Below are 56,055 nucleotides of genomic sequence, written 5' to 3'. Positions count from 1 at the left end.
TACCACGCGGTGCGCGTGCTCGGCGCGTCCGCGTATTTCGACGAAGGCGCGCAGCACGTGATCGCGAGCCGCGGCACGTACGAGATGATCGTCGAGCGCGGCGAGGCCGACATGAAGTCGGAGATCGAACGCTTTCCGCGCCTGTTCGCCGGTGTCGAGACGGTGCCCGGCCTGACGTGGCCGACGCTCGTGTTCGAGCGCGAGATCACGCTGTTCCTCGGCAAGCTCGAAGTGAAGATCATGCACGTCGGCTCGGGCCACACGAAGGGCGACACGATCGTCTGGATCCCGTCGCAGAAGGTGCTGTTCTCGGGCGACCTCGTCGAATACGACGCCGCGTGCTACTGCGGCGACGCGCAGCTCGAACAGTGGCCGGCCACGCTCGAGGCGCTGCGCGCGCTCGGCGCCGAGAAGCTCGTGCCGGGCCGCGGCCCCGCGCTGCTGAACCCGGCCGAGGTGAACAACGGCCTCGACTACACGAAGGATTTCGTCACGACCCTGCTCGCACAGGGCCGCAAGGCCGTCGAGCAGAAGCTCGACCTGAAGGCGTCAATGGCGCTCACGCGCGAAGCGATGGACCCGAAGTTCGGCCACGTGTTCATCTACGAGCATTGCTTGCCGTTCGACGTGTCGCGTGCGTTCGACGAAGCGAGCGGCATTACGCATCCGCGCATCTGGACTGCGCAGCGCGACAAGGATATGTGGGCCGCGCTGCAGGACTGAGCGGCTTGCACAGGCGGGGTGCCCGGCAGGGCGCTCCGCCTTTTTTCTGAAGCGGCGACCGGCCGCGGCGTTCCGCCGTCTTTCCGTCTGCCGTATCCGATCTCATTAAAAAGCAGGGCGCACGTACGCCCTGGGAGACGGCTTGCGCGCTCGAATCGCGCAGCCTGTTTGGAGAGAGACATGCCCCAATCGCTTCCCGCCGAAGCGGCGCTCGCGCACGCGAGCGCTTCGGCTTCCGCCGCCACGGACGATGCGCTGCTGTTCCGCAAGATCGCATGGCGGATCGTGCCGTTCCTGTTCCTCTGCTACGTCATCTCGTTCCTCGACCGCATCAACATCGGCTTCGCGCAGTTGCAGATGAAGCACGACCTCGGCTTCAGCGACGCGATGTACGGCCTCGGCGCCGCGGTGTTCTACGTCGGCTACGTGTTCTGCGAAGTGCCGAGCAACCTGCTGCTCGCGCGGTTCGGCGCGCGCCGCACCTTCACGCGGATCATGCTGCTGTGGGGCATCGCATCGACCGGGATGATGTTCGTGTCGCAGCCGTCGCATTTCTACGTGCTGCGCTTCCTGCTCGGCGTGTTCGAAGCGGGCTTCTTTCCCGGCATCGTGCTGTACCTGACCTACTGGTTCCCCGCGAACCGGCGGGCGGCCGCGATCTCGGTGTTCTTCGCGGGCGTCGCGGTGGCCGGCGTGCTCGGCGGCCTGATGTCGGGCTGGATCATGCGCGACATGAGCGGCGTGCTCGGGATGCACGGCTGGCAGTGGATGTTCGCGATCGAAGGCGCGCCGGCAATCCTGCTCGCATTCGCCGCGTTCACGTTGCTGGTCGACCGGCCGCAGGACGCCACGTGGCTCACGTCCGATGAAAAGGCGCGGGTTGCCGCGCTGTGCGCCGGCGGCGGGCACGGCAACGCGCACGACGGGCGCAGCCTCATGGCCGCGCTCGCGAATCCGCGCGTGTACCTGTTCGCGTTCATCTATTTCTCGCTGACCTGCGCGTCGCTGACGCTCAACTTCTGGATGCCGCTGATGATCCGCGACTTCGGCGTGACCGACGTCGTGGCCGTGAGCCTGTACACGGTCGTGCCGAATGCGGTCGGTGCGGTGGGGCTGATCCTGATCGCGCGCCGTTCGGACCGGACCGGCGAGCGCCGCAAGCACTTCGCGTGCTGCACGATCGGCGGCGGGCTCGCGCTCGCGGCGCTGACGCTGCACCTGCACAGCTTCGCGGCGATGCTCGCGTGCCTGTCGATCGCGGCGACGCTGATCTTCGCCGCGCTGCCGATCTTCTGGGCCGTGCCGACCCGCTACCTGTCGGGCAACGCGGCCGCAGCCGGGATCGCGCTGATCAGCAGCATCGGGATCACGAGCGGCATCGTCAGCCCGTGGGTGATCGGGATGATCCGCACGCGCACCGGCAGCATGGATCTCGCCGTGTATCTGCTGGCCGCGCTGCTGGTGGCGAGCGGGGTTGCGTTGATGCTCGGCGTGAAAGCCGAAGGCGCGCCGCGCGACTGAACGAACAACGGCCGGTCGCCGCGCGCGGGCAGCGGCGACCGGCGTCACGTGTGCGCCCCGTACCCGAATCCATCGAGGAGACGATCGATGTCAGCCCCTCTTCAAGCGGACGCCGCGCGTGCCGTCGCGTCCGGCGTCGCTTCAACCGACGACGACGCGCTGTACCGGCGCATCGGCGCGCGGATCGTGCCGTTCCTGTTCATCTGCTACATCGTGTCGATCCTCGATCGCAGCAACATCGGCTTCGCGCAGTTGCAGATGCGGCAGGATCTCGGCCTGACCGACGCGATGTACAGCCTCGGCGCGGTGCTGTTCTTCGTCGGCTACGTGCTGTTCGAGGTGCCGAGCAACGCGCTGCTGCGCCGCTTCGGCGCGCGCCGCACGTTCGCGCGGATCATGTTCCTGTGGGGCGCGGTGTCGGTCGCGATGATCACCGTCGACAGCGCGAAGCATTTCTACGTGCTGCGCTTCCTGCTCGGGCTGTTCGAGGCCGGTTTTTTCCCGGGCGTGGTGTTCTACCTGACGTACTGGTATCCGGCGCGGCGGCGTGCGTCGGTGCTGTCGATCTTCTACGCGGGTGTCGCGGTGGCCGGGATGGTCGGCGGGCTGCTGTCGGGCTGGCTGATGCGCGGGATGTCGGGCGTGCTCGGGCTGCACGGCTGGCAATGGATGTTCGCGATCGAGGGCGCGCCTGCCATCCTGCTCGGCGTGATCGCGTGGTTCTGGCTGTGCGATCGTCCCGAGCAGGCGCACTGGCTGTCCGATGCCGATCGCCAGCGGCTCGCGGCCGACCTGGCCGCAGACCGCGCCGGTGCCGATTCGCCGGCGCCGCATTCGCTGCGGCAGGTGCTGGCCGAGCCGCGCACGTACCTGTTCGCGTTCATCTATTTCTCGCTGACCACCGCGCTGTTGATGCTGTTGTTCTGGATGCCGCTGATGATCCGCGAATTCGGCATCCACGACGTCGTGCAGATCAGCCTGTTGTCGGTCGTGCCGAATGCGATCGGCGCGGCCGGCCTGATCGCGATCGCGCGGCGCTCCGATCGCAAGCGCGAACGGCGCTGGCACTTCGCCGCGTGCGCGTTCGGCGGCGCGGTGGCGCTCGCGTTGCTGACGCTGCACCTGTCGAGCATCGTCGCAATGATGGCGCTGCTGTCGGTCGCGGCGATGCTGATCTTCGCCGCACATCCGGTGTTCTGGGCCGTGCCGTCCGCGTATTTCTCCGGTGCGGGCGCGGCGGGCGGGATCGCGCTGATCAGCAGCATCGGCGTGTCGAGCGGCATGATCACGCCGTGGCTCGTCGGGCTGATTCGCACGAAAACCGGCAGCATGGATCCGGCGATGCTGATGATCGCGGCGCTGCTGGCCGCGTGCGCGGTCGCGATGCTGCTGGGTGTGCGGGCGGTGCCGCGTGATGGCGCGGCGTGACGCTGGCGGCGACGGTGCGATTCAGTGGAAGTACAGGAACAGCCCGGGCAGGACGAGCAGGCCGTGCAGCACCAGCGCCCCGTAGATCATGCCGCCGCGCGCCTGCAGGTCGATCGACAGGTAGGCGATAGCCGCGATGACCCCGATGACCGACAGGCCTGCCACCCAGAAGAGCGCGGTGATGAGCACGCGAAGGCCGGTGTACGGATCGTCCATCGAACTGGCGAACACGTAGCCGATCACCAGTGCCAGCATCTCGATGAGCGCGACGACGAGAAGACCCGACGCGATTCGCGCGGTTCGTTTGGCATTGTCCATGGCGAGTCGGGGTGGGTAGGATCAGGGGCACTAGCCTACACGATCCGTCCCGAATATGTCGTGCAACGGGGGCGGCCGGAAGCCTGACGCGGCGCGCCGTCGCCTGGCCGGGGGCGCGGGGCGGCTACGCCCGATACACCTCGATCCGGTTGCGGCCGCGTTCCTTCGCGAGGTAGAGCGCCTTGTCGGCGCGCGACAGCGGCTGGTACGCGCCGAAGTCCGACGCCCGCATCGCGTCGATGCCGATGCTGACGGTCAGCGTGACCTGCTGATCTTCGTGCATGAGCCGCGCGTGCATCGCGCGTTGCTGCACGCGCTGCGCGAAAGCCAGCGCAGTGTCGAGATCCGTCCTCGGCAGCACGATCGCGAATTCCTCGCCGCCGACCCGGCCGACGATGCCGTCCGGCCCGGTTTCCGCGAGCAGCAGCCGCGCGAAATGCCGGAGTGCGCGGTCGCCGACCGGATGACCCCAGCGGTCGTTCAGCGCCTTGAAGTGATCGAGATCGAGCATCAGCACCGCGGCGGCCAGGCCGGTCGTGCGCACGCTGCGCAGCGCGGCTTCGCTTTGCCGCATGAACGCGTGGCGGTTCGACAGTTGCGTCAGGTGGTCGGTCGTCGCCATCCGGTGCAGTTCGGCCTCGATGTGCTTGCGGTCGGTTGCGTCGGTGATGAAGCCGTGCCACACGGTTCCGCCGTCGGCCGTGCGCTGCGGGCGTGCGTCGCCTTCGCGCCAGCGCAGGCCCTGGCCGGGCAGCAGCACGCGATATTCGAGGCGCCACGGCGTCAGCCGTACCGACGAGTCGTGCAGCGACAGCCGATAGGCGACCAGGTCGGCCGGATGGATCCGTGTCTCGACGGCCTCCGCGCTGCGGGCGACCTGCTCGGGCGTCAGTTCGTAGATGTCGTTGACCCCCGCGCTCGCATAGGTAAAGACGCGGCGCCCGTCAGCCGCCTGCCGCAGCTGGAACACGAGCCCGGGAACCTGGTCGGTGAGATCCGTGACGAGCGCGGCCGAGTCGCGCAACCGCGCGGCGAGCTCGCGCAGCGCGGTGATGTCCGTGGTCGTCCCGACCATCCGGAGCGCTCGGCCGTTGCCGTCGCGGGCAATCACCTTGCCGCGGCTGCAGATCCATTTGTAAGAACCGTCCTTGCAGCGGATGCGGTGCTCGACCGCGTAGCAGTCGGTGCGGCGCTCGAAGTGCGCCAGCATCGTGGCCTTCACGTCGTCGACGTCGTCCGGATGCAGCCGTTCGTACGCGTCCTCGATGCGGGTGCTGAGCTCGTGCGGCGCGTAGCCGAGCAACGCCTTCCAGGCGGGCGAATAATGGATCTCGCCGGTTTCCACGTTGCGATCCCACACGCCGGTGCCGCTTTCGGTGAGCGCGAGCGTGGTCAGCGTGCTGTGTTCCTCGACGACGGCGAGCCGTTCGCGCAGCGCGGCTGCTTCGATCGCGCGGGCCAGCGCGCTTGCGGCGAGCGTGGCGAGGTCGCGCAGCATCGCGCGTTGGGTGGCGTCGGGCGTGAGGCGCTTATCGTCGACGACGCACAGCGTGCCGAGTGTCGTGCCATCGGGCGCGGCCAGTTCGCAGGCCGCGACGAGCCGCAGCGCGTGAGGCGGGTCGACGTCGGGTTGCCCGTTGGCGTTCGTGCCGTGCAGGGCGAACCGCGCATCCGCGGCCGGATCCGGCGCGATTTGGGGCGGCAAGCAAGCGGCGGGCAGTGGATCGGGCAGCACGCCGTCGGTGGCCAGCACACGTTGCGCATCGGCATCGATGCGCGCAATGAACGCGCCGGCGGCGCCGAAATGCGTACGCGCGACACGACAGACGGTGTCCAGTTCCGGCAGGGGCGGGAGCGCGGGCTGACGGTCGGCCGCACCGCGAGCGGAGGCCGGCGCGTCGCCGGTCTCGGTGATGAACATACGGACCCGCATGGTCGAATTCCGCAACGAACGATTGCCCTCGTGATCGGACGAATACCGGTCGACCGAGGCCGCTTGGGGACTGCAATCGCAGAGCTTACTGTTGCGCGGAATGCGTGGCAAGTGAGCCGCAATCGTCTGTTGATGCGCACCATTTGCGCCGGTCGGGAAAGAATCCGGCGCGGGTTTCCGCAGACGAATCCACCGATCGGCGCGTGCCCGGAAACGTGCCGCGGAACCTCGGATGATTGCGGTCGATACGCCGTGTGTCACCGTGTTCCGTGGCGCGTCCCCGGTTCGACGCGCTCGTCGCTTTCGACCTGCGGGATGCCGCGTGGTCAGCGTGCCGTCGCGTAGCGCGGCGCGGGCGTATCGGCCGACAGGTGCGGGGCCATCGTGCGGCGCGCGGCCTCGTATGCGGTCCATTCGTCCCCCGCATGCAGTGACGGGATCGTCACGAGTTCGCCACGATCGAAGCCGACCAGCGCCGCATCGACCATGGCGGGCGCCGGCATCACGATTTCCTTCGGCAGATGTTCGAGCGGCAGGCCGCCCGTCTGCCAGAAATCGGTGGCGGTCGCGCCGGGCAGCACGGCCTGCACCTGCACGCCCTTGCCGGCAAGCTCGTGATGCAGCGACTGGCTGAACGCGAGTACGAACGCCTTGCTGCCGCCGTACACGCCGTTCAGCGTTTCCGGCGAGATCGCGACGATCGACGAAATGTTGATCACAGCACCGTGGCCGCGGGCGACGAAACCGGGCACGGCCGCATAGGTGAGGCGCGTGAGCGCGGTCACGTTCAGGTCGATCATCCGCGTCATCGCGTCGACGTCGCTGTCGAGCAGCGGCGCGTGCGTACCGACGCCGGCGTTGTTCACGAGCAGCGTGATGCTCGCATCCTGCTTCAGCTTCGTCTCGATGGCGGCGAGTGCCGCGCGGTCGTTGAGGTCGGCGTCGATGATCTCGACGCTGCGCTGCGTGTCGTTCGTGATGCGCTCGGCGAGGGCGGCCAGCCGTTCACGGCTGCGCGCGACCAGGATCAGGTCGTAGCCGCGGCGTGCGAGGCGGTCGGCGTAGACGGCGCCGATGCCCGACGACGCGCCGGTAATGAGGGCGGTACCGCGATGTGCTTGCGTCATGATGTGCTCCGTTTCGATGGAATGGCCGGATGGCGTGAAACCATTCTGGTCTCGAATCGCTGCGACACAAATGACGTAGATGGGTATGATTCAGGACATCGGGCAACCCACTTGCCCGGGACGGGAGAACGCACATGCACCGCATCGGCTTTCTGATCAGCGACGGTTTCCAGATCATGGCGCTCGCCGCGCAGTCGGTGTTCGAGTACGCGAACATGGGCATGAGCGAGCCGTTCTACGTGATGGACAACTATTCGGTCGACGGCGGCGACGTGCGCTCGTCGCTCGGGCTGCCGGTTGCCACGCACGCGCTGCGCGGGCGGATCGCGGTCGATACGTGGATCGTCGCGGGCGTCAACGATCCGCTTGTGTCGCCGGCACCGGCCGGCGTCGTCGCATTCCTGCGCCGCACCCAGGCGCGCACGCGGCGGATCGCCGGCATCTGCACGGGCGCGTTCGTGCTGGCCGAGGCCGGGCTGCTCGCGCAGCGCCGCGCGACGACGCACTGGGCGTTCGGCCGCGACATGCAGCGGCAGTACCCGGAGATTAGCGTCGAGGAAGACCGGATCTACATCGTCGACGGCCCGATCTGGACGTCGGCCGGGATGACGGCCGGCCTCGACCTCGCACTCGCGATGGTGGAAAAGGATCTGGGTGCCGATGCCGCACGGTCGGTCGCGCACAAACTCGTGATGCACCAGCGGCGGGCCGGCGGCCAGTCGCAGCATTCGGAAATGCTGGAGCTCGCGCCGAAATCCGACCGGATCCAGAACGCGCTGAACTACGCGCGGCAGAATCTCGGCCGTGCGCTGACGGTCGAGGATCTCGCCGAAGCCGTCCACCTGAGCCCGCGCCAGTTCAGCCGCGTGTTCACGCTCGAAACAGGGCAGTCGCCGGCGAAGGCGATCGAGCGTCTGCGGCTGGAGTCCGCGCGGCTGATGATCGAGCAGAGCCGCCATCCGCTCGACGTGATTGCAAAGGAGAACGGCTTTCGCGACCGCCGGCACATGCGCGAGGCATTCGTGCGCGGGTTCGGCGTGCCGCCGCAGGCGATGCGGCGCGACGCGCGTACCGACGAGCGGGAAACGGGCTGATGCCCGCGGGCGCGAGACGCCAGCAGGGGGCGGAAAAATCGCGCAGAATCTCCGGCATCCTTCGCGAGGAGACACCATGCACGCCGAGCCGTTCGACATTGCGATACCCGATCACGCGCTTGATGACCTGCGTCGGCGCCTGCGCGACCGTCGTCCGCCGATGCTCACGCCCGCTGAGCCGTGGCAGCAGGGTATGGACGGCGTGTGGCTGCGCGAACTGACCGAGTACTGGGCCGAGCGCTTCGACTGGCGGGCGGTGGAGCGCACGCTGAACCGGTTGCCGCAGTTCGTCGCGGACGCAGATGGCCAGCGCGTGCATTTCATCCATCGGCGCGGGGCAGGACCGCAACCTTATCCGCTCGTCATCACGCACGGCTGGCCGGGCTCCGTGTTCGAATTCGACGCGCTGATCGATCGCCTCTGCGATCCAGCGGCATTCGGCGGCAATCCTGACGACGCGTTCGATGTCGTCGTACCGTCGCTGCCGGGCTTCCTGTTCTCGCCCGCGCCGACGGCACCCGGCATGTCGGCATTTCAGGTCGCCGACCGCTGGGCGGCGTTGATGTCCGGTCTCGGATATCGCCGCTTCGGCGCGCAAGGCGGCGATCTCGGCGCAGGTGTGTCGGTCGCGCTCGGCGCGCGACATGCCGACAGGGTGGACGGCATCCATCTGAACTACCTGCCTGGCAGCTACGAGCCTCCGACGGACGCGGCTTTGCCGCTGACCGAGGCCGAACGGGCCTTCGTGACACAGCGCGGCGAGTGGGTCGCGCTGGAAGGCGGATACGCGCATGTGCACATGACGAAGCCGCAGACGCTGGCCGTCGCGCTCAACGATTCGCCGGCCGGACTGGCCGCATGGATCGCCGAGAAATTCCGCGCGTGGAGCGATTGCGACGGCGACGTCGCACGGCGGTTTTCGCACGATGCGCTGCTGACCGGAATCTCGCTTTACTGGTTCACCGGCTGCATCGGCTCTTCAATGCAGATGTATTGGGAAAACCGGCTGCAGCCCATGCGCTTCGCGGCCGGGCAACGCGTGACGGTACCCGTTGCATTCGCGTGCTTTCCGAAGGAAATCAGCCGGCCGCCGCGCAGCTGGCTCGAACGCGTGTTCGACGTCGTGCAATGGACCGACATGCCGAGCGGCGGCCATTTCGCGGCCATGGAAGAGCCGGATCTGCTGGCCAACGACATTCGGAAATTTTTCCGGCGCTTTCGGTGACGAGCCGGTCGGCGGGCGAAGCAGGCCAAGTGCATCGGCGGCCATCCAGGCGATAGGGCGCGCGAACACCACGCGGATCGTGACGCGACGCTGTCGCCTGCGTTACCGCGTGACGAACGCGACGGCGTCGTCCGGTGCAGTACGCGCATGCTTGCGCTGGCGCAGCAGCGCGACGCGGCAGTTCTCGCGCGCGGTCTCGCGGCCGTCGTCGTCGAGCAGCACGAGATCGCCGCGCATCACGTTCAGCGTGATCACGTCCTCGCCCGGCGCGCCGAGCGTTTCCGGCGTATGCACCGAGCCGGCCGGTTCGAGCACCGTCGAGCCGGCGTGCGCCACCCAGTCGTATTCGCGGTAGCGCCACGCACCCTGCAGCGTATGGACGAACACCTCACCTTCGTGGCGGTGGCGCGGCAGCGTGCCGCCGGCCGGCATCTTCAGCAGCGCGGTCAGCGTGTCCTCGGCCGCATTGATGTGCAGGTACTTGATCGCCAGCCCCGGCAGGTCGGCGCTCATCGGCAGCCACGGCAGCGCTTCGCCGGGCAGGCACGAGATCGGCGGCAGGTCGGTGGAGAGCGGGGCGGACGGCTGCGTCATGGCGGGAGGCGGAGCGGAAATGGGGAGCCCGCATTATCGCAGAGCCGGCTCAGGCAGCCGAACGGGATGCTTTGCGTCGGCTTTCGAACTCATGCGAAGAGGCGATCCTTACAGCTTGAAATATGCAGCTAAACTGTACAGTTTGACTGTATATCTGCTATCTTGAATTTATGAACACGCCATTGCTTCCCTCCGAAGCGCTCCCACTGGCCGGTCTCGCCGGCGAACTTCGCATCTCGGTCGGCAAGCTGATGCGGCGGATGCGGGAGCAGATCCACCCGCACGACCTCACGTCGTCGCAGAAATCGGTGCTGTTGAGGCTCGACCGCGACGGCCCCGCGACCGTGTCGGCGCTCGCGCGCGCCGAAAGCGTGCGTCCGCAGTCGATGCGCGTGACGGTCGCGACGCTCGAGACGCTGGGCGCCGTCAGCGGCGAGCCCGATCCCACCGACGGCCGGCAGACGCTGATCGCGCTCACGCCCGGTTTCCGCAAGGTGCTGCAGGCCAACCGCGCGGCCAAGGACGACTGGCTGTTCCGCGCGCTGCACGTGCAACTGTCGGAGGCCGAGCAGGCGGAGCTCGCGTCGGCCGTGAAGCTGCTGCAGCGGCTCGCCGAATTCCAGGAACCGCCGCGCCCGTGAGCCACCTCGACCCGCTCGCCGAAAGGACAACCCGAACATGAACCTCCCGCATCTCGTGTCGTATTTCTTCGGCGGCGCGTTTCTCGCGAACGTCGTGCCGCATCTCGTCAGCGGGTTGCGCGGCGAGCCGTTCCAGACCCCGTTCGCGAATCCGCCCGGGCGCGGATTGTCGTCGTCCACGGTGAATGTCCTGTGGGGCGTCGCGAACCTCGTGATGGCCTATGTGCTGGTGTGCCGCGTCGGCGATTTCGACCTCCGGGTGACGGCCGACGCGGCGGCGTTCGGCCTCGGCATCCTCGCGCTCGGCCTGTTCGTCGCAAGGCACTTCGGCGAGCTGCACGGCGGCAACGAGCCTGACCGGGAGCGGCCATGAGCGTGCCGGCGGCGGGCGTCTTCCGCTCGCTTCGCAGCTTCAACTATCGCGTGTGGGCGATCGGTTCGCTGGTATCGAACATCGGCACGTGGATCCAGCGCACCGCGCAGGACTGGCTCGTCCTCACGCAGCTCACGCATCACGACGCATCGGCCGTCGGTATCGTGATGTCGCTGCAGTTCGGCCCGCAGCTTCTGCTGCTGCCGTGGACGGGTTACGCGGCCGACCGTTTCGACCAGCGCAAGCTGCTGATGGCGACGCAGGCGCTGATGGGCGGGCTCGCGCTCTTGCTGGGGCTGCTGACTGTGACGGGCGTCGCGCAGCTGTGGCACGTGTACCTGTTCGCGTTCCTGTTCGGCTGTGCGTCGGCGTTCGATGCGCCGGTGCGGCAGACTTTCGTCGCGGAGCTGGTCGCCGATCGGGAGCTGGCGAACGCCGTTGCGCTCAACTCGACGTCGTTCAACGCGGCGCGGATGATCGGGCCGGCGGCGGCCGGCTTCATCATCGCGTCGGTCGGCACCGGCTGGGCGTTCCTGCTCAACGGGCTCAGCTTCGTCGCGGTGCTGGCGTCGCTGTCGATGCTGCGCGCCGACGAGCTGCGCGCGCATGCACGGGCCGACCGCACGCGCGGGAGCCTGCTCGACGGGTTCCGTTACGTGTGGCAGCGCCCGGACCTGAAGGCGATCCTCGTGATGCTGTTCCTGATCGGCACGTTCGGGCTCAATTTCCAGCTGTTCATCTCGACGATGGCGGCCAGCGTGTTTCACGTCGACGCGCGCGGCTTCGGCGTGCTGTCGTCGATGATGGCCGTCGGCACGATTACCGGGGCGTTGCTCGCGGCGCGCCGCGACCGGCCGCGCTTCCGGCATCTGTGGATCGGCGCGGCGCTGTTCGGGCTCGGCTGTACGCTGGCCGCGCTGGCGCCGGGCTACTGGCTGTTCGGCGCCGCGCTCGTGCTGACCGGGATCGCCGCGATCACCTTCATGAACTCGACCAACAGTCTGGTGCAACTGTCGACCGAGCCGGCGATGCGCGGCCGCGTGATGGCGCTGCGTCTCGCGGTGGCGCTCGGCGGCACGCCGATCGGTGCGCCGGTGGCCGGCTGGGTCGCGAATCATCTGGGCCCGCGCTGGGCGCTCGGTGTCGGCGCGCTGTCCGGTTTTGCTGCGGCGCTCGTCGCGACGCATTTCATGAAGCGGATGCGTGCGCAGCCGGGGATAGGCAAGGGGGCCTGAGCGGCCGAAAACGGGCTCACACTGTTCAGCCGTTCAGCCGTTCAGCCGTTCAGCCGTTCAGCCGTTCAGCCGTTCAGCCGTTCAGCCGTTCAGCCGTTCAGCCGTTCAGCCACTCAGCCACTCAGCCACTCAGCCACTCAGCCACTCAGCCACTCAGCCGCGGCGGCCGTTACGCCGCCGGCCGCGCCGCCGCATGCGCGGCTTCCAGGCACGATTGAAACAGCAGCGCGGCCCGCGACGGCCGCGGCGAGCGCCGCAGCAGGCTCACGAACCGGCACCGGTAATTGAACCGGTGTGGCGCGATCGGCTGCATCAACCCCTTGTTTTCAAAACTTTCCGCGTAATGGTCGGGCAGGAAGCCGAGATAGCGGCCGGACAGGATCAGCGTCGCGATCGACTCCTGGTCCGACGCGGTCGCGCTGCGCGTGAGCTTCGCGCGATGGCTCAGCTCCATGTTCGGCGAATGGAAGCCGAGGCCCGCGAATGCATGGTTGCGGATCGTCGTCCACGTGAGCTTGCCGTGCGGCGCATCGTAGAGCGGATGCTGGCGGCCGCAGTAGAGCAGCATCCGTTCGTCGAACAGTTCCGAATACACGAGGCTGCCCGAATTGCGGTGCGCGGGAATGATCCCGACCTGATAGCTGCCGTCGATGATCCCGCGCTCGACCTCGTTGATCGACGCGACATGCAGGTTCAGCGCGACGTCGGGCGCTTCGTCGGCGAACTGGCGGATCGCGTCGCCGAGCCGCGCGTTCGCGTTGGTGGCAGTCTTGTCGAACACTGCGATGTGCAGTTCGCCGCCCATCCGGTCGTGAATGCCGTCGATCCTGCTGCGAAAGGCTTCCATCGACGCGAGCAGCCGCAGCGTCTCCTCGTACACCGTCTGGCCCTCGGGCGTCAGCGTGAAGCCCGCGCGGCCGCGCCGGCACAGCACGAGGCCGAGGCGCGTTTCGAGATCCTTCACGTGCCGGCTGATCGTCGAGATGCCGATATTCAGTTCCAGTTCGGCGGCCGCCATCCCGCCGCACTGCACGACGCCCTTGAAGACCCGCAGCAGGCGGAGATCCATGTCGCTGAGCTGTCCGAGCAGCGCGCGACTCTTCGGTTTCTTTGCTTGCATGGATGCGCAAGTGAACATTGATATTGCGATATTCAAAAGACTAATTGGCCTCCCGACAATGCGCAATATCAACATAAGGAGGAGGGGCGCCGCGCGCCGACCGACATGACCGACATCACCACCGCCCAGCAGAACGAAACCAACCTCCGCACCGACGCCGCGTGGCTCGACGCGCACTGGATGCCGTTCACGGCCAACCGCCAGTTCAAGGCCGATCCGCGCATGATCGTGTCGGGCAAGGGCGCGTATTACACGGACGGCGAAGGCCGCAAGATCTTCGACGGCCTGTCGGGCCTGTGGTGCACGGGCCTCGGTCACGGCCGCACGGAAATCGTCGAGGCCGTGAGCCGCCAGGTCGCGCAGCTCGACTACGCGCCGGCGTTCCAGTTCGGCCATCCGAAATCGTTCGAGCTCGCGAACAAGATCAAGGACCTGACGCCGGCCGGCCTCGACTACGTGTTCTTCACGGGTTCGGGCTCGGAAGCGGCCGATACCTCGCTGAAGCTGGCCCGCGCCTACTGGCGCGCGAAGGGCAAGGGCACGAAGACGCGCCTGATCGGCCGCGAGAAGGGCTATCACGGCGTGAACTTCGGCGGCATCTCGGTCGGCGGGATCGGGCCGAATCGCAAGCTGTTCGGCCAGGGCCTCGACGCCGACTTCCTGCCGCACACGCAACTCGCCGAGAACAAGTTCTCGCGCGGGATGCCCGAGCACGGTGCCGAACTGGCCGACCGCCTGCTCGAGCTGATCGCGCTGCACGACGCATCGAACATCGCGGCCGTGATCGTCGAGCCGTTCTCCGGTTCGGCGGGCGTGGTCGTGCCGCCGAAGGGCTACCTGAAGCGCCTGCGCGACATCTGTACCGCGCACGACATCCTGCTGATTTTCGACGAAGTCATCACGGGCTTCGGCCGTGCCGGCGCGATGACGGGCGCCGACGCGTTCGGCGTGGTGCCGGACATCATGAACTTCGCGAAGCAGGTGACGAACGGCGTGCAGCCACTCGGCGGCGTGATCGCGACGAAGGAGATCTACGACACGTTCATGGCCGCGGGCGGCCCCGAATACATGCTTGAGTTCCCGCACGGCTACACGTATTCGGCGCATCCGGTCGCGTGCGCGGCCGGTGTCGCGGCGCTCGACCTGCTGGTGAAGGAAGACGCGGTGGCCCGCGTGCGCGATCTCGCGCCGCATTTCGAGGCCGCGGTGCACGGGCTGAAGGGCCAGCGCCACATCACGGACATCCGCAACTATGGGCTGGCAGCCGGCCTGACGATCGCGGCACTGCCGGGCGAGCCGGCACGGCGCCCGTACGAGATCGCGATGCGCTGCTGGGCGAAGGGTTTCTACGTGCGCTACGGCGGCGACACGATCCAGCTGGCGCCCCCGTTCATCTCGGAGAAGCGCGAGATCGACAACCTGGTCAACGCGCTGTCCGACGCACTGAACGAAGTGGACTGAGCCGCGGCCTGCCCTGAGCGATAACCGAATTCAAGAAAGACCCTGAACGATGAAACACGACAGCAATGTGACCTCCACCGTCGGCCACCTGATCGACGGCAAGCGTGTCGACGGCGGCAGCCGCGTCCAGCCGGTGTTCGACCCGGCCACCGGCGAATCGCACAAGAGCGTCGCGCTCGCCGACAAGCTGACCGTCGAAGCCGCGATCGCGTCCGCGCAGGCTGCGTTCCCGGCCTGGCGCAACACGCCGCCGCTGAAGCGCGCCCGCGTGATGAGCCGCTTCAAGACGCTGCTCGAGGAGCACGCCGACGAGCTGTGCGCGCTGATCACGGCCGAGCACGGCAAGGTGCTCGCCGATGCGATGGGCGAACTGCAGCGCGGGATCGAGAACGTCGAATACGCCACCTACGTGCCCGAGCTGCTGAAGGGCGAGCACAGCAAGAACGTCGGCCCCGCGATCGATTCGTGGAGCGAGTTCCAGGCGCTCGGCGTCGCGGCCGGCATCACGCCGTTCAACTTCCCGGTGATGGTGCCGCTGTGGATGTGGCCGATGGCCGTCGCGTGCGGCAACACGTTCGTGCTGAAGCCGTCCGAGCGCACGCCGTCGTCTACTCTGCGCATGGCCGAGCTCGCGCTCGAAGCCGGCCTGCCGCCGGGCGTGCTGAACGTCGTGAATGGCGACAAGGAAGCGGTCGACACGCTGCTGACCGACCCGCGCGTGAAGGCGGTGAGCTTCGTCGGCTCGACGCCGATCGCCGAATACATCTACTCGACCGGCTGCGCGCACGGCAAGCGCGTGCAGGCGCTCGGCGGCGCGAAGAACTTCGCGGTCGTGATGCCGGACGCCGACATCGGCAACGCGGTGAACGCGCTGATGGGCGCCGCGTACGGCTCGTGCGGCGAGCGCTGCATGGCGATTCCGCTGGTCGTCGCGATCGGCGACGAGACGGGCGACCAGGTCGTCGCGGGCCTGAAGGCCGAGATCGAGAAGATGAAGGTCGGCCCGGGCAACGGCGCGGGCGTCGACATGGGGCCGCTCGTCACGCAGCAGCATTTCGAGAAGGTGACGGGCTTCGTCGAAGCAGGCGTGGAAGCGGGCGCGACGCTCGTCGTCGACGGCCGCAGCGTGAAGGTCGACGGCCACGACGGCGGCTATTACCTCGGCCCGTGCCTGTTCGACAACGTGAAGCCCGGCATGCCGATCTACCAGCACGAGATCTTCGGGCCGGTGCTCGGCGTGATCCGGCTGAAGTCGCTCGACGAGGCGATGGCGCTGATCGACGCGCACGAGTACGGCAACGGCACGTGCCTGTTCACGCGCGACGGCGAGGCCGCGCGCTACTTCGGCGACAACATCCAGATCGGCATGGTCGGCATCAACGTGCCGCTGCCGGTGCCGGTTGCGTACCACTCGTTCGGCGGCTGGAAGCGTTCGCTGTTCGGCGACCTGCACGCGTACGGCCCGGACGCCGTGCGCTTCTACACGAAGCGCAAGACGATCACGCAGCGCTGGCCGTCGGCCGGCGTGCGCGAAGGGACGGTGTTCAGCTTCCCGTCGAACCGCTGAAGCGCGCCACCCGGCTGCATGCGTCGTTCGTCCGCCCAACGGCGGGCGGCGTAATGCAGCCGGCGTGAATGCCGGAAGGCCCGCCCGGATCCACGATCCGCGCGGGCTTTTTCACGTCCGCGCGGCGTGCGCGGAAGACGCCGGAATGACGCTTACGGCGCGACCACGTGCCACATGTCCTTGAAGTTGTCGCCGTTGCGGTCGCCCTGTTTCATGTCCTTCGAGAAGAAGTACAGCGGCTTGCCCTTGTATGCCCATTGCGGGCTGCCGTCTTCGCGCTTGACGATCGTGTAGGGCCCGACCGGGGCGTCGGTCGCGCTGGCCTTGTAGGGCGGCCAGAAGGATTCGCACTGGCCCGTGCACGCGCTGGTGCCGGCGTTGGCCTTGTCCTTGTCGAACGTATAGACGGTCATCCCGTTCGCGGCGACGAGCGAACCGTTTTCGACTTTCGTGATCGAGCCTTGAGCCGACGCCGAAGCGGATGCAATGGCGAGCAGGGCGGAGCTGACGAGCAGCGCGGCTTTCATGGGGGGCCTCCTGTAATCCGGTGGGCGGCCGCGATCGTGCACGGGCGAGCGTGCGCCAGGATCGCGATGAATGGTGCCGGAACGCGGTGCCGTCGCCGCCGGTGCGAGCGACGCAGGGTCGAATGGCGGCAAACGGGGCGCTCCATTCACGATAGGCGGTTTTTAGCGGGGCTGCGAGAACATCGGGGGCGTATCGGCTGCGCGCAGGTGTCGCGCAACGGCATCGCGATCGCCGTCATGTCATGCTCCGACTCCGGTATTTGACATCCGTCCCCTTAGGCGTGAGGCGCGCACGCCAATGTGTCACCGCCTCGCGCGATTGGTCAGCGCGACGCCTGCGATCACGAGCGCACCGCCGACCAGCATCGACGGCGACAACGGCTCGCCGAGCAGCACGACCGACAGCAGCACGCCGAACACGGGCACCAGGTTGGTGAACACGGCCGCACGGGCCGGCCCGAGTTCGCGGATCCCCTGCGAATACCAGACGAACGCGACCACCGTGCCGATTGCACCGAGGTAGAGCATCGACGCGACGGCCTGCCACGTCAGCGGCGTGCCGCTGCCGGCGGGCGAGCCGAACAGGTGCGCGACGATCAGCAACGCGAGGCCCCACAGCGCCGCATACGTCGTGGCTGCCAGCGGCGACAATCCGTCGAGCGCGCGCCGGCCGATCACGGTATAGGCGGCCCAGCTCAGCACCGCGCAGAGCATGTACCGTTCGCCTGCGCCGAACGTGCTGCCGAGATCGGTCAGCACCCGCAGCAATTCGCCGCGGCTGATCACGACCAGCGCGCCGAACAGCGCGACGGCGATGCCGGCCCAGCGCGACAGCGACAGGCGTTCGCCGCGCACGACGATCGACAGCAGCACGGCGGTGGCCACCGGGTTCAGCGCGACGAACAGCGCGGTGCGCCCCGCCGGCATCCGCGCGAGTGCCGCGAAAAAGCACACGTTGTACAGGAAGATGCCGGTCGCGCCGAGCCCGAAGGTCGTCATGACCTGGCGACCGCTCAGCTTCGGCAGCCCGCCTTCGATCTTCCACGTCAGCACGACCAGCAGCAGCGCGGCGATCGCGAAGCGGCCGGTGGCCGCGGCGGTCGCGGACATCGACGCGGCCAGGATCCGGCCCGCGATGAACGTCCCGCCCCAGAACAGCGCGACGAGCGTGAGCTTCATATAGATGGCTGCGTTCGGCCGGGTGGCGACGAGGGCGGCGGGCGGGGCGGGAGCGTTCATGTGACGAGTTTCTCGGTGGGGGCCTGCGGCAACACCTGAGCGACCGCGCGCGGCCGACGATGCCGAATCGCGCAATGGCCGGCCGGCAGGCTGGATTCAGGGGAGTGGAGGCGGACGCTGCGTCGTCAGCGAAACACGGGCGCCGACACGAGCGCGGTCAGCACGACGGGCATCGCGAGTGCCGCGGCGATCGTCTGGAACGCGGTGATGCCGGCCATCAGCGGCGCGTCGCCGCCAAGCTGGCGCGCCATGATGTACGACGCGGACGACGTCGGCAGCGCCTGGAACAGCAGTGCGACCGTCAGTGCCGCATCGCCGAGCCCGAACAGGCGGCCGGCGGCGAGCGTGATGAGCGGCATCGCCATGAACTTGAACGCCGACGCGACGCACACCGGCTGCAACCATGCACGCGCCGCATCGAATCTCAGTGCCGCGCCCACGCACAGCAGGCCGAGCGGCATCGACGCGACGCCGAGCGCACGCACGGCCGGCGCGACGGCCGCCGGGAACGTGACGCCGCCGGCCTGCATCGCGATCCCGAGCGCGCACGCGACGACGAGCGGATTCGACAGGATCTGGCGCGCGAGCGCCGCCGCGCCGAGCCGCGTGTCGCCGTAGCGCGCGAATACGAGCACGCACATCAGGTTGACGGTCGGGACGATCGCCGCGACGCACACGGCCGCGAGTGCGATGCCTTTTGCGCCGAACAGCCCGGCCGCCAGCGCGGTGCCGACATAGTTGTTGAAGCGCACGGCGCCCTGGAACACCGACGTGAAGCCGGCGCCGTCGACCCGCACGAACCGGCGGACCAGCAGGAGAAGCGCCGCGGCGAGTGCGGTCGAACCGACCAGCGCTGCCGCGAGCGGTAAAACGGGCAGTGATTGCAGCCGTGCGTTCGCGAGACCGTCCGCGAACAGCGCGGGCAGCAGCACGTAGTAGCACAGCCGCTCGGCCTGCGGCCAGAACGCGTCGGCGATGAAGCCCGTGCGCCGCAGGCCGTGGCCGAACGCGACCAGCAGCGCGACCGGCGCCAGCGCGAGCAGGATCGGGCCGATCATCAACGCGCCTTCACTGGGGCCGTGCCGGCGATGCGGGCCGCACGGAGCGGCTGGCACGCAAAGCGGCGGAACGAGGCGGGAATCCATCCGGCGGGCAACATGGCGACACGCAATCGAAAGAATGACGATGCCGCCAAGTTAACACGCGAAAGCAACAGGAATAATTGTTAATTATCGGGTGTTCAATGAGAAATTCTCATCGATGAAGCGGTGACTTCAGCCGCCAGCGCACGCGCGAAACGTTCGGCCGGACGCGACTGGTGTTCGAGCAGGACGACCGCGCGCCCCATCTGCGGCTCGCCGAACGGCAAGCGCGTGACGGGCGGCAGGCGCGCGAGCGTCGAATCGGGGAGCGCGACGATGGCCGCGCCGAGCCCTCTCGCGACCATGCGCGCGATCGTTTCCGCGCTGTCCAGCACCATCTCCTCGCGCACGCGCACGCCGATGCGGCGCAGCTCGGCGGCGATCATGCGGCCGGCCCATGCCTGCGCATCGAAGCGGATGAACGGCAGTGCGTCGAGCAGCGTGACCGCGTCCCGTTCCGCATGGTCCGGCGGCGCGAGCAGCCAGAAGCGATCCTCGTACAGCGTGGTCCATGTCAGTTCCGCCGGATGCGGGCGCACCGGGCGCGTCGTGATCGCCGCATCGAGTTCGCCGGCCGCGACGCGGTTCGCCAGTTCGGCCGACATGCCGGCCGACACGTGCACGCGCAGCCCCGGGTGCGTCGCGCGCAGCGCGAGCAGCGCGTCGGGCAGCGGGCCGGACAGCGCGGTCTGGATCGCGCCGATCCGCAGGCGCCCGACCAGCTTCTTCTCATCGCTGAGCGCATCGGGAATCCGGTCGACCATCGCGAGCACCTGCTCGGCCTGCGCCAGCAGGATGTTGCCGGCCTCAGTGAGCACCGGCTGCCGGCGCGAGCGATCGAACAACTGCACGTTGTATTCGCTTTCCAGCGTCTTGATCTGCAGGCTCACCGCCGATTGCGTGAGACCGATGGCTTCGCCGGCGCGCGCGAACGTCCGGTATCGGGCGATGGCGACCAGCGTTCTGAAGGCGCGTAATGACATGGGTGAGGTGACGTGAGAGGAGGGAGCGACCGCAGGCATGCCGGCATGCGGATGGTCCGCGCCCATCATGCCCGTGCGGGTCGGAACGGGCAATCAGGAACCGGCACGGCAACGGCGGTCGACGCGCGAACGCCGCCGCGTCACACCCACAGCCGATACATCCAGAACGATTCGTCCTCGATGAAGCGTTGCGTGAATTCGCTCGGCGAGAAACCGGTGATGCGCTTGACCTCGCGGCTCAGGTGCGCCTGGTCGGCGAACCCTTCGTCCAGCGCCAGCGTGGCCCAGTTGAACGCGGCGCCGGCTTCGAACCGGTCGCGCGCCGCGAAGAACGCGCTTTCCGTCCTGACGAGCGCCTGCCATTCGCGCAGCGATCGGCCGCTGTAGGTCTTGATGCGCCGTTCGACCTGGCGCGGGCTGTGCGTATGGCGCCATTCGCGCGCCTGCAGTGCGAGGCGCTCGACCCAGCTGCGCCCGGCGTTGCGGAGCGACGACAGCGGTGTCGCGGGCCGAAGCGCCTGCCAGCGCGGCGCGAGATGACGTTCGATGGCCGCCAGCACGTCGGCATCGCGGTCCGCGCCGAGCAGGCCATCGAGCAGCGGGTGCCAGTCGTGGCCGAGGCACGCGTGCGCGTCGAGCACGCGGTCGTGGATGTCCGGTAGCGCGATGCCGAACAGCGCCCGCGCCGCATCGGCCGTGAAGCAGATCATGCCGATCCTTCCGCCCGTCGGCGCCCAGGCCACGGTGGGGGCCGAATGGCTGCCCGACAGCGTTGCCGCGGCACCGAAGGGGCGCCATCGGGGCCCGTCGGCCGTGGGTTCGACGAAGCCCACGTCGAGATCCCGATACCACGACACGCACACCAGCGGCGTGGCCGGAAAATGCGAGAGCCGCTGCGCGTCGCTCAACGCGAACCCGCGCGTGTCGTGCAACACGATCGCGACCACCGCACCCTGCAGGGCAGCCGGTGCGGGGTACAGCCGCCCGTGCGGCGACCGCCCGTCGCTCAGCGCGCGGGGGGCGCGTGCCAGCGGATCGGGGCACGACGGCGAGATCGATGACGGGTCGGAGAACATGACGCCGGAGTATAGGGACGGGCCAGACGCGTGTCGATGTCGTTTGCGTTCAAGACCGCCGGAATGCCGATGCGGACAATCCGGCCCATGAACACGCGAACCACTTCCCAATGTCCATTCCATGCGGGCGCTTCGGCTTCGGCGCCCGTACTTCACCCGCCCGGCGTATGGCCGCCGGGGCCGCGTGCCGGCCTGACGGGTTGGGGGCTGCTGCGCACGATGTCGCGCGACCTGCTCGGCACGCTGGCCGGCTGGCAGCGCGCATACGGTGATGTCGTGCACTTGCGCGTGTGGCCCGAGCATGCGGTGGTCGTGACCGATCCCGCGCTCGTGCGCGAACTCCTGGTTACGCATCACGATGCGCTCGGGCGCTGGGAGCGGGCCGTCCGGGTGTTTGCGGAGGTTCACGGCCATAGCGTGCTGATCGCCGAAGGCGACGCGTGGCGCGACAAGCGGCACGCGTTGCAGCCGAATTTCATGCCGAAGCCGGTTCAGGCGTTCGTGCCGTCGATCGCGGCGACGGCCGGACATGCGCTCGCGCAGTGGCCCGCGCACGATCCGGACTGGCCGATCGAAAGTGCACTGACGTCGCTGGCGATGGACGTGATCATGCGCACGATGTTCTCCGATGCGATCGGCGACGATGCGCGTGCGGCCGAGGAAGCCGTGCGCGCGGTGAGCGCGGCGGCCAACGCCGATTTCTACTGGCCGGCAAGCACGCCGGACTGGATGCCGTGGAAGCGCGGCAAGGCGCGCGCGATGGCCGTGCTGAACGAGTTGATCGACCGGCAACTGCATGCGCGTCTCGACCTGCCGACGCACGCGTGGCCCGACGATCTGCTGTCGCGCCTGTTGCGGCTGCATCGGGACGACGCACGGCGATGGCCGCTGCAGGCCGTGCACGACGAATGCATGACGGCGTTCCTCGCGGGCCATGAGACGACGGCCGGGGCACTGACCTGGTGGGCCTGGTGCATGGCGGCGAATCCGGCGGCGCAGGCCGCCGCACGCGACGAGGTGGCGCGCGTGCTGGGCGGTCGCGCGCCGTCCGCCGAGACGCGATCGTCGTTGCGCTACCTGACGCACACGCTCGAGGAAACGCTGCGCCTGTATCCGTCCGCGCCGATCCTGATCAGCCGCCGGGCGTCCCGGCCGATCGCGCTGGGGCCGTGGCAGTTTCCCGCGCGGACGCTGTTCATGCTGCCGCTGCAACTCATGCAGCGCGATGCGCGATGGTTTGCGGAGCCCGACGTGTTTCGTCCCGAGCGTTTTGCGGACGACGCGCCGGCCGCGCCGCGCGGAAGCTACATGCCGTTCGGCACTGGCCCGCGCGTGTGTCTCGGGCAGCATCTGGCGATGACGGAAATGACGGTCGTCGCCGCGATGATCCTGCAGCGCTACGTATTGTCTGCGCCGCCCGGCATGAAGCCGCCGCGGCCGGTGCTGAACGTGACGCTGCGGCCGGAGCAGCCGCTGCATCTCGCGATCGCGCCCGCCGCGGCCGGCGGTACCGAGTGATGCGTGCGGCGCGGCCGGGCAAGCGGGGTGCCGGTTCGACGGGGGCATCGTACGCGACGACATGCTCGCCGGATTCGCGTGTCGTGAACGATTGCCGTTCGCGCGATGCGACGTCAGCGAATCGTCGGAATGTGAATGCGTGCCGGCTGCCGCTTTCGGCGCGCACTGGCGCGGCATCGCGCAGCACCTATGCTTGAAGGGCCCAGGCCGGGCGGAGCCCAAGGAGGATGGTCATGCGCATGCTTCTCAACATACGAATCCCACACGAGCCGTTCAACACGCTGGTGCGCGACGGCAGCGTCGGCGACGTGATCGGGCGAATACTCGAAGCGGTCAAGCCGGAGGCCGTGTATTTCACGGAGCAGAACGGCGGGCGCGGGGCGGTCGTGATCGTCGACGTGAGTGAACCGTCGCAGATCCCGGCGCTCGCGGAGCCGTGGTTTCTGATGCTGAATGCAGACTGCGAGTTCCGCGTGGTGATGTTGCCGGACGATCTCCGGAACGCCGGGCTCGCGCAACTCGGCGCGAAGTGGAAGTAGCGGGAAGCTGCGTGTGGCCATGCCCCTGTTCGAGAACCGGGCGGGAGGCATGGCGCGGCGTTCGCGTGCCGGCTATTGCGCGGATTGCGATGGTTCGGGGTTCGCCGCTTGCCTGTCTTTCGGCCGCAATAGCAACAGCAGGCCGCTCAGTGCGGCCGCTGCGATGAACACGAAAAAGAACCGTTCATTCCATTGGCGCAGGCCGTCGGACGCCGTGCCTCCGTGATTCCCGGCCGTGGCGCCGACTTCCAGCAGGAACGTGAAGACCGCCGGCACCGGCGCGGACCCCAGATAGGCCAGGAACGCGAACTGCAGCCGGCCGCGGGTCAGGATCGACCAGATGTCTTTCCCCATCAGGCACGCGACCAGCACCACGGGCGGCGCGATCACGAGCGATGCGGCGCTGATCGCGCACAGAAACAGCCAGCCAAGTCCCACGATCGGAATGAGCGACATGAATCGGGATTCCTGTTTTCGGGCAATCTTGTTGTCGGCGGCGCATCCGTATCGGCGTAACCGGATGACCAACGCATGCTGCGCTTCCCGGAGTGTGCCCGATTCCGCGCCGGTTGCCATCCGTCCGGATCGAGGCGGTCATCCGGCCGCGTCTTCCCCCAGCGCCTGGATGAAGCGCGAGAACAGCTCGGGCTGCGACGAAATCCCGAGCTTCGCGTACAGGTGGCGCCGGTGCACCTTCACCGTTTCGGGTGATATCGCCAGCCGCTCGGCAATCGCCTTCGACGAATTGCCGCGCAGCACCATTCTCGCGATCGACATCTCGCGATCGGTCAGCACGCCCGCGCCGAAGCGGGCGAGCGCCTGCTCGACGCGCGCGCCGAGATCGGTATCGGGCGTCGCGCGCGCCGCGTCGCCCACCAGCCGCCAGTGCTGCCGGATCGCCGCGAGCACCCACGGCATCGCGGCCGTCAGCTTGCCGAGCGGTTCGACGTCGAAACGTGTGGCCGCGCCGAGCGACAGCGACAGCAGCATGTCGGCGTTCGGCCGCACGAGGATCTGGATCTCGTCGTCGCCGACTGCATCGCGGAAGTAGCTCAGGAAATATTCGCTCTGCCGGAACAGGTCGGGCGCGACTTCCTCGAGCCGGTAGCAGCCGTCGGCGAGCCCGTCGTGTGCGGCCTGCAGGAACGGGTCGAGCAGATACACGCCGTTCAGGTAGAGCGGCACGGGCGAGGCGGCATCGGTGCCGCCCTTGTCGTATTCGTCGAGCACGAGCGGCACGCCGTCGGGGCCGATCGCGGTCGCGAGCGCGTTGTCGAACGGCACCATTTCATTGAGCAGCAGCACCAGGAACCGCCAGAAGCGCGGCTGGCCGAGATGATCGATTGCGCGGCCGAGCGCCTGGTGCATCGCGATTTCGGAAAAGAGACGATCCATACCACCACCGGAAGGGCGTAACACGAAGGGGGAATAGCGGTCCTGAAATTGGCTTCCTAGACTGCCACGCAATCAATCGGGCCCGAGTATGGGCGTTCAAAAAAGAGTGGCAAAGGGTTGGCCCAAGCACAGGAGAACGAAATGGCGATGATGTCGGAATCGACGGGCACGCTGCAAGCGGCGCCTGCAACGGAAGACGCGCCGCGCGCGCTGTCGCAGACGCTCAGCGTGCGCGATGCGGTGATGATCACCGTATCGGGCGTGACGCCCGCGAGCTCGATCTTCGTGATCGCGCCGTTCGCGATCCAGCAGGCCGGCAGCGGTGCCGTGCTGTCGTTCCTGCTCGGCGGCGTGCTCGCGCTGGCGTTCGCGCTCTGCTACGCGGAGCTCAGCGCCGCGCACCGCAGCGCGGGCGGCGAGTACGTGATGGCCAAGCGCGTGTTCGGTACGCTGCCCGGCTACCTGACCTTCATCACTGTGCTGTCCGTCAGCGTGTTCATCCCGGCCGTGCTCGCGAGCGGCGCCGCGCCGTACCTGAACAACGCGCTCGGCACGCACTTCAGCAACCAGTCGGTCGCGCTGACGATCGTGCTGCTCAGCTACCTGCTCGGCATGCTGAACATCAAGACGAACGCGTGGATCACGGGCGCGTTTCTCGTCGTCGAGATCGGCGTGCTGATGCTGATCGCGGGCCTCGGCTTCGGTTCGCCGCATCGCGGCGCCGACGCGTTGATCGCGCCGGTCGTCGCGAGCGGCAATGCGCTCGTGCCGGCGACGCTAGCCGCCATCGTCCCGGCGATCGGCACGGCGATCTTCTGCTACAACGGCTTCGGCTCGGCTGCGTATCTCGCGGAAGACCTGCGCGGCGGCAACCGCAACGTCGCGAAGGCGGTGATCTACTCGCTACTCGTGATCCTCGTCGTCGAACTGATTCCGCTCACCGCGATCGTGCTTGGCGCACCGTCGCTGACGGAGCTGACGAAGAGTGCCGACCCGATCGGCTACGTCGTGCGTTCGCTGAGCAACCCGGCCGTGTCGCGCGTGGTCAGCGGCGGGATCTTCCTGTCCGTGTTCAACGCGATCATCGCGATCGTGATCACGATGGGCCGCCTGCTGTACAGCAGCGGCCGGCATGCGCTCTGGTCGCGCACGTGCAACCGGGCATTCTCGACGATTCATCCGCGCCTCGAATCGCCGTGGCTCGCCACCATCGCGCTCGCAGTGCCGTCGGCGGGGCTCGTGTTCGTGTCGAGCCTCGACGAGCTGACCGCGTTCACGGTCGACCTGCTGCTGCTGATCTACCTGGTCGTCGGGCTGGCTGCGCTCGCGAGCCGCTTCGTGCGCCGTGACGTCGAGCATCATTACCGTATGCCGTTGTGGCCGGTGACGCCGCTCGTCGCGGTGGCGGGTGCCGCCTACACGCTTTACACGACGCTCGCGACGGCCACGAAACCGACCGACCTGATCATCATCGCGGGGCTGCTGGTCGCCGCGCTCGTGATGTATATGGTCTGGGCACGCCACAGCGAAGCATTCCGCGCGCTCTGAGCGCCGGATCGTTACCCTGCAACACCGAAACATCGAACCATTGAAAGACTGGAGGAATTGCATCATGCGCACGAGGGATCTCGGCATCCGCATCGGACTGGGCACACCGGGCCGCTTCAACGCGATCACGGACGTTCCGGGTGTGCGGGTCGGACATTGCACGCTGAACGTCGAGAACGGCGACGCATCGATCCGCACCGGCGTCACCGTCATCGAGCCGCGCGCGGGCGCCGCGCACGATTCGCCATGTTTCGCGGGCGTGCACGTGCTGAACGGTAACGGCGACGCGACGGGGCTCGAATGGATCCGCGAGGCCGGCCTGCTGACCACGCCGATCGCCTATACGAACACGCACAGCGTTGGCGCGGTGCGCGATGCGCTCGTCGCGAACGAGCGCGAAGCGGCGGCCGGCCGCGTGTACTGGTGCATGCCGGTCGTGATGGAAACCTACGACGGGCTGCTGAACGACATCTGGGGGCAGCACGTGAGCGCCGCACACGTGCAGCGCGCGCTGGCCGCCGCGCAGTCGGGGCCGGTTGCCGAAGGCGGCGTGGGCGGCGGCACGGGGATGATCTGCCACGAGTTCAAGGGCGGCATCGGCACCGCGTCGCGCGTGCTCGCGGCCGATGCGGGCGGCTGGACCGTCGGCGCGCTCGTGCAGGCGAACTACGGCGTGCGCGAGATGCTGCGCGTGGCCGGCTACCCGGTCGGCGAAGTGCTCCGGCACGTGCCTTCGCCGTTCCGCGCGCCGGACGCGCAAGGCGAGGCCGGGATGGGCTCGATCGTCGTGACGATCGCGACCGACGCGCCGCTGCTGCCGCATCAATGTACGCGCCTCGCGCAGCGTGCGAGCGTCGGGCTCGCGCGCGTGGGCGGCGGCACCGAGGATTCGAGCGGCGACATCTTCCTGGCGTTCGCAACGGGCAACGACGGCCTGCCGGCGGCGAACTACGGCAGCAAGGGTGCACCGACCACCGGCGTGAAGATGGTCAACAACGACCATATTTCCGCGCTGTTCGTCGCGGCGGCGGAAGCGGTGGAGGAAGCGATCGTGAATGCGCTCGTCGCGGGCGGCGACGTCGAGTCGCGCGGTGCGCGGGTCGAGGGGCTGGGGCAGGCGCGCTTGCTGGATGCGTTGCGCGAGGTGGGCTGGCGGCCGGGGCGCGGCGCCTGAAACGGCATGCGCCGCTTCAATCGAAGCGGCGTGGGGTGGAGCGGTGGTGCGGCGATCGGCCGGGCCGCCGCTCGCCCGCGCATGCAAAGCGGGCGGTGCGAGCCTGGCCGTGGCGACGCGGCGCCATGCTCAGCTGCCGAAGTAGATGTTGCAGAAGCTGACGGGGCCGACACACGCGTTCGGGTCTTCCTGCTTCGATTGCGAACGATCGACGCGGCCTGCGGTTGCGACGGCTTCAGCGCGGTTCGCCTGTTGCTGTGCGACGTCTGCCGGTGCCGGCTGTGCGTGAGCAACAGCAGCGGTGAGCGACAGGGCAACGAGGGCGAGGTGCAGCGGCTTCATTTTGGTTTCTCCTGGGTGAGTGCCAGTCTCGCTGGCAGTGAGGAAACTATAGGCTCGCACTGCTTAAAGATTAATCACCGCGGCTGTAGAGCTTATTTCCATCCGGAACAAGGATCCCGTTGTGCGCGCACCGATCGTCAATGACGGTGCCGGTTGAACGGCGCGTCCTTGTCCAGCAGCGCGCTGCGCATGAAGTGCAGGCAGCCGACGATGCGCTGCATCCGGTGGCGCTCGTTGGGCACCGCATACCACGCCTGCAGCGTGTGCTGCGCCGCGCGGATCGCGAGATTCACCGATTTCAGCGTGCGCGCGTGATGGCCGGGCGTCGGATCGTCGAAGAAGCGCGGCAGTTCGTGCAGCACCGCGTCGATCGAGCCGGTCCAGCGCAGCGTTTGCGGCGGTTTCGATACGCAGAACGCGTTCAGTTCGTCGCGCAGGTCGATCACCGCGTGGCCGACCTCGAGCGTCGACAGCATCCAGCGCATTGCGTCGCGATGCTGCCGCGTGCGCCGCACGAGCAGCGTGCGCAGTTGCGCCATCAGGTCGTGAGTGCTCGACTGGAAGCGCTGCGCGAGGCCGTCCGGTGCGCCTTCGCACGCCAGCGTGACTTGGCGGCGCAGGTCGTGCGCGATGCGGCCCGTGAGCCACGGCATGTGCGTGGGGAACACGACAGCGAACACGAGCGAGCACGCGAGCATCGCGATGACGATCGCCAGCCCGTTGTTGATCAGCACCTCGGGCGTATACGCGATCACGTTGTCGGGCCCCGCGAGCAGGCAGAAAAACACCGCGAAGCCGATCCCGTAGCCGGACAATCCCGGCCGCATCGCGAGAAACGCGCCGAGGCCGAGCACCGGCGCGAGCGTGGCGCACAGCAGCGGGAAGCCGTCGATGTTCGGATACACGTAGCACAGGAACAGATAGCCGACGGCGGTCGCGAACGCCGCGCCGACGCTCATCTGCGCGACGAACTTCGGTGCGCGCGGCGACGTCGAGCTGAGCGCGCACGCAATCGCGGTGGCGATCACGGCGAGCGGGCCACTCGGCCATTCGGACGCAAGCCAGAACGCGCTCATCGCGCCGACGGCGACGATCGTGCGCAGGAACGCGAACCCGACGAAGAACGAATTGGTCTTCACCGCGTAATGCGTGACCGAGCGCTCGAATGCGTGATCGTCCTGGTCGAGCGACGCATAGGTGTCGGCGTAGCCGAGATATTCGCCGATGAATCGGTATAGCAGCTCGATCGCGGTATCGAAGTCGAGCAGGCCGCCGGCCGCATGCGCTTCGATGTCTCGACGCGACGCACGTGCGGCTTTCGGCAGCGCGCTGTGGAAGCGGCGCAGTTCGAGCAGTGCGCCGGTGGCCGGCGAGACGCCACGCTGCCGCTCGTCGCGCAGCGCGGCGAAGCGTTGCGCGAGCGCGTCGACGTGGGGCGCCAGCGCATCGAGCACCGCGTCCGAGCCATTGGCGCGCAGCCGCTTGACGAGCTGGTGCAGCGCATGCAGCCGCGTGCACGCGTTCATGAACTCGCTGTTCAGCCGCGCGAGGCGGCGGCTGCGCGCGCGAATGTGCGGATCCTCGAACGACGCGAAGGCGCGATTGGCCTCGAAGCCGACGATGTCGTCGACGAAATCGGCGAAGCGCCGTTCGAAATCGCCGCGCGCGACGTCGCCCGCGAGCGCGCCGGCCGTGAACGCCGCGAACGTCGCATGGCGGGTGCCCAGCGAGCGCATCAGCGCCTTCGCGGAGCTGAGCGGCAGGATCAGCGCGCTGACCGCACCCGAGCACGCGATGCCGAGCGCGACTTCCGCGGCGCGCGTGAGCGCGGACTGGAACAGCGTCTGCGGGGTCATCACGGCCGGCAGGCCGATCAGCGCGGCCGTGTAGCCGGCGAGCACGAAGCCGTACCAGCGGAAGTGGCGGTTGCGCACCGCGAGCGCGATGCAGGTGCCGATCCACAGCGTGATGCCGGCCATGTACAGCTCGGGCTGCTGCGCGAACAGCCCGCCGAGCGCGAGCGCGGCGACGAGGCCGGCCGCCGTGCCGAGCACGCGGTAGAAACTCTTCGCGAACACCATCCCCGACAGCGGCTGCATCAGCACGAACACGGTCGTCATCGCGGTGCGCGGCTGCGACATTTCCAGGCGCATCGCGATGCCCATCGCGAGGAGCGCCGCGAACACGGTTTTCGCGAGGTGCAGCCAGATCAGCCCGTCGCTCGCGGCCCAGTCGCGCGCCGCGTCGCCGAGTGGATCGAGCCATGTCCTCCATCGTGCCGGTTCGATGGAAAGTTGCTCGATCGCAGGTTGTGGCTTCATGAAAAGAGGGGGCCGGTACGGGGCCGGGCGAGATGCGCGGCGCGTCCGAACGGGTCCGTTCGACTGTTGAGGCGCCGATTGTAGGAGTGCGGCGCCCGCGCATTAACGCAGCTGCGGGGAAACGATAGTTGCAGCCGGAGTAACAATCTGTCGCATCCAGTGGAGGAAAATAGCGGCTCCGCTACAGGTTGCTCACAGGAATGGATACCCTACAAAACATGCGGGTGTTTTCGCGCGTCGTCGAGACGGGCAGTTTCACCGCCGCCGCGCAATCGCTGAATTCGACGACGGGCGCCATGTCGCGCGCGGTGTCGGAGCTCGAGGCGCGCCTGCGCACCCGTCTGATGAATCGTTCGACGCGCCGTCTCGCGCTCACGTCGGCCGGCGAAAGCTATCTGCGGCGCTGCCGCCAGATCCTCGCCGACGTCGACCGCGCGGAAGAAGAGGCGAGCTGCGCGCACGAACGCCCGGCCGGCGTGCTGCGCATGCACAGCTTCGCGAGCGTCGGTCATCACTATGTGTTGCCAGCACTGACGCGCTATCACGCGCAATACCCGGACGTGTCGATCGAGCTGTCGCTGTCGCAGCGCATGCCCGACCTGTTCGACGGCACGAGCGACATGGCCGTCGTGACCGCGTCGTCGCTGCCCGATTCGGAACTCGTGTCGCACCTGCTCGGCTCGACCTTCAGCATCCTGTGCGCGTCGCCCGACTACGTGAAACGCCACGGTGCGCCGGCCCGTCCGCAGGATCTCGCCGCGCACGCGTGCCTGACGCTGTGCACGCCGGCGTTCCCGACGCACGAATGGGTGCTCGAAGGGCCCGAAGGCGTCGAGCAGATCCACGTCGCGGGGCCGGTGCAGACCAATACGGCCGAATCGCTCGCCCTCGCGATCCGCGACGGCATCGGGATCGGCATGCTGCCGCTGTACTCGGCGATCGAGGCGCTGCGCGACGGCACGCTCGTCCGCGTGCTGCCCGCGCATATCCTGCAGAAGATGAACGTGTACGCGCTGTATCCGTCGCGCCGCTTCGTCGATGCGAAGGTGCGGACCTGGGTCGAGATGCTGCGTGCCCAGGTGCCGGGGATGATCGCGCGCGACGTCGAGATGCTGAACGCGATCGATCGCGAACCGCAGGCGGCCTGAGCGGCCGACGCGCATCGGCGCATTGCCTCACGGCCGGCTTCTTCTCTTCAAGCAGGCCAGGCGAACGCGATTCGCGCCGTGCCCGCGGTACATCGTTCACGCGGGCGCGGTGCTTCGTCAAGCCGTTACAGCGCGGGCTTGGCCGCCGCGCCCGATTCCGTCGTCGGTTCGCCGGCGTGGCCGTATGCGGCGTGCGCAGCCTTCTGTTCCGCGAGACGCTTTTCGTGGAGTCGTTCCTGCGCCGCCATGATGTCGTCCGGATAGTTGTTGACTTCGCCGCGCGCCGGGTTGTAGCCGACCGACTCGAGATCGATCAGCTCCTGCAGCACTTGCGCACGCGTGACGGGCGACTTTGCCGACTGGGCGAAAGACAGGGCCGGTGCGGCAAGCAGGACGGCAGCGGCGGCGGTAACGACGAGCGATTTCACGGGGTTCTCCTGGGTACGGGGTGGGCGGCCGGTTCGACGCGCGATGCGTGACCCTGACCTTTGCTGGCAGTCTACGCAGCACCCGCACGCGTAAAAACCCCGATTCCAGGCAGGCTGCCTTCCAGATGGAACAACATTGGTGCAAGCCGCCCGCGGCCAGCGAACCCGTGTGCGAACGCAGGTTCGTAGCCGACGGGCGGCGATGCATCGCGCCGGTCAGAAGCGCGTGCGCATACCGATCGTGCCGACGATCTGGTTCGCCGTGCTCGATGCGCCGCCCGAGCCGTTGATGAACGCCTGGTAGCCGCGGCCCGCTGCGTGCTGATACATCGCTTCCGCGTAGACGTCCGTGCGGCGCGACAGCTTGTAGACGGCCTGCAGGTCGACCTGGTGCCACTTCGGATCGGTGCCGTGCTTGCTGTCGGGGTTCGACACGCTGGCGTCCGTATACACGTAGGCCGCGCCGAGGCTGACGGCCGGCGTCACCGCATAGCGCACGTTCACGTCGTAGTTGTTGAACGCGACCTGGCCGGTCGAGCCGAACGAGCCCGTGTTGTCGTATTGCGAGCGCGTATAGACGAAGCCGACGGTGGCCGGGCCGAACCCGTAGCTGATGCCGCCGCCGTACGAACGCATGCGGTCCGAGCCGATCGACCAGCCGCCCTGGTTCAGGCTCTTTGCTTCGGCCGCGTCGGTCGCGCCGGGGCTCGCGCTCGTCGAGCCCTTCGTGCCGTTCATCTGCAGGTACGCGCCGGCCAGCTTCAGCGGGCCGTTCGTGTAGCTCGCCGCGACGCTGTACGCGCGGTTCGCGCCGAAGTTCGTCGCGTTCGAGAACGCGTACATCGCGCCGACCTTGAAGCCCGCATAGGTCTCGCTCGTGTACTTGACCGCGTTGTTGATGCGCAGCGAGTGATTCAGGTTGTCGTTGTCGAACGGATGCGCGAAGCTTGCGTCACCGAAGTCGCCGGCCGTGGCCGACAGCGGCGCGACGAAGTCGACCATCGTGTCGTACTGGCGGCCGAGCGTCAGCGTGCCATAGCCGTTCTGGCTCAGGCCGACGTATGCGTGGCGGCCGAACAGCTTGCCGTCCTGCCCGAGCCCGCCGTTGTTCACGTTGAAGCCGTTCTCGAGCACGAACAGCGCCTTCAGGCCGCCACCGAGATCCTCGGTGCCGCGAAACCCGACGCGGCTGCCGTTGACGGTGCCGCTGTTCAGGCGCCACAGCGACGCACCGTTGGCGTTGTTGGTATAGACGATGCCGGCGTCGATTAGCCCGTACAGCGTGACCGAGCTCTGTGCGTGAGCGAGCGGGGCGAACAGCGCGGCGGTACATGCGCCGGCGATGAGGGTTTTTTTCAAGTCAAGGCTCCTGCGTGTGGGACTGGGAACGAAAGTTCGGCACAAGTATAGGAACGCATCGCGCGCGCAAGGCCGCCGGGGGCCGCGAGCGCACCTTTCCGGATCCCGCAAGAGTCCTTCACAAAACTGACACGACGCGCCGCGTACGCCTGACGCCGGCGGTTTTTGCGTGGTCGCGCGCGGGTGGTATCCATTCGGCGCGGACCGGTTGTCGCGTCGTTGCAACATGGGTGGGGCGCTGCACGGCGGTTGATCGGTGCGACCGGCGCACGGAGAATGGGGCGTTCGCGCAGACACCCGCGACCGGCGTCACACGCATTCGAAGGTGGGCGCGTGCGCGCATCGACGCGTTTCATCCATACTCGTCAACTGAATCGCACGGCCGCCGGCGTAAAGCGTGCGGCTGTTTTCATGGATGCCACGGGGAGACTCCACATGAATCTGTTCAACGTACGCCTGCGCGGCCGCGACGGCCTGTTCACGATCGGCATCGATGGCGGCACGATCGCGCGGGTCGACGCACAGTCGGCGCCGGTCGCGTCCGCGGGCGCTGGCGATGTCGACGCGGGCGGCCGCCTGGCGATCCCGCCGCTCGTCGAGCCGCATATCCACCTCGACGCGGTTCTGACGGCCGGCGAGCCCGCGTGGAACATGAGCGGCACGCTGTTCGAAGGCATCGAGCGCTGGGCCGAACGCAAGGCGACGATCACGCACGAGGACACGAAGACGCGCGCGCATACGGCGATCGGCATGCTGCGCGATCACGGGATCCAGCACGTGCGCACGCACGTCGACGTCACGGATCCGACGCTTGCCGCGCTGAAGGCGATGCTGGAAGTGAAGGACGAAGCACGCGGGCTGATCGACCTGCAGATCGTCGCGTTTCCGCAGGAAGGCATCGAATCGTTCGACGGCGGCCGCGCGCTGATGGAGCAGGCGATCGAACTGGGCGCGGACGTCGTCGGCGGGATTCCGCATTTCGAGAACACGCGCGAGCAGGGCGTCAGCTCGATCCGCTTCCTGATGGATCTTGCGGAGCGCACCGGTTGCCTCGTCGACGTGCATTGCGACGAAACCGACGATCCGCATTCGCGCTTCCTCGAAGTGCTCGCGGAAGAGACGCGCGTGCGCGGGATGGGCGCGCGCGTGACCGCGAGCCACACGACCGCGATGGGCTCGTACGACAACGCATACTGCTCGAAGCTGTTCCGCTTGCTGAAGCGCGCGGGCCTGAACTTCATCTCGTGCCCGACCGAAAGCATCCACCTGCAGGGGCGCTTCGACACGTTTCCGAAGCGGCGCGGCGTTACGCGCGTCGCGGAACTCGATCGCGCGGGCATCAACGTGTGCTTCGGGCAGGATTCGATCAAGGACCCGTGGTATCCGCTCGGCAACGGCAACATCCTGCGCGTGCTCGATGCGGGCCTCCATATCTGCCACATGATGGGTTACCAGGACCTGCAGCGCTGCCTCGACTTCGTGACCGACCACAGCGCGACGACGATGCACCTCGGCGACGGCTACGGCATCGCGGTCGGGCGTCCGGCAAATCTCGTCGTGCTCGATGCGGACAGCGACTATGAAGCGGTGCGCCGGCAGGCCAAGGCCACGCTGTCGATCCGCCACGGGAAGGTGATCCTGCGGCGCGAACCTGAGCGCGTCATGTATCCGGATTGACGCGGACTCGACGCGGGCGGCGGGCCGTCACAGTCCGCCGATCTTCATGTATTCATGAAATGCATGAGTCGATTCGAAAAATACGTTTGTCTCATGATGAGCGCCGGCCTACGATTCGGACCTGATGACGGCGCGCGTGTTGCGCGCCGTCCTTTCGATTCCATTCGCCGACCCCATGCGCCTCGATCTCCCGTCCGCCCCCGCATCCTCTTCGCCGGCCGCCAGCCCGTTCGCGCGCGTGGCCGTCGTCACGATCCTGACCGGCGTCGGCGCGGGCCTCGGCGGCATGCTGCTCGCGCTGCTGCTGCACGCGATCCAGCATGTCGCGTACGGCTATAGCGTCGCGCACGTGATCGGCACCGAGAGCTTCCTCACCGGCGTGACCGGTGCCGATCCGCTGCGCCGGCTCGCGGTGCTGATCGTCTGCGGGATCGTCGCCGGCGGCGGCTGGTGGGCGCTGTACCGCTATGGCCGGCCGCTCGTCAGCATCCGCCGCGCGGTGCGCGCGGCCGATCCGCGGATGCCGTTCGTCAGCACGACGGTTCACGCGCTGCTGCAGATCGTCACCGTCGCGCTCGGCTCGCCGCTCGGCCGCGAAGTCGCGCCGCGCGAAATCGGTTCACTGCTTGCCGGGCGGCTGGCGCATGCGGCGGGGCTCACGCCCGACGATTGCCGGCTGATGGTCGCATGTGGCGCCGGCGCGGGCCTGGCGGCCGTCTATAACGTGCCGCTCGGCGGCGCGATCTTCGTGCTCGAAGTGCTGCTCGGCACGTTCGAACTGCGTGCGCTGGTCATCGCGGTCGCGACGTCGGCAATCGCCGCGGCCGTTGCGTGGATCGGCCTCGGCAACGAACACCAGTACACGGTGCCGCCGTTCGTGTTGAGCACGCCGCTGGTAGCGTGGTCGATCGTCTGCGGGCCGTTGTTCGGCTTCGCCGCATACGGCTTCGTGCGGCTCACGACGCGTGCGCGGGCGAACGCGCCGAAAGACTGGCGGCTGCCGGTGCTCGCGCTGGTCAATTTCGCGGTGATCGGCGTGCTCGCGATCCGGTTTCCGCAATTGCTCGGCAATGGCAAGGGGCCGGCGTCGCTGGGCTTCGACGGCACGCTGACGATCGGCCTCGCCGCGGCGCTGCTCGTGCTGAAGGTGCTGATCGAGGCCGGCAGCCTGCGAGCGGGTGCGGAAGGCGGCCTGCTGACGCCGGGCCTCGCGAACGGCGCGCTGCTCGGCGTCGTGCTCGGCGGGCTGTGGAGCCTCGTGTGGCCGGGCGCGTCGATCGGCGGGTGCGCGCTCGTCGGCGCGACCGCGTTTCTCGCCGCGTCGATGCAGATGCCGATCACGGCGGTGGTGCTGCTGGCCGAGTTCACGCGCGCGGATCACGATAGCCTCGTGCCGATGCTGCTTGCCGTGGCCGGCTCGCTTGTCGCGTACCGGTTTGCGCAGCGGCTGGCCGAGAGGCGGGTGAATGCGGTTGCGACCGTGAGCACACCTGCGACGGCCGTTCGTTAAAGCACGCGCATCCGGGCTTGTCACCGGCGGTGCCGATTGCACCGCCGGTCGCCGTTTTTCTCCCCCGTTTCCCTGTTCGCGCCAGCACGCAATCGCAACCGCGCCCTCCAAAGCGCGTCCGCCGGTTCTGTGCAAGAATCCGCGCGTTTCCGCGCCTCAACCAACAACGACACGCGCGGACGTCCCTATCAGGAAACGAGGAGCTCAAGTTGATTCAGCGTATTTCCCGCTTTTTCACGCAGGTGGTCCACCGCGTGTTGCCCGACCCGTTGATTTTCGCGATCCTGCTGACGATCGTCACGTTCGCGCTCGCGTTCGGCCTCACGCCGAATACGCCCGCGCAGCTCACGACGATGTGGGGTTCGGGTTTCTGGAACCTGCTCGCGTTCTCGATGCAAATGGTGATGATTCTCGTCACCGGGCACGCACTCGCGAGTTCGCCGCCCGTGAAGCGCATGCTTGTCGCGCTCGCGAGCACCGCGCGCACGCCGGGGCAGGGCGTGATGCTCGTCGCGTTCGTCGGCGCGCTCGCGTGCGCGATCAACTGGGGCTTCGGCCTCGTGCTCGGCGCGATGCTCGCGCGTGAAGTGGCGCGTCGAGTCGCCGGCAGCGATTACCGGCTGCTCGTCGCGTCCGCGTACATGGGCTTCCTGAGCTGGCACGGGGGATTGTCGGGTTCGGTTCCGCTCGTCGCGGCCACAAAGGGCAATCCGATGGAGAAGACCATCGGGCTGATTCCCGTGTCTGAGACGATCTTCACCGGCTACAACGCGTTCATCACGATCGGCCTGATCGTGATGCTGCCGTTCCTCGCGCGCATGATGATGCCGAAGCCCGGCGACGTCGTCAGCGTCGATCCGGCGCTGCTGGCCGAACCGCCGAGCGTCGAGCGCCAGCTCGGGCCCGACGCGACGTTCGCGGAGCGGATGGAGGAGAGCCGCGCGCTGTCGGTCCTCGTCGCGGCGCTGTGTGCGGCGTTCCTCGTGCTGAAGTTCGTGCAGAAGGGCTTCGCGCTCGACATCGACACCGTCAACCTTGCGTTCCTCGCGGCCGGCATCCTGCTGCACCGTACGCCGATGGCCTATGCACGTGCAGTGGCCGGTGCGGCGCGCGGCGCGTCGGGGATCATGATCCAGTTCCCGTTCTACGCGGGCATCCAGGCGCTGATGGATCACTCGGGGCTCGCGGGCGTGATCACGAAGTGGTTCGTCGATATCGCGAACGTGCACACGTTCCCGCTGCTCGCGTTCCTGAGCTCGGCCGTGATCAATTTCGCGGTGCCGTCCGGCGGCGGCCACTGGGTCGTGCAGGGCCCGTTCGTGATGCCGGCAGCGCAAGCGCTCGGTGCCGATCTCGGCAAGGCCGCGATGGCGATCGCGTACGGCGAGGCCTGGACCAACATGGCGCAGCCGTTCTGGGCGTTGCCTGCGCTGGCGATCGCCGGGCTCGGCGTACGCGACATCATGGGGTATTGCGTGACGACGCTGCTGTTCTCGGGCGTCGTGTTCGTCGCGGGGATGTATCTGTTCTGACGATGCAGCGCGCGATGCGGGCCGGGTTCGGCGCCCGCATCGTGCGTCGTGGCGGCGCGACGCACGGGGCAATGGCCAGGCGTTGACCGGTTCGCTGAACCGAAGCCGCCAGCAAGGGATGAAGACCGCGTCGGAACGGCTCCACGCGGAGCCGCCGTCTTTCGCTTGCATCCGCGCGCGCCGCTGACAAGACGCGGCGCGGCGGTCAACCGGTACTCAGTGCCGCACCGGCTCGTCGTTCAGCGTGTCGAGGAACGCTTCGATATCCTTGATATCCTGCGCCGTCATCGCGGGCTTGTCGCCCGGTTTGCGATCGAACGGCGCATCGGTCACGTCGACGTTCGCACGATATTTCGGCGGGATGTCGTCGTACTCGTCGACCTTGCCGTCCGCGCCGCGCGAATAGAACTTCTGCGGCGAGATGCTGCGCTCGTTATAGAACGCCATCACCTGGTCGAGCGTGTGGAACACACCGTTGTGGAAGAACACCTGGCGCGTCGCCGAGTTGCGCAGCGTCGGCGTCAGGAACATCGCGCAATACTGCGTCTGGTCCTTCAGGTCGTCGCGGAACGGCCCGCACACGCCGAGATCGTAGAACGCCGGGTTGCGGTTCTGCACCAGTTCCTTGTTGCGCGGCGCGCCGAGCGCCTCGTACTGGTAATCGGTAAACATCGGCGGCAGCCCGTCCTTGCCGGGTTTCGACAGGTGGCAGCCCGCGCAATTCGCCTTGTCCGGATCGTTGAACAGGCGCAGCCCGCGCAACTCGGCCTGCGTGAGGCGCGCACGGCCTTCGAGCCAGCGGTCGTACTTGCTGTTGTACGGGTGGAACGACGGATCCTCCACCTGATAGCGCGCGATCGCGAACATCGCCTCCGACACGGCGAGTTGCGGGCTGTCGAACACACGCGCGCCGAACAGCTGCTCGAGCTGCGCGCGGTGCGACGACTGCGCGAGCTTGCGCGCGACGTCGTCGATGCTCGCGTTCGCCATCTCGACCGGATTCAGCAGCGGGCCGAACGCCTGCTGCTGCAGCGTATCGGCACGGCCGTCCCAGAACATCCCGCCCTGCGGCACGAGCTGCGGCGCGGCCGACGTGCCGGCCACCTTCTGCGCCTTCACGACACCGGCCGCCGACGCGGCCTGTTGCGCGACGCTCGGTGCGGCGTCGTTTTCACCGGCGTCGGGGCCGATGCTGAAATTCGGCTGGCGATACAGGTACATCAGCGACGGCGGCGGGCGATAGCCCTGCTGCGTCATCGCGAGGCCGCCCGGCTGCACGTCGAGCGCGTTCGGCGGGCCGTACGCATGATCGGGGCTGTGGCACGACGCGCACGACTGCTTGCCCGACGCGGACAGCGACGGATCGGCGAACAGCGCCCGCCCGAGCTGCGCGACCGCCGACAGCGGCTGCGCGGCGGGCCGCTGCAGCACGACCGGATGCGGGTTCGCGCCCGTCCAGTCGGCGACGACGGTGCCGATCGCCGCGGGCACCTGCGCAGGGAACGCGATCGCGAACGCGCCGTAGCCGAGCACGGCGGCGCCGATCACGAACGCCGCGCGGCGCAGGAGGCGGGATGGCGTGCGCGACGCGCGGTTGCCGGTGGTGTCGGGAGACGGGAACGCAGGGCGAGCTGTCATGCTGTCGGTCGGAAATCGGGCGCCGCACGAAGCGGCGCGTTAAACGGAAACGGCCGGCGCGTGATGCGCCGGCCATGCGGTCATGCAATACCGGTCAGATCGCCGGTGCCGCGCTCAATGCCGTGCCGAGCGTCGGGTCGAGATACAGCGGCGTCGTGTTCGGCTTCGACGTGAAGTCGAACAGCGCGCGCAAGTCGCCCGCCGTCGCATCGAACGAACCACCGCCGATGCGCTGGCCGCCGAGCCAGTTGTCCTCGATGAAGCGCACGACGGACGACTGGTCGATCATCGTGTGGTCGACGTAGTTCTGCTTCGCGTACGGCGAGATCACGATCAGCGGAATGCGCACGCCCGGGCCGCAGCGGCCGTTCACGGTCGTGCCGTTCACGCCGGTGGTGCCGCCCGTGCCGCACTTGCCGCTGCCGTTGACCTGGTCGACCGGGTCCGACGACGCGCGGGTCGGTGCCGTGTACACGTGGTCGTACCAGCCGTCCGAGTCGTCATAGGTGACGATCACGGCCGTGTTCTGCCAGTCCGGCTGCTGCTGCAGGAAGTTGACGACCTTCGTCACGAACGCCTGCTCGTCGAGCGGATCCGAATAGCCTGCGTGCGCGTCCTGTGCGGCCGGGGCCTTCAGGTAGCTGACCGACGGGAAGTTGCCGGCCTTCACGGCCGCGAAGAAGTCGTCCGTGTCGTACTGGTGGTTCGCCGGTTCGGTGGTCTTGCCGTCCGTCTGGAGGCTCGAGCCGATCGCCGCGACCGAGCTCGGGCGCGTGTGCTGCGGGTTAGCGGTCGACGCGTAGTACTGGAACCAGTTGTGGTGCGGGATGTAGTCCGACGTCGCGGCGTTCACGGCGGTGGCGACCGTGCTGCGGCTGCAGCCCGTGGTGCCGTTGCCGTTCGTCGTCGACAGGTTGAAGCCGCCCATGAAGCCGCCCCACGTGATCTTCGCGCCGTTCAGCAGGTCGCCGATGTTCTTGCCGGCCATCATCGCCTGGTCGGTCGTGCTCGAGCACACGTCGAAGCCCGGGTCGACGTCGTTGATCATCGTGAAGCCGCCCTGGCCGTCATTGATGTAGTACGAGCTGGCCGCGAGCGTCGACGGCTGCTTCGACGTCTTGACGATCTGCATCCCGTTGGTCTGGCCCGAGATGACGTTCAGCGCGCCCGGCGTCGACGGGCCATACGACGTCGTGTACATGTTGTCGCTCATCGCGAAGCGCTGCGCGTAGTTCCACAGCGCGGTCACGGTGTTGCCGTCGAAGTAGCCCATCACCTGGCCCTTCGTGCCGAACGCGCCGGCGCCGCCGGACGAGCCCTTGCCGGTGTATTTCGGGAACAGGTCGGCAAGGCCGTTGTCCTCGGCCTGCTGTTCGGCCGTGTATGCGTGGTTCTGGTCGGCGGTCGCGGCCTGCGTGCGGTCGAGGCGGAACGGGTTCGCCGCGTCGGTGCCGTTGGCCGTGTTCGTGAAGTTCGGGTTCGCGGTGAGCAGCGTGCCCGTCAGCCCGTTGGGCGTCGGCGTGCCGGACTTGGCGGTGAACGCCGGTTCGCCCGACGGGTTCGTCGCGTTCGGGTAGGTGCCGAAGTAGTGGTCGAACGAGATGTTTTCACCGTAGATCACGACGACGTGCTTGATCGGCGTGGCGGTCTGCAGCGCATCCTGCGACGACACGGCAGGCGTCGACGTGGGGTCGTCGCTGCCGCCGCAGGCGAACAGCGCCAGCGCTGCGGCTGCGCAGGCGGTGACGAGCAAGGCTTGACGGAACATCGGGAAACTCCAGGTAAGGTCTTCGATGGTGGAGAGCGGCCCCGTCGCCGTGTCGGTTCGGCGCGGAGCTCGTGAGAGAGCACGCGCATTGGAACAGTCCCGTATGAAGATATGGGGACGGAGTGGTTTCGCGATGGTTGCGCTGCGGTATCGATTTCATTACGGCGGAATGCCGGACGAAAGAGAACGGAAAGGGGCAGACCGCCTGCCACTTTTGCGTCACATACGGCTGCGCGCGGGGTCGCTGCCGCGGATCCCGCGCGGGGCGGGCGAAAGGGCGGGGTCGGCTGGTTTGCGCACGGTGCTGCGCTGCGCCGGTTTTTTGACAATCGGATGACGGATTCATACGATGAACGCCCTGCGGCGACGATTCCGCGTGGCCGACCGTCCGTGAGTATTCAACGTGCCGATCCCCGTTCTGTTTGCGGTTCTGTGTGCGGCGTTCCTGCATGCGTCATGGAACGCGCTCGTCCGCAGCAGCGGCGACCGGCTGCGGTCGGCCACGGTGCTGCAGATCGCGATCGGGCTGTTCGCGCTGCTGTTCCTGCCGGCCGCGGCGCCGATCACGCCTGCGAGCTGGCTCTATGTCGTCGCGTCTGCTGTACTGCACGTCGTCTATACGCTGCTGCTGGTGCGCGCATACGAGCACGGCGACCTGACCGTCGCATACCCGGTCGCGCGCGGCACCGCGCCGCTGCTCGTCACGATCGGCGCGGCGGCGTTCGCGGGCGAGCACTTGAATGCCGGCGCGCAATGCGGGCTCGTGCTGATCTGCGCGGGCATCCTGGCGATCGGCCTGGAACGCGGGCGCGGCGCGAAGCACCGGATGATGCAGGTGCTGCCGACCGCGTTCGCGACCGGCGTGTCGATCGCGGCCTACAGCGTGGTCGACGGGATCGGCGTGCGGGAAAGCGGCAACACGGTCGGCTATACCGCGTGGATGTTCGTGCTGACGGGCGCGATGATGGCCGCGTACTACCGGCTGCGGGCGGGGCCGTTGCGGCTGACGCAGGATGTCGGCGAAACGGCGAAGGCGGCGTGCGGCGGCGTATTCGCGGCGCTCGCGTACGGCATCGTGATCTGGGCGATGGATCGTGCGCCGATGGGGCCGGTATCGGCGCTGCGCGAAACGAGCGTGGTGTTCGCGGCGCTGATCGCACGCGTGTATCTCGGCGAGCGGCTGACGCCGCGCCGGGCGGCTGGTTGCGTGGTGATCGCGGCAGGGGCGTTGCTGATCAGTGCGTTTGAAGCGGTGCGGTGAGCGGGCCGGCCGGGTGGGTCGGGCGCGCGGCCCGCCACCTCAGGCCTCAACCGGCATCGCACTCGTGCACTTGATCTCGTCGAGGCACACGCTCGAATGCACGCCGCTCACGCCGGGAATGCGCATCAGCGTCTCGAGCAGGAATCGCGACAAGCCTTTCAGGTCGTGCGCGACGACCTTCAGGACATAGTCGATGTCGCCCGTCACCGAGAAGCACTCCTGGATCTGCGCGAGATCGGACACCAGTTTCTGGAACTTCGACAGGTCGCGGATATGCCCGCGCTCCATCGTCACGTGCACGAAAGCGGTGACGCCGAAACCGAGCGTGTCGGGGCACAACCGGGTTTCGTAGCGACGGATCGCGCCGATCTCTTCCAGTCGCCGGTGGCGGCGCAGCGTCTGCGCGGGCGACAGGCCGACGGCCTTCGCCAGATCGAGGTTCGACGCGCGGCCGTTCTCCTGCAGGATCGATAGCAGATGGCGATCGAGGCGATCCAGAACCGGTTCATGCATTTTTGTTTCCTCATTTGTCTCCTGGATGCAATCTTATCTCATAATGTAGGGTTTGCATGAACGGGTTACGAAACCCGATTTCGCCGTCGCGACGCTAAACTGACGCCGGATTTTCGTGTGCGAACGCAGCAATGCGGCGCGGCGACAGTCGGCGGCCGGTCTGGCGGGCACGCCGACGCGAATCGGGCGCCGCCACGCGAAGATTGCAGTCCCCAACCCGGCGGCTCCACGAACGGCCCCGGCACAGCAAAACAGCGCCCGGCACACCGAGGCGCGCCGCACCGCTTCAGGCGGAGGCGGACAGAGTGGAGAAGACATGGTTTCTGGAAACGAGAGCGACGGCCTGAAGCGCGGGCTGAAGAACCGGCACATCCAGCTGATTGCGCTCGGCGGCGCGCTCGGCACGGGGCTGTTCCTCGGCATCGCGCAGACGATCAAGATGGCCGGCCCGTCCGTGCTGCTCGGCTACGCGGTGGCCGGCATCGTCGCGTTCTTCATCATGCGCCAGCTCGGCGAGATGGTCGTCGACGAGCCCGTCGCCGGCTCGTTCAGCTACTTCGCCAACAAGTACGTCGGCCACTTCACCGGCTTCCTGTCGGGCTGGAACTACTGGGTGCTGTACATCCTCGTCAGCATGGCCGAGCTGTCGGCCGTCGGGATCTACGTGCAGTACTGGTGGCCCGGCGTGCCGACCTGGGTGTCGGCGCTGGTCTTCTTCGTCGCGATCAACCTGCTCAACCTGGCAAGCGTGAAGTCGTACGGCGAGACGGAATTCTGGTTCTCGATCATCAAGGTCGCCGCGATCGTCGGGATGATCGGCTTCGGCGGCTGGCTGCTCGCGAGCGGCCATGCAGGGCCGGAGGCGAGTGTCCGGAACCTGTGGCAGCACGGCGGCTTCTTCCCGAACGGCGTGTCGGGGCTCGTGATGTCGATGGCCGCGATCATGTTCTCGTTCGGCGGGCTGGAGCTGATCGGCATCACCGCGGCCGAGGCCGACGATCCGAAGCGCAGCATTCCGCGCGCGACCAACCAGGTGATCTACCGCATCCTGATTTTCTACATCGGCGCGCTCGCCGTGCTGCTGTCGCTGTATCCGTGGGAAAAGGTCGTCACCGGCGGCAGCCCGTTCGTGCTGATCTTCCACGCGATGAGCAGCAACCTGGTGGCCAACGTGCTGAACGTGGTCGTGCTGACGGCCGCGCTGTCGGTCTACAACAGCGGCGTGTACAGCAACAGCCGGATGCTGTTCGGCCTCGCGAAGCAGGGCAACGCGCCGAAGGTGCTGTGCTCGGTGAACAAGCGCGGCATTCCGCTCGCCGCGCTCGGCGCGTCGGCGCTCGCGACCGGCGTGTGCGTGCTGGTCAACTACTTCATGCCGGGCAAGGCGTTCGAGGTGCTGATGGGCCTCGTCGTGTCGGCGCTGATCATCAACTGGGCGATGATCACGCTGATCCACCTGAAGTTCCGCCAGGCCAAGCGTGCAGCCGGGGAGGAGACTTCCTTCCGCAGTCTGGGCTATCCTTTCACGAATTACCTGTGCCTGGCATTCATGGCCGGCATTCTCGTCGTGATGTACCTGACGCCGGATCTCCGCCTGTCGGTGTACCTGATCCCGGTATGGCTCGCGGTGCTCGCGGTCGGGTATCGCTTCCGTCAGAAGAATGCAGGCTACGCGGTGCATGATGGCGCATCCGCACGCTGACGCAGGCCACGACCGATCATTCTTCCAAACGAGACCGACATAGCCATGTTCGAACACATCGACGCGTACCCGGGCGACCCGATCCTGACGCTCAACGAGAACTTCCAGAAAGATCCGCGCGACCAGAAGGTCAACCTGAGCATCGGCATCTACTTCGATGCCGAAGGCCGGATTCCGGTGATGGGCGCCGTGCGCGAAGCCGAAACCGCGCTGCAGCGCGACAGCAGCGCGAAGCCGTACCTGCCGATGGTCGGCCTGGCCGCGTATCGCGACGCCGTGCAGGCGCTCGTGTTCGGCGCCGATCACCCGGCCCGCGTGGCCGGCCGCATCGCGACGCTGCAAACGCTCGGCGGCTCCGGCGCACTGAAGGTGGGCGCCGATTTCCTGAAGCGCTACTTCCCGGATTCGCAGGTATGGCTCAGCGACCCGAGCTGGGAAAACCACCGCTTCATCTTCGAGCGCGCCGGCTTCACGGTGAACACGTACCCGTACTACGACGAGGCGACGGGCGGCCTGAAGTTCGACGCGATGCTCGCGGCGATCGACGCGCTGCCGGCGCGCAGCATCGTGCTGCTGCACGCGTGCTGCCATAACCCGACCGGTGTCGACCTCGACGAAGGCCAGTGGGAGAAGCTGATCGACGTGATCGAGGCGCGCGGGCTGCTGCCGTTCGTCGACATGGCGTACCAGGGCTTCGGCGCGGGCCTCGACGCGGACGCGTTCGCGGTGCGCGAACTGGCCCGCCGAGGCGTGCCGGCGCTGGTCGCGAACTCGTTCTCGAAGAACTTCTCGCTGTACGGCGAGCGCGTGGGCGGCCTGAGCGTCGTCTGCGAGGACGCCGCCGCGGCCGACCGCGTGCTCGGCCAACTGGCCGGCGCCGTGCGCTCGAACTACAGCAACCCGCAAACCTACGGCGCGAAGGTCGTGGCGGCCGTGCTCGGCACGCCTGCGCTGCGCAAGCAGTGGGAAGAGGAACTGTCGGCGATGTGCCGCCGCATTGCGCGGATGCGCCAGTCGATCCATGACGGCCTGCGCGACCACGTCAGCGGCGAGGCACTGACGCGCTACGTGAAGCAGCGCGGGATGTTCACGTACACGGGCCTGACCGAATCGCAGGTCGACGCGTTGCGCGAAGTGCACGGCGTGTACATCCTGCGTTCGGGCCGGATGTGCGTCGCGGGCCTGAACGACTCGAACGTCGCCATCGTCGCGGACGCAATCGGCAAGGTGCTGAAGAGCGGCGTCTGATCGCGGCGCGCCCCGCGCGCAACGCGACTGGCCGAACCGGCTGTCTCCCGCAAGGGAGCAGCCGGTTTTTTATTATGCGGCGCAATGTGCGCCACCCGGCTGACGCGGGGGCAGGCGCGGGGGTACGATCACGGAATCTGACGCAACTCGGAAGGAGCGACATGGGCATCCGGATCATCCAGCTCGGCACGCCGCGCGCGGCCGGCGAAGGCCTGCGGATCGGAACGGTACGGCGGCCGCCGCGCGGTGTGCCGAAGGCGGAATTCGCGTCGCGCAACTACTATGATGTATGGTTGCCGACGCTGTCGCCGAGCCCCGAACTCGTTGCGCAGGCGCAGGCCGCCGAAACCGATGCGGAATGGAACGCGTTCAAGCGCCACTTCCGCGCCGAGATGGCGCATGGCGACGCGCCGAAGGTGCTGGACCTGCTGGCGGCGCTGTCGGCGACCACCGCGTTCTCGATCGGCTGTTACTGCGAAGACGAGCGTCATTGCCACCGCAGCGTGCTGCGCGAGCTGCTCGCGGAGCGCGGCGCGGCGATCGAGCCCGACGCGGGCTGAAAGCGGGCTGACGCGGCGTCGTACAGCCGCGCCGGCATGCTGCCGCGCCGTTATCGTGCGGCGCAGCGAACCGGTTGACGTGGGTCAAGCGTGCGGGCGCGCGCACCACTATGCTCTTGTCATGGAGCGATCACGACGATGACAGGCGGACAGATGCAGATTGCCTTCCCGCCGGAACCACCCGAATATTGCGCACGCGACCTGGTCGTGGCGTTTTCGGCACTGGTCGACGGGCGTTGCGTACAGTGCGCGGTCACGGCCGAGGCACTGGAAGATCATTTCGGCGCGCCGTCGCTGCTCGAACGCGACCTGCTGGCTGCGTTCGAGGCGCACAGGTCGGCGATCGAGGCGATGGCGCGACGGATGCTCGAGGAAATCGGCGGCCGGCCGGTGCTGCTGCACAGCGGCCACTTCCGGCTCGGAGACTGATACCCCAGCCCCAGGAGGGTGCATGACACTGCAGGGCAACATTCACGAACGCGACTGGTCCGTCGAAGTCGAGACGCGCCCGTGCGAATCGGGCGAATTCCGCTGCCGTGTGTCGGTCGAGCATGGCAGTGGTGCCGCGCGTTTTCATCACACTTTCGAGCACAGCCATGCGTATCCAACCGAGCGCGAGGCGATGATCGAAGGGCTGCGGGCCGGCATGACGTGGATCGAGATGAAGACGTCGCAGACCTTCAACGTATGAACGATCCCGCGCCGACGAAGGCGCGGGCAGACTATCGGCCGGGCAGCGATCGAAGAAATCGCGCCGTGCCACGGGCAACACGTGCCGCCGCCTTTCGGTGCGGGCGGCACATGCAAGGCGGTCGACGAGCGGGCGGCCCCGTCAGGAGACACGACATGGGCGTGGGCATGCAGATCGCCTGCCTTGGATTCGCGGGTTCCGCCGCGGTTGAAGCCGAAGCCGGCGCGCAGCTGGTGCGGCTCGAACGGTTTCGCGCGCTGATTGCCGGCTGCCACCTCGCGATCGAATCGCGTGTCGCCGCCGATGGCGCACGCGAGTACGACGTGCGGCTCGACCTCGTGATGCACGACGCGGCACTCTGGCCGCTGCCGCCGTGCGTCGGCAACGATGTGGACGATGTGCTGGGCCGCGCGTTCAGGCAGGCCGAACAGGCGCTGATCGCGTGCCAGGCGGGCGGTGCAACGGTGGGGTTGCGCGACACGGCGACCGGCGGCGCGGTGCGATGATGCATCGCGCGCGGGGCCTGGGCCGCGCACGCCGCCGGACGTAGTCCTGGACTTGTTCCGTCAGACCCGTGCGAGCGCTTGCGAGTCGATGATGCGCACGCGCTTGCCGCGCGTTTCGACCAGCGCTTCGCGATGGAACCGCGAGAACATCCGGCTGACGGTTTCGAGCTTCATCCCGAGAAAGCAGCCGATTTCCTCGCGCGTCATCCGCAGGTTGAATTCCGTCGCCGAATAGCCGCGCGCCTCGAAGCGCGACGACAGGTTCAGCAGGAAATGAGCGACGCGCTGCTCGGCCGACATCGTGCCGAGCAGCAGCATCTGGCTCGATTCGCGGACGATCTCGCTGCTCAGCATCTGGTAGAGGAAGTGCTGCATCGGCTTGATCTCGCGGCACGCCGCTTCGAGCGCGCCGAACGGGATGATGCACACGACGCTGTCTTCGAGCGCGATCGCGTCGCAGCAATGCTGGCCGCCGCCGATGCCGTCCATCCCGAGCGTTTCACCGGCAATCTGGAAGCCCGTCACGTGCTCGCGGCCGTCGCGATGCATCATCACCGTCTTGAACGAACCCGCGCGCACCGCATAGATGCTCTGGAACGGATCGTCGGTGCGGAACAGTGCGTCGCCCTGGCGCACCTGCCGGGTCGTGCAGATGATCGCGTCGAGGCGGCCGTATTCGGCCGCAGTCAGGTGCGGCGGCAGGCACATCGAGCGCATCGCGCACACCGAGCAACGCGCGGCGGGATGTTTGGCGGCGTCGGCACGCGTGACCGCGCGAAGCGGAATCGTCGGCCGAGGCGTGATGGATACGTCGGCGGCGCAGGTGGTGGCTGTGGACATGAGTCACTCCGGCTCGTCAGGGGCGGTGCGCGCGAGCGTGCACCAGGGATTCGATGACACGGCATGCGGCGTCGAATTCGACAGTCTTGTCGAAGAAGTAATCGGCTCCGGCCGACGCGCATGCCTCTCGGAATGCCGGCGCCGAGTGATTCGTCAGCACGATCGTGACGATGCGCGGCGCGGCCTTCGACAGCGTCCCGATCAGGTCGAGACCGCTGCCGTCCGCCAGCCGCAGGTCGACGATCACCACATCCGCGTGGCTGCTGCGGATGTGCGTCCACGCGTCCTGGCCGTCTTCCGCTTCGCCCACGACGGCGACGCCGCGGATCGCGCCGACAAGCAGCGCGATCCGCTGCCTGACGGCGACGGCGTGATCGACGAGAAACACCCGGAGCGCGGCGGGTAACTGGCTGGCATTCATGCGGGCAGTATCGTGTTGCGCCGCCGAAAATGAAATCGGCCGAATTGGAAGTTGATGTAGGCCGGTGCGACGCGTTGTAGGGCGATTCCTACAACGCGTACGGGAAACCGCCGGAGCGGCCTCGAGGTGATGGTGCCGCGAAAGCGGCTGAAGGGTTGCGCCGCCGGGTCAGCCGGCCCGGCGCGCGGCCAGCGCATCGCGCACCGTGCGGCACGCGGCGAGATCCCACGCCGCACAGCCGACGCTCTTGAACAGTAGCGGCCCGTTGCGGTCGAATGCGCCGCCCAGCACGTCGGCGAGCGACGCGACGTGCTGCCAGTCGACCTGCGCGACGATCAGGTCGCCCGCTTCGTGGCGCGCGCCGGCCGGATCGTCGACGACCAGCCGGCTGGCGCGCACCGTGTTCGCGTCGATCTCGGCCGCGTCCGCGGTGAACGCGCCGACGCCGACCACAAGCCGGCCTTCGCGCGCGGCTTCGCGATAGACAGGCGTGCGGCTCGTCGTCAGCGTGACGACGACATCGATCGCATCGGGAATCGCGTCGCCGTCGAGCGGGATGAGACGCGGCGCATGCGCGCGGTGTGCGGCACAGAAGGCGGCCACGCTGTCGGCACTCTTGCCGCGCACGTGGAGGCGCGCTTCGGGAAAGATCGCGGCGAGCGCTTCCGCGTGATTGGCCGCCTGCTTGCCGGTGCCGATCAGCAGGATGTCGTGCGGGGTGGCGCCGTGCAGCGCCTGGATGCCGAGCGCGGTGATGGCCGCCGTGCGGCGTCCGGTGACCGTCGGGCCGTCGAGCGCGAAGCGCATCTCGCCGGTGGTCGCGTCGTAGGCGGTCACCTGGCCGAGGATCGTCGGCAGCCCGCGCGCGCCGTTGCCGGGGCACACGTTCACGAGCTTGTGGGTCGCGAGGTCGCGCGCGCTCGACGGCATCGACAGCATCACGCCGCCGGCCTGCAGCGGCACGACCAGGCGCTCGGGGCTGACGATCTCGCCCGCCGCATAGTCGGCGACGGCCTGCCTGAGCGTGGCGAGCAGCGCCGGGTAGTCGAGCAGCGCGGCCGTGTCGGCCGCATCGAAAACGGGAATCGGGGAAAGAGCGGTCATCGTGTACGTCGCATGCGTCGGTGAGCGTGGACGACGGGCGCATGCCGCGCCCGCCACAGGGCTGCCGGATACCGTGACACAAGGCAGTGTGGATCGAATCTATACCACTTGCTGGCCCACCCGCAACCCAGAAAATAAAGCGCCTCGCCGCTTTTGGTTCTAATATCTGTCCAGAAGGGCCGCCATGGCCTCGATGCCGGCGCGCTCCGGTATAGTGCGAACCCATTCCAGATTCACGCCCGCGACCGGGCAGGAGCCATACGATGATGTCCGCGCGTCCCGACACACTCGAAGGCGGTTTCAGGCCGCTGCAGATCTACGAGCAGGTGGCCGAGAAGATCCGCGACGAGATCCGCGCCGGGCGCTATGCCGCCGAGTCGCGGCTGCCGTCCGAGCGCGAACTCGCGGGGCTGTTCCAGGTCGGCCGGCCGGCCGTGCGCGAAGCGCTCGGCGCGCTGCAGAACGAAGGGCTCGTGTTCACGAAGCGCAATTCGGGCACCTACGTCGTCGCATCGCCGCTCGACGTGCTCGCGCATCGCGGCGACACGCACCGCGCATCCGAACCCGATTTCAGCCCGACGTCGACGCTCGACGTGCGGCTGATCCTGGAGCCCGCGATCGCACGCCTCGCGGCCGCGCACGGCCGTGCCGACCCGGGCGCCGAACGCTATCTGGCCCAGATGGAAACCATTACCGACGTCGACGATCCGCATCAGCGCGCGTTGTGGAACGAGAGCGACCGGCTGTTCCACCGGCAGCTCGCGCTGATGACCGGCGACGCGCTGATCGTGAAGATCGCGGACGAAGTCGCGAAGACGATGGACCAGCCGCTGTGGAAGCGGCTGAAGGACGACGGCATCTACGACGCGGGCCGGATCCGGCTCTACGTGTCCGAGCACCGGCTGATCTACGAGGCGATCGTGTCCGGCGACGCCGACGCGGCGGCGTTCTATGTCGAGCAGCACATCCGCCGCGTGCGGCGCGACATCACGCCGAAGTGACAACGCCAGGCTCGTTCTGGTCTGAAAAATGACCAGAATCGAAGTTTTTATTTTGAAATTGCTTGCATGGTGACCACGCGTGTCCTACATTGGTTTCACACAAAACCAATCAGGAGACATCATGCGACACCTCGTTACCGCGCTCTCGGTGGCCATCGCCGCCGGCGCGCTGACTTCCGCGCACGCGCAGGAAGTCGTGATGATCGGCCATTCGGCGCCGCTGACCGGCCCGCAGGCCGCGAACGGCAAGGACAATGAAAACGGCGCGCGCCTGGCCGTCGACGAACTCAACAAGGCCGGCATCAAGGTCGCCGGCAAGACCGTCACCTTCAAACTGGTTTCCGACGACGACCAGGCCGACCCGAAGGCCGGCGTGCAGGTTGCACAGAATCTCGTCGACAAGGGCGTCGTCGCGGTGCTTGGCCCGTACAACTCGGGCGTCGCGATTCCGGCATCGCGCGTGTACTCGACTGCCGGCGTGCCGATGCTGCCGGTTGCGTCGAACCCGGCGCTGACCAAGCAGGGCTTCAAGAACATCTTCCGGATCGGCGCGAGCGACGAACAGCTCGGCGGCACGATGGCCACCTTCGCCGCGAAGACGCTGAATGCGAAAACCGCCGCCGTGATCGACGACCGCACCGCGTACGGGCAGGGCGTTGCCGAGCAGTTCATGAACGTCGCGAAGGCGAACGGGATCAAGATCGTCGACCAGGAATTCACGAATTCGTCGGCCACCGACTTCCTCGGCATTCTCACCAAGATCAAGGCCAGCAACCCGGACGTGATCTTCCTCGGCGGCTATGCGGCACAAGGCGCGCCGATGGCCAAGCAGATGAAGCAGCGCGGTCTGCGCGCGAAGCTGCTCGGCGGCGACGGCATCTGCTCGGCCGACATGGGCAAGGTCGCGGGCGACGCGGCGTCGATCGTCTACTGCGCGCAGGGCGGCGTCGCGCTCGAGAAGACGGCGGCCGGCCGCGAATTCCTGAAGAAGTACCACGACACGTATCACACCGATACGCAGGTCTACGGCGTGAACTACTACGACGGGATGAAGCTGCTCGCCGATGCGATGGTCAAGGCCGGTACGACCACCGACAAGGCGAAGCTGATCGCGCAGCTCGCGAAGTCGAACTACGCGGGCGTCGCGGGTACCTATTCGTTCGACGCGAACGGCGACCTGAAGGGCGCGCCGACGTCCGTCTACGTGATCCGCAATGGCCTGCCGGAACCGTACGCGAAGTAACCTGCCAGCCTGCCATCGGACGGCGGCGCAGCCGCCGTTCTTCGTTTAACCCCTTCGCTCGACCATGAAAATTTCCCGATCCCTTTCCACCGTCGAAGTCCATACGGGCGGCGAAGCGTTCCGCATCGTCACGAGCGGGCTGCCGCGCGCGGCCGGCGCCACGATCGTCCAGCGCCGCGCGTGGCTCAAGGAAAACGCCGACGAGATCCGCCGCGCGCTGATGTTCGAACCGCGCGGCCACGCCGACATGTACGGCGGCTACCTGACCGAGCCCGTGTCGCCGAATGCCGATTTCGGCGTGATCTTCGTGCACAACGAAGGCTACAGCGACCATTGCGGGCACGGCGTGATCGCACTGTCGACCGCGGCCGTCGAGCTCGGCTGGGTGCAGCGCACGGTGCCGGAAACGCGGGTCGGCATCGACGCGCCGTGCGGCTTCATCGAGGCGTTCGTCAAGTGGGACGGCGAGCATGCGGGGCCCGTGCGCTTCGTCAACGTGCCGTCGTTCATCTGGCAGCGCGACGTGTCGGTCGAGACGCCGTCGTTCGGCACGGTGACGGGCGACATCGCGTACGGCGGCGCGTTCTATTTCTACGTCGACGGTGCGCCGTTCGACCTGCCGGTGCGCGAAGCGGCGGTGGAAAAGCTGATTCGCTTCGGCGCGGAAGTGAAGGCCGCCGCGAACGCAAAGTACCCGGTCGTGCATCCTGAGATCCCTGAAATCAACCATATCTACGGCACGATCATCGCGAACGCGCCGCGCCACCCGGGCTCTACGCAGGCGAACTGCTGCGTGTTCGCGGATCGCGAGGTCGACCGCTCGCCGACGGGTTCCGGCACAGGCGGGCGCGTCGCACAGCTCTACCAGCGCGGGCTGCTTGCGGCCGGCGACACGCTCGTCAACGAATCGATCGTCGGCACGGTCTTCAAGGGGCGCGTGCTGCGCGAAACGACGGTCGGCGACATCCCGGCCGTGATTCCGGAAGTGGAGGGTAGCGCGCATATCTGCGGGTTCGCGAACTGGATCGTCGACGAACGCGATCCGCTGACCTACGGTTTTCTCGTGCGCTGAGTTGCCGCGCCGATCGGCTGCGCGTGGCGCGGCCTCCCGCTTGTAGTACCAGGCTTGGCGCGTCGTCCCCGTTGCGGGGCGCGCGCCTTTTTTGCGTGTGAACCGCCGCGCGGCCGCGCCGTGTGTGCCGCCGCCACGCCGTCGCAGTCCGGCGGCCCGCGCGAGTTTGGTACGATGCACCCTTTTCAGCCGAGCTCCACCCGCGTGAATCGCCGAAACGTGTCGTCAGTGCGTGACTTCTGTGCCAGATGGGTCGCGCGCGCCCAACCCGTCGCGGCTGCCGCCGTCGCGCGGGTCAAGCCTCTCGCCGCCACCGCGTGGCACCATGTCCGTCACCCGACGCGCCGCGGCGTGCTGCTTGCCGGCGCCGCCGTGCCGGTGCTGTTCGTGGTGTACGTGGTCGTGCTCATCCCGTTCACGCCGGGCATCGGCGACATCCGCAAGGCACGCGTCGACCAGCCCGCGCAGGTGCTGTCCGCCGACGGCAAGCTGCTGGCCGAATTCAAGCCGTCGAACCGAGAGTGGGTGCCGCTCAAGCAGATCTCGCCGCACATGGTCGACGCGCTGATCGCGACCGAGGATCACCGTTTCTACGAGCACCACGGCCTCGACTGGAAGCGCACGGCGTCGGCCGCGCTCCATACGTTCTCGGGCAGCCGCCAGGGCGGCTCGACGATCACGCAGCAGCTCGCGCGCAACCTGTATCCGGACGAGATCGGCCGCGCGCCGACGCTCACGCGCAAGGTGAAGGAGGCGATCACCGCGCTGAAGATCGAGGCCGTCTACAGCAAGGACCAGATCCTCGAGACCTACCTGAACACGGTGCCGTTCCTGTACAACGCGTACGGCGTCGAGATGGCCGCGCGCACCTATTTCGACAAGTCGGCCGATGAGCTCGACGTGCTCGACAGCGCGACGCTCGTCGGCATGCTGAAAGGCAACAGCTACTACAACCCGGTGCTGAATCCCGAGCGCGCGCTGCAGCGGCGCAACACGGTGCTCGGCCAGATGGTGAAGTACGGCAAGCTGTCGCCCGCGCAGTTCGCGCAGTTGCAGCGCCGGTCGCTGCGGATCGACTTCGAGCGCCAGAAGGAACCGCCGGGGCCCGCGCCGCATTTCGCGCAGCAGCTGCGCAAATGGCTGATCGCGTGGGCCGACCGCAACGACTACAACATCTACTCGGACGGGCTGATCGTGCGCACGACGATCGACTCGCGGCTGCAGCAGATGGCGACGCAGGCGCTCACGCTGCAGGGCAACCAGCTGCAGGGCATCGCGAACAACGCGTGGAGCGGCCGCGACGGCTGCGGCACCGACAACGAGGTGTTCCGCACCTTCATGCGCGAGTCGCCCGAATACAAGGCCGCGCAGGACGCCGGCAAGGACGACGCGGCCGCGATGAAGCTGCTCGCGGCCGACCGCGGTTTCTTGCGCGCGCTGTGCAAGACGAAGACCGACGTGCAGGCCGGCTTCCTTGCGATCGATCCGCGCGACGGGCAGATCCGCGCGTGGGTCGGCAGCCGCGACTTCACCAACGAACCGTTCGACCACGTCGCGCAGGCGCGGCGCCAGCCGGGCTCGACGTTCAAGCCGTTCGTCTATGGCGTGGCGTTCGCGAACGGGATGACGCCGGACGACACATTCATCGACCAGGCGGTCGAGATCCCGTTGAAGGGCGGCGAGATCTGGCGGCCGAACGACGACGTGCCGCCAACCGGCAAGCCGATGACGCTGCGCGACGCGGTCGCGCTGTCGCGCAACCGGATCACCGCGCAGGTAATGGAGAAGGTCGGGCCGGCTTCCGTGGCAAGGCTCGCACGCGACATGGGCGTGCGCGAAAGCCCGCTTGAACGCGTGCCGTCGCTTGCGCTCGGCACGAGCCCGGTCACGCTGAAGGAGATGGTCGCGTCGTACGCGACGATCGCGAACGGCGGGCTGTATGTCGAGCCGCAGATGGTGACGCGCATCGAGAACCGCCAGGGCGACGTGCTCGCCGAATACGCGCCGGCGCCGCCCGAGCGCGGGCTCGACGCTGAAACCGACAAGACGCTGCTCAGCGTGATGCGCGATGTCGTGACGCGTGGCACGGGCGGCAGCATCCGTACGCGCTTCGGGATCCGCGGCGACGTGGCCGGCAAGACGGGCACGACGCAGGACAATGCGGACGGCTGGTTCATCCTGATGCAGCCCGGCCTCGTCGCCGGTGCGTGGGTCGGTTTCGACGACGGCCGCGTGACGCTGCGCAGCGATTACTGGGGGCAGGGCGCGCACAGTGCGCTGCCGATCGTCGGCGATTTCTTCCAGCGTGCGCAGCGCGCCCGGATCGTCGACACGAAGATGAAATTCGATACCGAGCCGTCGCCGGGCTGGTTCGCGTCGCTGCGCGAGCGCGTGACGGACCTGTTCGACACGTGGTTCCCGCCCGAGTCGAAGAAGGCGCCCGCGCCGGTCAGGACACAGCGGGTGGAACGTGCACCCGAGGCCGACGCAGGCGCGGCCTCGGCCGCGTCGGCGGCATCGGCGCCCGAAGCGGTATCGGGCGGTATCGTCGAGGAATGGGTGCCGGCGTCAGAAGTGGCCGCATCGGCCGCCGCGCTGTCGGCGGGTGCGTCGCAACCGCAGCTCGCCCAGCCGCCAGCGGGGGCGAGCGCTGCGGGCGGAAGCAGCGC

The 56,055-nt window shown here is 67.8% G+C and carries 51 protein-coding genes (1 of these 51 only partly in view); 29 read left to right on the top strand and 22 right to left on the bottom strand.

The window, feature by feature from the left end:
• The 3 genes from G3O06_RS21515 to G3O06_RS21505 form a co-directional block, all read left to right on the top strand.
• A protein-coding gene (locus G3O06_RS21515) for an MBL fold metallo-hydrolase (RefSeq protein ID WP_174969894.1) crosses the window boundary here: on the top strand, positions 1–723 show its 3' portion. Its footprint begins 237 nt before the window's first position; the window shows 723 of its 960 coding nt (coding positions 238–960); its start codon lies off the left edge, out of view; its stop codon occupies positions 721–723.
• A gap of 180 nt (positions 724–903) precedes the next feature.
• The gene (locus tag G3O06_RS21510) at positions 904–2,244 is read left to right on the top strand and encodes an MFS transporter (RefSeq protein WP_205817444.1); all 1,341 of its coding nucleotides are present in this window, start codon (positions 904–906) and stop codon (positions 2,242–2,244) included.
• A gap of 87 nt (positions 2,245–2,331) precedes the next feature.
• Entirely contained in the window at positions 2,332–3,672 is a 1,341-nt protein-coding gene (locus tag G3O06_RS21505) for an MFS transporter (RefSeq protein WP_205817443.1), read from the top strand.
• 21 nt (positions 3,673–3,693) lie between these two features.
• Here G3O06_RS21505 and G3O06_RS21500 read toward each other — a convergent pair whose 3' ends face one another.
• From G3O06_RS21500 to G3O06_RS21490, 3 genes are all read right to left on the bottom strand, one after another.
• Entirely contained in the window at positions 3,694–3,990 is a 297-nt protein-coding gene (locus tag G3O06_RS21500; protein ID WP_205817442.1) for a hypothetical protein, read from the bottom strand.
• A gap of 124 nt (positions 3,991–4,114) precedes the next feature.
• Positions 4,115–5,923 (bottom strand): diguanylate cyclase, encoded by a 1,809-nt coding sequence (locus G3O06_RS21495; protein WP_241020176.1) that lies wholly within the window; start codon positions 5,921–5,923, stop codon positions 4,115–4,117.
• Between the two features lie 326 nt (positions 5,924–6,249).
• A complete protein-coding gene (locus G3O06_RS21490; protein ID WP_205817441.1) occupies positions 6,250–7,050 on the bottom strand; it encodes an SDR family oxidoreductase in 801 nt (266 codons plus the stop codon).
• A gap of 134 nt (positions 7,051–7,184) precedes the next feature.
• On the opposite strand from G3O06_RS21490, the gene G3O06_RS21485 reads away from it, so the two are divergent.
• Both G3O06_RS21485 and G3O06_RS21480 read left to right on the top strand, forming a co-directional pair.
• Complete coding sequence (locus G3O06_RS21485; RefSeq protein WP_205817440.1) at positions 7,185–8,144, top strand: GlxA family transcriptional regulator; 960 nt, start codon at positions 7,185–7,187, stop codon at positions 8,142–8,144.
• A gap of 76 nt (positions 8,145–8,220) precedes the next feature.
• Positions 8,221–9,369, top strand: coding sequence for an epoxide hydrolase family protein (locus G3O06_RS21480; RefSeq protein ID WP_205817439.1), 1,149 nt, complete (start codon positions 8,221–8,223; stop codon positions 9,367–9,369).
• A gap of 102 nt (positions 9,370–9,471) precedes the next feature.
• Here the strand turns inward: G3O06_RS21480 and G3O06_RS21475 are convergent, their stop codons facing one another.
• Positions 9,472–9,963 (bottom strand): 2,4'-dihydroxyacetophenone dioxygenase family protein, encoded by a 492-nt coding sequence (locus G3O06_RS21475; protein WP_174913688.1) that lies wholly within the window; start codon positions 9,961–9,963, stop codon positions 9,472–9,474.
• Between the two features lie 170 nt (positions 9,964–10,133).
• On the opposite strand from G3O06_RS21475, the gene G3O06_RS21470 reads away from it, so the two are divergent.
• Genes G3O06_RS21470 through G3O06_RS21460 form a run of 3 tightly spaced genes read left to right on the top strand, consistent with a single transcriptional unit; the run spans position 10,134 to position 12,212 of the window.
• Positions 10,134–10,604 carry a MarR family transcriptional regulator gene (locus tag G3O06_RS21470; RefSeq protein WP_174996493.1) on the top strand — a complete coding sequence of 157 codons (471 nt, stop codon included), beginning with the start codon at positions 10,134–10,136 and terminating at the stop codon, positions 10,602–10,604.
• A gap of 37 nt (positions 10,605–10,641) precedes the next feature.
• A complete protein-coding gene (locus G3O06_RS21465; RefSeq protein ID WP_174969903.1) occupies positions 10,642–10,977 on the top strand; it encodes a hypothetical protein in 336 nt (111 codons plus the stop codon).
• Positions 10,974–12,212, top strand: coding sequence for an MFS transporter (locus G3O06_RS21460; protein ID WP_205817438.1), 1,239 nt, complete (start codon positions 10,974–10,976; stop codon positions 12,210–12,212). Before G3O06_RS21465 ends, G3O06_RS21460 begins: the two co-directional genes overlap by 4 nt.
• A gap of 169 nt (positions 12,213–12,381) precedes the next feature.
• Here G3O06_RS21460 and G3O06_RS21455 read toward each other — a convergent pair whose 3' ends face one another.
• Positions 12,382–13,332 (bottom strand): LysR family transcriptional regulator, encoded by a 951-nt coding sequence (locus G3O06_RS21455; RefSeq protein WP_085037685.1) that lies wholly within the window; start codon positions 13,330–13,332, stop codon positions 12,382–12,384.
• Positions 13,333–13,437: 105 nt separating this feature from the next.
• On the opposite strand from G3O06_RS21455, the gene G3O06_RS21450 reads away from it, so the two are divergent.
• Both G3O06_RS21450 and G3O06_RS21445 read left to right on the top strand, forming a co-directional pair.
• Entirely contained in the window at positions 13,438–14,793 is a 1,356-nt protein-coding gene (locus G3O06_RS21450; protein ID WP_174913703.1) for an aspartate aminotransferase family protein, read from the top strand.
• 49 nt (positions 14,794–14,842) lie between these two features.
• Entirely contained in the window at positions 14,843–16,360 is a 1,518-nt protein-coding gene (locus G3O06_RS21445) for a CoA-acylating methylmalonate-semialdehyde dehydrogenase (protein ID WP_011355299.1), read from the top strand.
• Between the two features lie 152 nt (positions 16,361–16,512).
• On the opposite strand, the gene G3O06_RS21440 is transcribed toward G3O06_RS21445, so the two are convergent.
• The 5 genes from G3O06_RS21440 to G3O06_RS21420 form a co-directional block, all read right to left on the bottom strand.
• Entirely contained in the window at positions 16,513–16,887 is a 375-nt protein-coding gene (locus tag G3O06_RS21440) for a hypothetical protein (RefSeq protein WP_174913713.1), read from the bottom strand.
• A gap of 303 nt (positions 16,888–17,190) precedes the next feature.
• Positions 17,191–18,126 carry a DMT family transporter gene (locus tag G3O06_RS21435; RefSeq protein ID WP_205817437.1) on the bottom strand — a complete coding sequence of 312 codons (936 nt, stop codon included), beginning with the start codon at positions 18,124–18,126 and terminating at the stop codon, positions 17,191–17,193.
• 125 nt (positions 18,127–18,251) lie between these two features.
• Entirely contained in the window at positions 18,252–19,184 is a 933-nt protein-coding gene (locus G3O06_RS21430; RefSeq protein ID WP_205817436.1) for an AEC family transporter, read from the bottom strand.
• Between the two features lie 182 nt (positions 19,185–19,366).
• Positions 19,367–20,251, bottom strand: coding sequence for a LysR family transcriptional regulator (locus tag G3O06_RS21425; RefSeq protein WP_241020175.1), 885 nt, complete (start codon positions 20,249–20,251; stop codon positions 19,367–19,369).
• 140 nt (positions 20,252–20,391) lie between these two features.
• Complete coding sequence (locus G3O06_RS21420) at positions 20,392–21,327, bottom strand: AraC family transcriptional regulator (RefSeq protein ID WP_174996498.1); 936 nt, start codon at positions 21,325–21,327, stop codon at positions 20,392–20,394.
• Between the two features lie 87 nt (positions 21,328–21,414).
• Between G3O06_RS21420 and G3O06_RS21415 the strand changes: the two genes are divergently transcribed.
• Together G3O06_RS21415 and G3O06_RS21410 are read left to right on the top strand one after the other, a co-directional pair.
• Positions 21,415–22,845 carry a cytochrome P450 gene (locus G3O06_RS21415; RefSeq protein WP_205817435.1) on the top strand — a complete coding sequence of 477 codons (1,431 nt, stop codon included), beginning with the start codon at positions 21,415–21,417 and terminating at the stop codon, positions 22,843–22,845.
• Positions 22,846–23,078: 233 nt separating this feature from the next.
• Entirely contained in the window at positions 23,079–23,384 is a 306-nt protein-coding gene (locus G3O06_RS21410; RefSeq protein ID WP_174913732.1) for a panthothenate synthetase, read from the top strand.
• 72 nt (positions 23,385–23,456) lie between these two features.
• On the opposite strand, the gene G3O06_RS21405 is transcribed toward G3O06_RS21410, so the two are convergent.
• Entirely contained in the window at positions 23,457–23,960 is a 504-nt protein-coding gene (locus G3O06_RS21405; protein ID WP_241020174.1) for a hypothetical protein, read from the bottom strand.
• Between the two features lie 18 nt (positions 23,961–23,978).
• Positions 23,979–24,779, bottom strand: a complete 801-nt coding sequence (locus G3O06_RS21400) for a helix-turn-helix transcriptional regulator (RefSeq protein WP_174969911.1) — start codon at positions 24,777–24,779, stop codon at positions 23,979–23,981.
• A 141-nt stretch (positions 24,780–24,920) separates the two neighbouring features.
• Here G3O06_RS21400 and G3O06_RS21395 point away from each other — a divergent pair, with 141 nt between their 5' ends.
• Together G3O06_RS21395 and G3O06_RS21390 are read left to right on the top strand one after the other, a co-directional pair.
• Positions 24,921–26,327, top strand: a complete 1,407-nt coding sequence (locus G3O06_RS21395) for an APC family permease (protein ID WP_174969912.1) — start codon at positions 24,921–24,923, stop codon at positions 26,325–26,327.
• 64 nt (positions 26,328–26,391) lie between these two features.
• Positions 26,392–27,501 (top strand): P1 family peptidase, encoded by a 1,110-nt coding sequence (locus G3O06_RS21390; RefSeq protein ID WP_205817434.1) that lies wholly within the window; start codon positions 26,392–26,394, stop codon positions 27,499–27,501.
• Positions 27,502–27,630: 129 nt separating this feature from the next.
• Here G3O06_RS21390 and G3O06_RS21385 read toward each other — a convergent pair whose 3' ends face one another.
• Together G3O06_RS21385 and G3O06_RS21380 are read right to left on the bottom strand one after the other, a co-directional pair.
• Positions 27,631–27,843 carry a hypothetical protein gene (locus G3O06_RS21385; RefSeq protein WP_041493313.1) on the bottom strand — a complete coding sequence of 71 codons (213 nt, stop codon included), beginning with the start codon at positions 27,841–27,843 and terminating at the stop codon, positions 27,631–27,633.
• A gap of 137 nt (positions 27,844–27,980) precedes the next feature.
• Positions 27,981–30,164: an FUSC family protein gene (locus G3O06_RS21380; protein ID WP_205817433.1), complete on the bottom strand. Its 2,184-nt coding sequence runs from the start codon at positions 30,162–30,164 to the stop codon at positions 27,981–27,983.
• A gap of 200 nt (positions 30,165–30,364) precedes the next feature.
• On the opposite strand from G3O06_RS21380, the gene G3O06_RS21375 reads away from it, so the two are divergent.
• On the top strand, positions 30,365–31,312 hold the full coding sequence (locus G3O06_RS21375; protein WP_175001754.1) for a LysR family transcriptional regulator: 948 nt from the start codon (positions 30,365–30,367) through the stop codon (positions 31,310–31,312).
• Between the two features lie 125 nt (positions 31,313–31,437).
• On the opposite strand, the gene G3O06_RS21370 is transcribed toward G3O06_RS21375, so the two are convergent.
• Both G3O06_RS21370 and G3O06_RS21365 read right to left on the bottom strand, forming a co-directional pair.
• A complete protein-coding gene (locus tag G3O06_RS21370) occupies positions 31,438–31,740 on the bottom strand; it encodes a DUF4148 domain-containing protein (protein WP_174913751.1) in 303 nt (100 codons plus the stop codon).
• A 216-nt stretch (positions 31,741–31,956) separates the two neighbouring features.
• The gene (locus tag G3O06_RS21365; RefSeq protein WP_174932058.1) at positions 31,957–33,099 is read right to left on the bottom strand and encodes a porin; all 1,143 of its coding nucleotides are present in this window, start codon (positions 33,097–33,099) and stop codon (positions 31,957–31,959) included.
• Between the two features lie 435 nt (positions 33,100–33,534).
• Between G3O06_RS21365 and codA the strand changes: the two genes are divergently transcribed.
• The 3 genes from codA to G3O06_RS21350 all read left to right on the top strand — a co-directional run bounded on the left by codA (position 33,535) and on the right by G3O06_RS21350 (position 37,818).
• Entirely contained in the window at positions 33,535–34,776 is a 1,242-nt protein-coding gene (gene codA / locus G3O06_RS21360) for a cytosine deaminase (protein ID WP_205817432.1), read from the top strand.
• 175 nt (positions 34,777–34,951) lie between these two features.
• On the top strand, positions 34,952–36,286 hold the full coding sequence (locus G3O06_RS21355; RefSeq protein WP_205817431.1) for a chloride channel protein: 1,335 nt from the start codon (positions 34,952–34,954) through the stop codon (positions 36,284–36,286).
• A gap of 209 nt (positions 36,287–36,495) precedes the next feature.
• Positions 36,496–37,818 (top strand): TIGR00366 family protein, encoded by a 1,323-nt coding sequence (locus G3O06_RS21350; protein ID WP_174969921.1) that lies wholly within the window; start codon positions 36,496–36,498, stop codon positions 37,816–37,818.
• A gap of 216 nt (positions 37,819–38,034) precedes the next feature.
• Here G3O06_RS21350 and G3O06_RS21345 read toward each other — a convergent pair whose 3' ends face one another.
• Complete coding sequence (locus G3O06_RS21345) at positions 38,035–39,456, bottom strand: cytochrome c peroxidase (protein ID WP_205817430.1); 1,422 nt, start codon at positions 39,454–39,456, stop codon at positions 38,035–38,037.
• A 94-nt stretch (positions 39,457–39,550) separates the two neighbouring features.
• Entirely contained in the window at positions 39,551–41,224 is a 1,674-nt protein-coding gene (locus G3O06_RS21340; protein ID WP_205817429.1) for an alkaline phosphatase family protein, read from the bottom strand.
• Positions 41,225–41,627: 403 nt separating this feature from the next.
• Here G3O06_RS21340 and G3O06_RS21335 point away from each other — a divergent pair, with 403 nt between their 5' ends.
• Positions 41,628–42,485, top strand: a complete 858-nt coding sequence (locus G3O06_RS21335; RefSeq protein WP_205817428.1) for an EamA family transporter — start codon at positions 41,628–41,630, stop codon at positions 42,483–42,485.
• 39 nt (positions 42,486–42,524) lie between these two features.
• On the opposite strand, the gene G3O06_RS21330 is transcribed toward G3O06_RS21335, so the two are convergent.
• Positions 42,525–42,998, bottom strand: a complete 474-nt coding sequence (locus G3O06_RS21330; protein WP_011355274.1) for an Lrp/AsnC family transcriptional regulator — start codon at positions 42,996–42,998, stop codon at positions 42,525–42,527.
• 316 nt (positions 42,999–43,314) lie between these two features.
• Here G3O06_RS21330 and G3O06_RS21325 point away from each other — a divergent pair, with 316 nt between their 5' ends.
• The 6 genes from G3O06_RS21325 (at position 43,315) to G3O06_RS21300 (ending at position 47,705) form a co-directional block, all read left to right on the top strand.
• Complete coding sequence (locus tag G3O06_RS21325) at positions 43,315–44,700, top strand: amino acid permease (RefSeq protein ID WP_174969931.1); 1,386 nt, start codon at positions 43,315–43,317, stop codon at positions 44,698–44,700.
• Between the two features lie 45 nt (positions 44,701–44,745).
• Complete coding sequence (locus G3O06_RS21320; RefSeq protein ID WP_174913799.1) at positions 44,746–45,948, top strand: amino acid aminotransferase; 1,203 nt, start codon at positions 44,746–44,748, stop codon at positions 45,946–45,948.
• Between the two features lie 161 nt (positions 45,949–46,109).
• Entirely contained in the window at positions 46,110–46,508 is a 399-nt protein-coding gene (locus G3O06_RS21315) for a DUF488 family protein (RefSeq protein ID WP_174913802.1), read from the top strand.
• A gap of 138 nt (positions 46,509–46,646) precedes the next feature.
• Positions 46,647–46,937 carry a DUF1488 domain-containing protein gene (locus G3O06_RS21310; protein WP_174913805.1) on the top strand — a complete coding sequence of 97 codons (291 nt, stop codon included), beginning with the start codon at positions 46,647–46,649 and terminating at the stop codon, positions 46,935–46,937.
• A 22-nt stretch (positions 46,938–46,959) separates the two neighbouring features.
• Entirely contained in the window at positions 46,960–47,199 is a 240-nt protein-coding gene (locus G3O06_RS21305) for a UDP-glucose 4-epimerase (RefSeq protein ID WP_089497012.1), read from the top strand.
• A gap of 155 nt (positions 47,200–47,354) precedes the next feature.
• A complete protein-coding gene (locus tag G3O06_RS21300) occupies positions 47,355–47,705 on the top strand; it encodes a metal ABC transporter ATPase (RefSeq protein WP_205817427.1) in 351 nt (116 codons plus the stop codon).
• Between the two features lie 60 nt (positions 47,706–47,765).
• Here G3O06_RS21300 and G3O06_RS21295 read toward each other — a convergent pair whose 3' ends face one another.
• The 3 genes from G3O06_RS21295 to lhpI form a co-directional block, all read right to left on the bottom strand.
• On the bottom strand, positions 47,766–48,545 hold the full coding sequence (locus G3O06_RS21295; protein ID WP_174982861.1) for a helix-turn-helix domain-containing protein: 780 nt from the start codon (positions 48,543–48,545) through the stop codon (positions 47,766–47,768).
• A gap of 16 nt (positions 48,546–48,561) precedes the next feature.
• Complete coding sequence (locus G3O06_RS21290; protein WP_174913814.1) at positions 48,562–48,966, bottom strand: response regulator transcription factor; 405 nt, start codon at positions 48,964–48,966, stop codon at positions 48,562–48,564.
• A 168-nt stretch (positions 48,967–49,134) separates the two neighbouring features.
• Positions 49,135–50,070 carry a bifunctional Delta(1)-pyrroline-2-carboxylate/Delta(1)-piperideine-2-carboxylate reductase gene (lhpI, locus tag G3O06_RS21285; RefSeq protein WP_205817426.1) on the bottom strand — a complete coding sequence of 312 codons (936 nt, stop codon included), beginning with the start codon at positions 50,068–50,070 and terminating at the stop codon, positions 49,135–49,137.
• A 263-nt stretch (positions 50,071–50,333) separates the two neighbouring features.
• Here lhpI and G3O06_RS21280 point away from each other — a divergent pair, with 263 nt between their 5' ends.
• The 4 genes from G3O06_RS21280 to G3O06_RS21265 all read left to right on the top strand — a co-directional run.
• Positions 50,334–51,071: a GntR family transcriptional regulator gene (locus G3O06_RS21280; RefSeq protein ID WP_205817425.1), complete on the top strand. Its 738-nt coding sequence runs from the start codon at positions 50,334–50,336 to the stop codon at positions 51,069–51,071.
• A 121-nt stretch (positions 51,072–51,192) separates the two neighbouring features.
• Positions 51,193–52,314, top strand: coding sequence for a branched-chain amino acid ABC transporter substrate-binding protein (locus tag G3O06_RS21275; RefSeq protein WP_174913823.1), 1,122 nt, complete (start codon positions 51,193–51,195; stop codon positions 52,312–52,314).
• A gap of 64 nt (positions 52,315–52,378) precedes the next feature.
• Positions 52,379–53,386 (top strand): trans-3-hydroxy-L-proline dehydratase, encoded by a 1,008-nt coding sequence (gene lhpH, locus G3O06_RS21270; protein ID WP_174913826.1) that lies wholly within the window; start codon positions 52,379–52,381, stop codon positions 53,384–53,386.
• A gap of 174 nt (positions 53,387–53,560) precedes the next feature.
• On the top strand, positions 53,561–56,055 hold a 2,495-nt coding region (locus tag G3O06_RS21265; protein ID WP_205817424.1), incomplete at its 3' end, for a transglycosylase domain-containing protein.

The organism is Burkholderia sp. Ac-20345 (genome assembly GCF_017104825.1).
Taxonomy (GTDB): domain Bacteria; phylum Pseudomonadota; class Gammaproteobacteria; order Burkholderiales; family Burkholderiaceae; genus Burkholderia; species Burkholderia lata_B.
This window is presented reverse-complemented; position numbering and strand designations above follow the sequence as displayed.

What these genes read in the sequence shown, in the direction of transcription:
- G3O06_RS21510 (WP_205817444.1), top strand. Translation starts at nt 904, where the DNA reads ATGCCCCAATCGCTTCCCGCCGAAGCGGCGCTCGCGCACGCGAGCGCT.
- G3O06_RS21505 (WP_205817443.1), top strand. Translation starts at nt 2,332, where the DNA reads ATGTCAGCCCCTCTTCAAGCGGACGCCGCGCGTGCCGTCGCGTCCGGC.
- G3O06_RS21500 (WP_205817442.1), bottom strand. Translation starts at nt 3,990, where the DNA reads ATGGACAATGCCAAACGAACCGCGCGAATCGCGTCGGGTCTTCTCGTC.
- G3O06_RS21495 (WP_241020176.1), bottom strand. Translation starts at nt 5,923, where the DNA reads ATGCGGGTCCGTATGTTCATCACCGAGACCGGCGACGCGCCGGCCTCC.
- G3O06_RS21490 (WP_205817441.1), bottom strand. Translation starts at nt 7,050, where the DNA reads ATGACGCAAGCACATCGCGGTACCGCCCTCATTACCGGCGCGTCGTCG.
- G3O06_RS21485 (WP_205817440.1), top strand. Translation starts at nt 7,185, where the DNA reads ATGCACCGCATCGGCTTTCTGATCAGCGACGGTTTCCAGATCATGGCG.
- G3O06_RS21480 (WP_205817439.1), top strand. Translation starts at nt 8,221, where the DNA reads ATGCACGCCGAGCCGTTCGACATTGCGATACCCGATCACGCGCTTGAT.
- G3O06_RS21475 (WP_174913688.1), bottom strand. Translation starts at nt 9,963, where the DNA reads ATGACGCAGCCGTCCGCCCCGCTCTCCACCGACCTGCCGCCGATCTCG.
- G3O06_RS21470 (WP_174996493.1), top strand. Translation starts at nt 10,134, where the DNA reads ATGAACACGCCATTGCTTCCCTCCGAAGCGCTCCCACTGGCCGGTCTC.
- G3O06_RS21465 (WP_174969903.1), top strand. Translation starts at nt 10,642, where the DNA reads ATGAACCTCCCGCATCTCGTGTCGTATTTCTTCGGCGGCGCGTTTCTC.
- G3O06_RS21460 (WP_205817438.1), top strand. Translation starts at nt 10,974, where the DNA reads ATGAGCGTGCCGGCGGCGGGCGTCTTCCGCTCGCTTCGCAGCTTCAAC.
- G3O06_RS21455 (WP_085037685.1), bottom strand. Translation starts at nt 13,332, where the DNA reads ATGCAAGCAAAGAAACCGAAGAGTCGCGCGCTGCTCGGACAGCTCAGC.
- G3O06_RS21450 (WP_174913703.1), top strand. Translation starts at nt 13,438, where the DNA reads ATGACCGACATCACCACCGCCCAGCAGAACGAAACCAACCTCCGCACC.
- G3O06_RS21445 (WP_011355299.1), top strand. Translation starts at nt 14,843, where the DNA reads ATGAAACACGACAGCAATGTGACCTCCACCGTCGGCCACCTGATCGAC.
- G3O06_RS21440 (WP_174913713.1), bottom strand. Translation starts at nt 16,887, where the DNA reads ATGAAAGCCGCGCTGCTCGTCAGCTCCGCCCTGCTCGCCATTGCATCC.
- G3O06_RS21435 (WP_205817437.1), bottom strand. Translation starts at nt 18,126, where the DNA reads ATGAACGCTCCCGCCCCGCCCGCCGCCCTCGTCGCCACCCGGCCGAAC.
- G3O06_RS21430 (WP_205817436.1), bottom strand. Translation starts at nt 19,184, where the DNA reads ATGATCGGCCCGATCCTGCTCGCGCTGGCGCCGGTCGCGCTGCTGGTC.
- G3O06_RS21425 (WP_241020175.1), bottom strand. Translation starts at nt 20,251, where the DNA reads ATGTCATTACGCGCCTTCAGAACGCTGGTCGCCATCGCCCGATACCGG.
- G3O06_RS21420 (WP_174996498.1), bottom strand. Translation starts at nt 21,327, where the DNA reads ATGTTCTCCGACCCGTCATCGATCTCGCCGTCGTGCCCCGATCCGCTG.
- G3O06_RS21415 (WP_205817435.1), top strand. Translation starts at nt 21,415, where the DNA reads ATGAACACGCGAACCACTTCCCAATGTCCATTCCATGCGGGCGCTTCG.
- G3O06_RS21410 (WP_174913732.1), top strand. Translation starts at nt 23,079, where the DNA reads ATGCGCATGCTTCTCAACATACGAATCCCACACGAGCCGTTCAACACG.
- G3O06_RS21405 (WP_241020174.1), bottom strand. Translation starts at nt 23,960, where the DNA reads ATGGCAACCGGCGCGGAATCGGGCACACTCCGGGAAGCGCAGCATGCG.
- G3O06_RS21400 (WP_174969911.1), bottom strand. Translation starts at nt 24,779, where the DNA reads ATGGATCGTCTCTTTTCCGAAATCGCGATGCACCAGGCGCTCGGCCGC.
- G3O06_RS21395 (WP_174969912.1), top strand. Translation starts at nt 24,921, where the DNA reads ATGGCGATGATGTCGGAATCGACGGGCACGCTGCAAGCGGCGCCTGCA.
- G3O06_RS21390 (WP_205817434.1), top strand. Translation starts at nt 26,392, where the DNA reads ATGCGCACGAGGGATCTCGGCATCCGCATCGGACTGGGCACACCGGGC.
- G3O06_RS21385 (WP_041493313.1), bottom strand. Translation starts at nt 27,843, where the DNA reads ATGAAGCCGCTGCACCTCGCCCTCGTTGCCCTGTCGCTCACCGCTGCT.
- G3O06_RS21380 (WP_205817433.1), bottom strand. Translation starts at nt 30,164, where the DNA reads ATGAAGCCACAACCTGCGATCGAGCAACTTTCCATCGAACCGGCACGA.
- G3O06_RS21375 (WP_175001754.1), top strand. Translation starts at nt 30,365, where the DNA reads ATGGATACCCTACAAAACATGCGGGTGTTTTCGCGCGTCGTCGAGACG.
- codA (WP_205817432.1), top strand. Translation starts at nt 33,535, where the DNA reads ATGAATCTGTTCAACGTACGCCTGCGCGGCCGCGACGGCCTGTTCACG.
- G3O06_RS21355 (WP_205817431.1), top strand. Translation starts at nt 34,952, where the DNA reads ATGCGCCTCGATCTCCCGTCCGCCCCCGCATCCTCTTCGCCGGCCGCC.
- G3O06_RS21345 (WP_205817430.1), bottom strand. Translation starts at nt 39,456, where the DNA reads ATGACAGCTCGCCCTGCGTTCCCGTCTCCCGACACCACCGGCAACCGC.
- G3O06_RS21340 (WP_205817429.1), bottom strand. Translation starts at nt 41,224, where the DNA reads ATGTTCCGTCAAGCCTTGCTCGTCACCGCCTGCGCAGCCGCAGCGCTG.
- G3O06_RS21330 (WP_011355274.1), bottom strand. Translation starts at nt 42,998, where the DNA reads ATGCATGAACCGGTTCTGGATCGCCTCGATCGCCATCTGCTATCGATC.
- G3O06_RS21325 (WP_174969931.1), top strand. Translation starts at nt 43,315, where the DNA reads ATGGTTTCTGGAAACGAGAGCGACGGCCTGAAGCGCGGGCTGAAGAAC.
- G3O06_RS21320 (WP_174913799.1), top strand. Translation starts at nt 44,746, where the DNA reads ATGTTCGAACACATCGACGCGTACCCGGGCGACCCGATCCTGACGCTC.
- G3O06_RS21315 (WP_174913802.1), top strand. Translation starts at nt 46,110, where the DNA reads ATGGGCATCCGGATCATCCAGCTCGGCACGCCGCGCGCGGCCGGCGAA.
- G3O06_RS21310 (WP_174913805.1), top strand. Translation starts at nt 46,647, where the DNA reads ATGACAGGCGGACAGATGCAGATTGCCTTCCCGCCGGAACCACCCGAA.
- G3O06_RS21305 (WP_089497012.1), top strand. Translation starts at nt 46,960, where the DNA reads ATGACACTGCAGGGCAACATTCACGAACGCGACTGGTCCGTCGAAGTC.
- G3O06_RS21300 (WP_205817427.1), top strand. Translation starts at nt 47,355, where the DNA reads ATGGGCGTGGGCATGCAGATCGCCTGCCTTGGATTCGCGGGTTCCGCC.
- G3O06_RS21295 (WP_174982861.1), bottom strand. Translation starts at nt 48,545, where the DNA reads ATGTCCACAGCCACCACCTGCGCCGCCGACGTATCCATCACGCCTCGG.
- G3O06_RS21290 (WP_174913814.1), bottom strand. Translation starts at nt 48,966, where the DNA reads ATGAATGCCAGCCAGTTACCCGCCGCGCTCCGGGTGTTTCTCGTCGAT.
- lhpI (WP_205817426.1), bottom strand. Translation starts at nt 50,070, where the DNA reads ATGACCGCTCTTTCCCCGATTCCCGTTTTCGATGCGGCCGACACGGCC.
- G3O06_RS21280 (WP_205817425.1), top strand. Translation starts at nt 50,334, where the DNA reads ATGATGTCCGCGCGTCCCGACACACTCGAAGGCGGTTTCAGGCCGCTG.
- G3O06_RS21275 (WP_174913823.1), top strand. Translation starts at nt 51,193, where the DNA reads ATGCGACACCTCGTTACCGCGCTCTCGGTGGCCATCGCCGCCGGCGCG.
- lhpH (WP_174913826.1), top strand. Translation starts at nt 52,379, where the DNA reads ATGAAAATTTCCCGATCCCTTTCCACCGTCGAAGTCCATACGGGCGGC.